Raw genomic sequence first — 54,381 nt, 5'->3', positions numbered from 1 at the left:
CGATGGCCAGTGCGATGTTGGACGGGCCGAAGCCGACGCCGATCAGGTCATGGATTTGCATGGATGTCCTCCAGGGATGGCTCGTGTCGACGAGCCGGGGCCGGCGAAGCGGCGGTGGGGTCGGCGCGCGGAATCCACAGCGCCTCGCCGAAGAAACGCTCGCGCCACAGCACGCCCAGCAGGGCGCGCTTGTGCGGAAAGTCGAACTCCTTCACATGGGCGTAGCCGCAGCGGCCCAGGCTCCGGATCATTTTTTCGTTGTCGGCGCGCGGCTCGATCACCAGGCGCTGCGTGCGCGGGTCGTCCAGGAAGAGGTAGTGCGACACCGACGGCATCCAGGCCGTGAGAAAGGGCTTGCCGCGAAAGCGTGCCTCGCCCACCAGCGCATGCCACCCGCGGTCATGGTCGGTCGCGTCATAGAAGGGCGCGATGCGGTCTTCCTTCGCCCAGTAGGCCTCGAAGTAGCCGAAGGCCTCGCCGTCGAAGCGGCCGACGAGGCCGGTCACGCGCGGGTCGGCCGCGATGCCTTCCAGGTACTGGCGGTGGCGCGCGAGGTCGCCTTCTTCTTCCCAGAAATGCGCGACCACGGGGTCGTTCATCCAGCGGTGGAAGGCGGGCAGGTCGCGTTCGATGTCGACCGTGTCGAGCGTGAGCGTCTGGCCCAGCCACGGGATGTGGCGGCGGTACACGGTGCCTTGCGGCTTGGCGGGGCGCAGCGGATGGCGCTTGCCCTGCGTGACGACGAAGCGCTGGGCGAAGGGCTCGCGCGGCTGCGGCAGCCAGGCGCGCGGCCATTGCCAGAAGGCTTCGCGTGCGACCGTGGGCAGCGCGCCCTCGGCCGGCGTGACGATGCCTGCGTCCACCAGACGCGTGCCGGTCGGCAGCGGCGATTGCAGCGCGAGCTGCCGCGCGGCCGGGTGGCGCTGGAAGGCCGCCTCGATCGCCGCCAGCAGGTGCGCTTCGTCAGGCTCGCCCGCGCAGGCGCCCAGCCATTCGAGGCGCGGCGTGCCGGGCTGCGCGCGCAGGGCCCAGGTGCTGCCGTGGCGGTCGCCGTCGAGCGGCGTGACCTTGAGCGCGGTGCCTTCCAGCCGGACGTCCAGCACCCGGCTTTCGGGATGCGCGTGAAAGCGCCATGCAGTGTCGTGGGCGGTCAAGCAAAAACCTCCGGGGTGTGGTCGATGTGTGGGATGCAGAAGGAAGACGCGGGCTGCGGCCGGATGTTTAGTCGGCGGTGCTTGCACAGCGCTCCCGTTCGAACTCGGGCGAGAGCGGGCACGCGCCGCAGTAGCCCAGCCGCGGCACGAGGTAATAAAGGCAGCACTGGCGGTGCAGCGTGACCGGCGGCGCGCTGCGATCGGCCACGCGCACGCCGCGGCGCGCGGGCATGAACATCGGGTTGTCGCGCAGCGTGCCGCACGGTTGCGGCCAGGTCGGGCGTTGCAGCAGGTGCTCGAGGTCGGCGGCCACGGCGGGCGCCTGGCCACTCATGCGCAGGCCTTCTTCCAGCACCGGCTCGAGGTAGCGCACGGCGTTGCCCCAGAGGATCTTGGGCGCCAGCCGCGTGAGCTGCGTCAGCCGCGCGAACAGGGGCGCGAGGTGCGTCCACAGCAGCACGTCGTAGCGCGCGGCCGTATCGGTGCCGGGGCACGGCGTGCCGAGCTCGACGATGTGGAAGCACTCCGGGTCGCCGTCTGCGTCGTCGAGGCTGACCCAGACCTGTTCGGGCGCGACCGGAAAACCGTGCTGCAGCAGGCTCGCCGCGGCGGCCACGGGCGGCAACAGCGCGTGCAGGTAGTTCATGCTCCAGGCGGACGCGACCGCGCGCAGGTCGCGCTCCGGCATGTTCAGCGTGCGCGCCTTCAGGCGCAGCAGCGCCAGCAGGCGCGGCGGGTCGGCCAGCAGGTCGGCCACGCGCACGGCGTCGGGCGGCGGGTGCGGGGCGCAGGCCAGCGTTTCGCCGTAGGGCGCCCACTCGCCCTGGAAGATCGGCGCGAGCAGCGGGATCACGGGGCGGGGCCGAAGGTGGCGTGAAGAAGAAGGCGCACAGGCATGCAGCAGAAGACGCGCCGGCGGGCCGGAAATTTAGTCTGCGCAGGCCCCGCGCCTAAACAGCGTGCCCCACGGAGCGTCTACTCACTCATCGACAGCAGTGCAGGCGTGCGAATCCCCATGAGCTTCCCGAGACACCGTCCTTCCGATCCGGCCTTCAACATGGCCTGGCGGCTTTTTCGCGAGCTGCACGACGCACCGTCGCCCGAGCGCGCCGAGCAGCTCGTGGTCTGGCTCGGCCAGGACCCGGGCCACGTGCGCGCGCTCGACGAGGCCCTGACGCTGTGGGCGCTGGCCGGCGCCTCGGTGGTGGAGGCCGCGCGCGAGGCGGGGGCGCAGCCGCTGCTGCAATAGGCACCGCGCCTTCCTGCTAAACAAGCAGGCGCGCCGAACGTCATTGCAGGGAGCCCGTCTCCCTTTGCAACGAACCGTCCGCCGCATGAACCTCACACCCGCCAGCGCCCCCGCGTCCGAACTCGTCCGGCTGTTGCGGCCCTACTTCCCGTGGATCGCGCTGTCGACCGTGACCGGCATCGGCGCGGGCATCGCGACCGTGGCGCTGCTGGCGACCATCAACCAGGTGCTGCATCGCCCCGGCGGCCTGGCCGGCGGACTGCTGCTGACCTTCATCGGCCTGTGCGTGGTGGCGCTGGTCGGGCGCGCCACCTCCGACATGTCGAACAACGTGGTCGGCCAGCGGCTCGTGGCGCAAGTGCGCAAGAGTCTGGCGCTGAAGATCCTCGCGGCGCCGATCGATGCGCTCGAGCGTTACCGCATGCACCGCCTGATGCCCGTGCTCACGCAGGACGTCGACATGATCAGCGACGTGGCCTTCATGCTGGCCTCGACCATGATCGCGCTGGCCGTTTCCCTTGGTTGCCTGGGTTACCTGGCGTGGCTTTCGCCGCCGCTGTTCGGCCTGCTGCTGGGGGCGCTGCTCGTGGGCATCACCGTGCAGAGCCTGGCGCATGCGCGCGGCATCTCGGGTTTCTTCAAGGCGCGCGAGCAGGAAGAGGCGCTGCACAAGGCCTACCGCGGTATCAGCGAAGGCGCGAAGGAGCTGCGCATGCACCGCGCGCGCCGCGCCAAGGTGTACGAGCAGCAGGTGGCGCACACGGTCGAGCGCATCCACGACATCAACCGGCGTGCCATCAACATCTTCGTGCTCGCCTCGTCCTTCGGCTCGGCGCTGTTCTTCCTGCTGATTGCACTCATCCTCGGCTGGGCCGCGTTCCGCGACACCGCGCCGGTCGTGCTCAGCGGCTTCGTGCTGGTGCTGCTGTTTTTGAAGGGGCCGCTCGACCAGGTGGTGGCGGCGCTGCCGCACCTGGGGCGCGCGAAGGTGGCCTTCGAGCGCATCGGTGACCTGTCGGCCCGCTTCGCCACGCCCGAACCGCACCTGGACCTGCACGCGCCGCCCGCCACGCCGGTGCTGCACGACGCCATCGAGCTGCGCGGCGCGCGCTATGCGTTCCCGGCGGTGGAGGGCGCGGAGCCCTTCGTGCTCGGCCCGGTGGATTTGCGCATCGGCCGCCGCGAGATCGTCTTCATCGTCGGCGACAACGGCTCGGGCAAGACCACGCTCATCAAGCTGCTGCTGGGCCTGTACGCGCCGGTGGATGGCGAGCTGCTGCTCGACGGCAAGGCCGTGACGCCGCAGACGCGCGACGACTACCGCCAGCTCTTCACCACCGTGTTCTCCGACTTCTACCTGTTCGAAGACCTCGTGGCCGGCGAAGAGGGCGGCCGCCAGGCGCTGCCCGAGACCGCCTTGCCCTACCTGCAACGGCTGGAGATCGCGCACAAGGTGTCGGTGAAGAACGGCGCCTTCAGCACCACCGACCTGTCGACCGGCCAACGCAAGCGGCTGGCGCTGGTGCATGCGTACCTCGAAGGCCGGCCGGTGCTGGTGTTCGACGAATGGGCCGCCGACCAGGACCCGGCCTTTCGCCATCTTTTCTACACCGAGCTGCTGCCCGAGCTGCGCGCCAAGGGGCACTCGCTGGTGGTCATCTCGCACGACGACCGCTACTTTCATGTGGCCGACCGCATCGTCCACATGAAGGCCGGGCGCATCGCGCAGGCCACCGAGGCGCCGGCACCGAGCCTCGCGGCTTGACCCGTTCGCGAAGCGGGTGCTAGTGTGGGGTTCGCTTCGAACGAACCTCCACAACAGAAAGAACAGGCTTCCTCATGCACCTTCGCTCCACCCCGCGTTCATGGACGCGCGCCGCCTGCCAGGGCGCCGTGCTGGCCAGTGCCTTGCTCGCCGTCAACGCCATGGCCCAGAAGCCGCACCAGGGCGTGCTCGACGCCGCCACGCAGCAAAAGGACGAGACGCTGCAGCTGTTGGAGCGCATGGTCAACATCGACTCCGGCTCGACCAACACCGAGGGCCTGGCCAAGGTGCGCGAGATGGTCGCTGACGAACTGCGCAAGCTCGACGCGCGCATCGAGAGCTTTCCTGCCGAGCCGCACCCGGGTACCAACCTGGTCGCGACGCTCACGGGCCAGGGCAAGAAGAAGATCCTCATCCTGGCCCACATCGACACTGTGTTCAAGGACGGCACGGCCGCGGCCAAGCCCTTCTACATCAAGGACGGGCGCGCCTACGGCCCCGGCGTGATGGACAACAAGGGCGGTGTCGTGGCCGGCCTGCAGGCGCTGAAGATCCTGCAGAAGATCGGATTCAAGGACTACGGCCAGATCACCTTCCTGATCGACACCAATGAAGAAACGGGCTCGGTCGGCACCAGCGCGCTCATCGAGCGCGTGGCCAAGCAGCACGACGTGGCGCTGAACCTCGAGCCGGGTCGCCCGGCGGACGGCCTCGTGGTCGAGCGCAAGGGCTCGGCCACGGCGCTCATCGAGGTGAAGGGGCTCGCGTCGCACGCGGGCGTCGCGCCCGAAGCGGGCCGCAACGCCGCGATGGAAGTCGCGCACCAGGTGCTGCAACTGTCGAAGGTGGCCGATGCGGCTAAGAAGACCACGGTCAATTTCACGGTGCTCACGGCCAACGGCCCGACCAACGTGATCCCCGCGTCGGCCAGCGCCAAGGGCGACGTGCGCGCCGCCACGCCCGAGGAGCTCGACCGCGTCGAGAAGGACCTCACGCGCATCGCGCAGAACAAGCTCATCCCCGAGACCGAGGTGCGCGTGCGCCTCGTGCGCGGCCTGCCGCCGATGCCGCGCTCGCCCGCATCGGACAAGCTGGTGCGCATGGCCGAGGGCATCTACGGCGAGATCGGCAAGAAGCTCACCATCGAGAGCAGCGGCGGCGCCGCCGACGCCAGCCTCGTGGCCGGTGTCGGCGTGCCCGTGCTCGACGGCTTCGGCATCGTGGGCGGCGGCATCCACACGCCGGAGGAATACGCGGAGGTCGAGAGCGTGGTGCCGCGGCTTTATCTGCTGTCGCGGATGCTCATGGACTTGAGCGCGAACTAGGGGCTGTTGCCGGGGCCTCAGCCCCGCTTCGGAATGCCCAGGCCCTTCACCACCGCGGGCCGCGCCACGAAGGCCTCGAGCACGCGCGCGACGTTCTTGAACTCGCTGAAGCCCACGAGCTCGCCGGCCTCGTAGAAGCTGATCAGGTTGCGTACCCACGGGAAGGTGGCGATGTCGGCGATGGTGTACGTGTCGCCCATGATCCATGCGTGGTCGGCAAGGTGCTTGTCGAGCACGCCGAGCAGGCGCTTCGATTCGGCCACGTAGCGGTCGCGCGGGCGCTTGTCTTCGTAGTCCTTGCCGGCGAACTTGTTGAAGAAGCCGAGCTGGCCGAACATCGGGCCGATGCCGCCCATCTGGAACATCACCCACTGGATGGTCTCGTAGCGGGCCGCCGCGTCCTTGGGGATGAACTGGCCGGTCTTCTCGGCGAGGTACAGCAGGATGGCACCCGATTCGAACAGCGCCAGCGGCTGGCCGCCCGGGCCGTTCGGGTCGAGGATGGCGGGGATCTTGTTGTTCGGGTTGAGCGACAAAAATTCCGGCGACATCTGGTCCTGGGTCTCGAACCTCACGAGGTGCGGCTCGTAGGGCAGGCCGGTTTCCTCCAGCAGGATCGACACCTTCACGCCGTTGGGCGTGGGCAGCGAATACAGCTGCAGGCGCTCGGGGTGCTGCGCGGGCCATTTCTTCGTGATGGGGAAGTGCGAGAGATCGGTCATGGGGAAAATCCTTGGAATAGGGGCGACAACGGCGAGCGCCGGATTCTGCACGGCTCAGGCTGGCGGTGTGCGCGCATGGCCTTGCAGGCGCGGCAGCACCTCGCGGCCGAGTTCGTCGACCACGTCCTGCGCGGGCCGCTGGCTGCTGCGCGCGAGGTTCAGCAGCACGTGCGCGACGCCGGCGTCTTCCATGCGGTCGAGGTAGTCGACGAGCGCATGGCGTCCGGCGCGCAGGCCGAGCTCGATGGGCTCGGCGGGCGCGTCGGCATCGTCCAGCAGGTCGAGCTGCAACGATTGAATGAAGGGCTTGGCCTCGCCGCCCGCGCGTTCGCGCAGCGCGGTCTGCCACAGGCCGATGCGGCCCTGCTGGCGTGCCTCGTCGCGGTGGTAGGTGGCCCAGCCGTCGGCGTGGGCGGCGGTCCATTGCAGCGACTGGCGCGCCGAGCCCACCACCAGCATGCCGATGCGCGCGGTGGGCGCCGCCATGAGGTCGTGGCCGCCGGTGGCTTCGTGCAGCGCGGCGCGCTCCTGTGCATCGGGCGAGAGCGCCGAGCGCACCAGGTTCCAGCGTTCGCGGAAGACGTCGCCGCGCAGTGCGATGTCCTGCTGGAAGATGGCGAACTCGGCCTCGCGGTCGCCCGAGCCCAGGCCGAGGATGAAACGGTCGTTCGACAGGCGGTTGAGCGAGAGCGCGGCCTTGGCCACGTGCAGCGGATGGCGCAGCGGCAGCACGGCTGCGGCGGTGCCGAGCGCGATGCGCTGCGTGGCGGCGGCCAGCGCGGTGAGCCAGATGAAGGGCTCGTCGAGCACCGCGGTCTCTTCGCCCTGCGGCACCATCACGGGCACGTCGCGCGTCCACAGCGCGGCAAAGCCGAGCGTATCGGCCAGGCGGGCCAGTTGCAGTTCGGACGCGGGGTCGACCATCGCGCCGGGCGGGCGCGCCAGCGGCGTCATCAGGCCCAGGGTGAGGCGCCCGGCGAGCAGCGTCTGCCGGTAGGCGGTGTTGAACGGCGCCATGGCGGCGTCAGGCGCGCCGCTTGCGGGAGGCCGGCGCGGTGGTTGCGGCGGGGGCGGCGAACAGCCGCTCGATCGATTGCCGCACGTCGGCCTGCATGTCGGCGATGGCCTTGGTGTCGCCCGAGAGGTGCTTGAGCAGCGCCTGCAGGAACAGCCCGTCGAAGAGGGCGTAGCAGGCCGAGGGCGGCAGGCCCGGCGCCTGGCCGGAGAGTTCGGCGAAGCGGCTCATAATGCGCCAGATCATGTCTTCGAGGCTCTTGTCGATCTGCACCACGTCGTCGTGGAAGGCCGCTTCGAACAGCGCCTGCGAACGCAGGTCGTACCAGAGCCGGTGCACGTGGCCTTCGCCCAGCAACGTGTCGCCCAGGCTCTGCAGGAAGCCTTCCATGAGCTCGTCGTAGGTGGTGGCGGTGTCGACCGCGTGGTCGTAGCGCGTGACGCAGCGCGCCTTGTACTGCTTGACGCTGCAGACGATGAGGTCGACCTTGTCGCTGAAGTAGTAGTGCAGCACGCCATGCGAGAACTCGGAGTTCTGCGCAATTTCGCGCAGGCTGGTGCGCGCGTAGCCGAGCGTGGCCAGCGTGGTGAGGGCGGCTTCGCCGAGCTCGGCGCGGCGCTGCTCGAACTTGTCGGCCGGTGCCTTCTGCACCCGTCCGGCGTGCTTCTTTACCCGTGAATGAGTGGTCATTTCTAGCCAGGCCGCAGAGTGCCGGCCGCTGTGTTTCCTGGTGATTGCAAACCATAGCACGCGGCGTGGGAAATCCCTCGTACGTGCATTCCAGAGGCATTTTACGAAATTTGGGCAGTCGTCAAAAAAAATCTTGACACTCGTCAAGTCGATTCCTAGCATGACCGCTCCATCTCATACACATATCCACAGGAGACAAGTGATGGCCAAGTTCGACTTGACGGGGCGCAAGGCCCTGGTGACGGGTGGTGCGCGCGGCATTGGCGCGGGCATCGCCCAGGCGTTGGCGCAGGCGGGTGCGTCGGTGATGATCGGCGACGTGCTCGCCGACCTGGGCAAGGAGACCGCGCAGCGGCTCTCCGCCGAAGGGGCGAAGGTGGGCTTCGTCCCGCTCGACGTCACGAAGGACGGCGACTGGGCCTCTGCCACCGAAGCCACGGTGAAGGCGCTCGGCGGCTTCGACATTCTGGTGAACAACGCCGGCATCGAGATCACCTCGCTGGTGGTCGACGTCGACGGCGACGACCTGCGCCGCATGCTCGACGTGAACGTGGCCGGCACGCTGCTGGGCATGAAGCACGCCTTTCGCGCCATGCGCCCCGGCGGCAGCGCGGGCGGCGGCGGGGCGGTGGTCAACATCGCGTCGGTCGCGGCCACCATCGCCTTTCCCGCCATCGCCGGTTATTCGGCCACCAAGTCGGCGGTCGACCGCGCCACGCGCGTGGCGGCCATGGAGTCCGGCAAGCTGGGCTACGGCGTGCGCGTCAACTGCATCTACCCCGGCCTCGTGCCCACCGACATGGGCATGAAGCTCGCCAACGACATCGTGGCCGCGGGGCTCGCGCCCAGCGTCGAGGCCGCCGTGGGCGATGTCATCGGCCAGACGCCGCTGGGCCGCCTCGGCGAGATCGGCGACATGGCCGACGTGGTGGTCTTCCTCTGCTCCGATGCCGCCCGGTTCATCACCGGCGCGGGCCTCGCGGTGGACGGCGGCATGGGCATGTGAGCGATCAACCAGGAGAGAAACAATGAGCAGCAAGAAGAAACCCGTCATCGTCTACGGCGCCTCCGGCTACACCGGGCGCCTGGTCTGCGAGTACCTGCGCGAGTACCACATCCCCTTCATCGCCGCGGGCCGCAGCGCAGAGAAGCTCGAGGCCGCGATGAAGTCGAACGTGCCCGGCATCGAGACCGCGGACTACGAAGTGGTCGAGGTCGCGCACACGGTCGAAGCGCTCACCGAGCTCTTCACCGGCGCCTCGGTGGTGCTCAACACGGTGGGGCCGTTCGCCAAGTTCGGTCCCGAGGTGGTCGATGCCTGCCTGGCCGCCGGCTGCCACTACACCGACACCACCGGCGAGCAGGACTGGCTCATCACGCTCGACCAGAAATACGGCGCCAAGTTCGCGGCGGCCGGCCTGCTGCTGTCGCCCGGCCTGGCGCAGATGTACACCACCGGCGAAATCGCGGCGCAGCTGTGCCTGGAAACGCCCGGCCTGGACACGCTCGACATCGCCGTGTTCTGGGGTGGCAGCCCGACCATCGCGTCGACGCAGACCATCCTGGTGAACGCGGCCACGTCCAAGGCCTTCTACCTGGAGCAGAACCAGTACGTCGAGTGGCAACCCGACGCGGGCCTGTACCACCTGTCGATTCCCGGCCAGCACGAAGCCGCGCTGGCATTGCCCTGGGGCGGCACCTCGCACCCGGTGTGGTTCAAGCGCGATCCGCGCGTGGCCAACGTGAAGGTGCTCGGCGGCGTCTTCAACAAGCCGCTGATGCTGGGCGTGCCGCAGATCGTGGCCGCCGCGCTCAAGGCCACCGAAGGCATGAACGACGAAGACCGCTATGCCGCGCTGGCCCAGACGGCCGCGGGCGTGATGAACACCATGCCGCCGCGCGAGAACCCGCGCATCAACAAGTCCGTCGATTCGGTGCATGCCTCCGGTCCGCTGGGGCGCGCGCATTGCGTGATCTTCGGCAACTGCAACTACAAGCAGACCGGCCTGCTGCAGGCCTATGCCGCGGCCTCGCTGCTGCAGCAGGCGCCGCGCCGCGCGGGCTTTGCCTCGGGCTGCCAGGCCTTCGGGCACCGCGAGCTGCTGGGGGCGCTGCGCAGCTTCGGGCTGGTGCAGGAACCCGTGCTCACGCGGATGGGCTGACGCGCATGCGCCTCGTCGACTACCTCGACAAAGGCGCCCAGCAGGGCGCCGATTCGCCGTGCCTCACCATGGGCGACGCCGACCTGAGCTACGGCCAGGTGCAACGCATCAGCTGGCGCGTGGCACGCGGCCTGCAGCGCGCGGGCATCCAGCCCGGGGACAAGGTGGCGGTGCTCTCGAGCAACGACGCCTTGGCCTTCGCCACGGTGTTCGGCATCTCGCGCGCCGGTGGCGTGTGGTGCCCGATCAACCCGCGCAACGAAGCCAGCGAGAACGCCTTCGTGCTCGATGCCTTCGATTGCGCGTGCCTCGTGTTCCACAGCAACTACGCACCCATGGTCGAGCAGATGCGCGCGCAGCTGCCGAAACTGAAGGCGCTGGTGTGCCTCGACCAGCGGCAGGCCTTCGCGCCTGCCATGGACGAATGGCTCGACGGGCTGGACGATGCGCCGATCGACATCGCACCGCCCGACGACGTGGCCATGATCGCCGGCACCGGCGGCACCACCGGCCAGCCCAAGGGCGTGATGCTCTCGGGCGGCAACCTGGAGGCCATGTCGGCGCTGACCCTCATGGGCTACCCGTTCGAGGGCCGGCCCGTGTACCTGGCGCTCGCGCCGCTCACGCATGCGGCCGGCGTGCTGTGCCTGCCGGTGATGGCGCTGGGCGGGCGCGTGGTCATCATGCCCAAGCCCGACCTGAGCGAGTTCCTTTCGCTCATCGAGCGCCGGCGCGTCACCCACACCTTCCTGCCGCCGACGCTGATCTACATGCTGCTGCAGCACCCGGACCTGGCGCAGACGAAGCGCGATTCGCTGCAGTGCTTCTGGTACGGCGCCGCGCCCATGTCGGCCGCGCGGCTCGAAGAGGCGCTCGACAAGATCGGCCCCGTCATGGCCCAGCTCTTCGGCCAGACCGAGGCGCCGATGATGGTCTCGATGATGCCGCCGCGCGATCACTTCAATGCCGACGGCTCCGTGGCGCGCCAGCGCCTGGCCTCGGCGGGACGGCCCGGGCCGCTGGTGCAGGTCGGCATCATGAACGGCGAGGGCGCTTTGCTGCCCACGGGCGAGAGCGGCGAGATCGTGGTGCGCGGCTCGCTCGTGATGCGCGGCTATTACAAGGACCCGAAGGCCACGCAGGAGGCCTCGCGCCACGGCTGGCACCACACGGGCGACATCGGCTACCTCGACGGCGACGGCTTCCTGTTCATCGTCGATCGCGCCAAGGACATGATCATTTCGGGCGGCTTCAACGTCTACTCCGCCGAGGTGGAGCAGGTGCTGATGCAGCACCCCGACGTGCAGGACAGCGCCGTCGTCGGCCTGCCCGACGAGAAGTGGGGCGAGCGCGTGGTGGCCGTGCTGCAGCTGCATGCGGGCCGCAGCGTCGATGCCGAGGCGATCAAGACTTTCGTCAAGTCGCGCATCGGCAGCGTGAAGGCGCCCAAGCAGGTCGAGGTGTGGGCCGACCTGCCGCGCTCCAAGGTCGGCAAGGTGCTCAAGAAGGAAGTGCGGGCGTCGCTGCTGCAGAAACTGCAGTCGCCCTGATGCGGGTTCAGTCGCGCTGGTAGTGCCCCTGGTGCGCCTGGCGCAGCTCGAACTTCTGGATCTTGCCCGTCGAGGTCATCGGCAGCGCGGGCACGAAGACGATGTCCTTGGGCACCTCGAAGCCGCCGAGGTGCTCCTTGCAGTGCGCCGTGAGCGTGGCTTCCGAGAACTCGGCCGGCGCATCGGGCCGGCGCGTGACGAAGGCCGTGATGGCCTCGCCCCAGCGCTCGTGCGGCAGGCCGACCACCGCCGCGTTGAGCACGCCCGGGTGGCGCAGCAGCACTTCCTCGACCTTGAGCGAGGGCACGTTCTCGCCGCCCGACTTGACCATGTCCTTGAGCCGGTCGAGAAAGATCAGCTGCCCGTCGTCGTCCAGCTTGCCCAGGTCGCCCGAGTGGTGCCAGCCGAAGCGCTGCGCATGCGCCGTGGCCTGCGGGTCCTTGTAGTAGCCGAGCATCACGTTCGGTCCGCGAAAGACGATCTCGCCGACCTGGTTCGGCGCGAGCAGCTCGCCCTCGTCGCCCATCACGGCGACCTCGTTCACCAGCGTGCCGACGCCCCAGTACGAGCCGAAGCGCTCGCGCTGCTGGTGCGTCTCGAAGATGGTGGCGCCGGGGTACATCTCGGTCTGCCCCGAGGCCAGCGCGAAGTTCGGGCACAGCGCATCGAGCAGGCGCAGCAGCAGCGTGCGCGACATCGGCGCCATCGCATACACGCACAGCCGCAGGCTCGACAGGTCGCGCGATTCGCGCTGCGGGTGGGCCAGCAGCGCGCCGTACATCATGGGCAGCCCGACCGTCACGGTGATCCTGTGGCGCTCGATGGCGGCGAGCATCGCGCCGGGGTCGAAGCCGCGCAGGATGACGTTCGTGCCGCCCACCGCGAGCGCCGACATCAGCACCGTGTGCTGCCCGCAGTGAAAGAGCGGCAGCACGTTGCTCCACACGTCGTGGTGCGCCGGGCCGCCGCCCCATTCGAGCATGTTGCTCTGGAGCACCGAGTGCACCGAGGCGTGCGAATGCATCACGCCCTTCTGCCGGCCGGTGGTGCCGCTGGTGTACATGATGAGCGCGAGCTGGTTGGTGTCGATGGCCACGTCGGGCAGCGTGGCGGGGCCCTGCGCGATGGCCTGCGCCACGGTGGGCACGCCGGGCGGCGGCGTGTCGCCGTCGAGCACGCACAGCAGCGGCGAGACACCGGCCGTGTCCAGCAGCTGGCGCAGTTCGGGGCGCGCGTGCAGCGCGGTGTCGATCACCAGGTGCCGCGTTTCGGCGTGTTCGAGGATGTAGCCGATGGCATCGACCGCCAGCGCCGTGTTGATCGGCACCCACACGAGACCGGCCTTCTGGATGCCCAGCAGCGCGACCACCATCTCGATCGAGTTGTTGCACAGCATGGCCACGCGCTCGCCGCTGGCGAGGCCCAGGCCCAGCAGGTGGTGCGCGAAACGGTTCGATGCGGCGTCGAGCTCGCTGTAGCTCATGCGGTGCTCGCCTTCGATGAGCGCGGTGCGCGCACCGAAGCGCCGCGCGCTGCGGTGGATCACGTCGCCCAGCGCGATGCGGGCGATGCGTTGGAAGGAGGAGGGCGTGGGCTCGGTGCGGGCGGCGGGCATGGGGGCGTGTCTCCGGTCGTTGGGGGTGTTCGATCGGAGCGCAGACTAAGACCGGCACCGCCTGCCGGTCTTGCGAAGAGTGGCTATGCGGCGCCGGCCGCCCGCCGGGGCCGCGTCAGAAGCGGGCCTTGAGGAAGGCCGAAGGCCCCTGCAGCCGCACCTTGAGGCGCGAATCGGCGAAGCCGCCCTCGCGCGTGAGGTCGATGTTGGTCACGCCATACGACAGCACCAGGCCCACGTTCTTCACCGGAAACCACTCCACGCCGGCTGCGGCGTTGTAGATGTTGCCGTGGAAGCGGCCGCTGCTCTTCCACACGCCGGAGGCGTCGGCGAACAACCGAAGGTCGGGCGTGATCGCGTGGCGCACGCCGACCTCGAGCAGGGGTGCGATGGCGTTGTCGCTCGAGCGCTCGCTGACCGAGCGCACCTGTCCGTTCACGCCGACCAGCGCGCTGGCACCGAGCGTCGCGCGGTAGTAGGCCGCGCCGGCGCCCAGCCCGAAGACGGTGTTGCCCGAGCCGAGCCACCACTTGTAGGCCAGCTTGGCGAAGTCGAGCTGGGCCGAGAGGTTCGCGTTGCCGATGGCGCTCAGCGAGCCGAAGCTGCCGAACGAGGTGTTGCCCGCCACCTGCCCTTCGTAGTCGCGCTTGTAGCGGTAGTAGTCGAAAGACAGGCCCTGGCTGTCGCCGATCAGCACGTCGGCCGAGATGCGCGGCATGGTCACGCGGCCAGGCTTGAGCTCGTTCGAGCGCAGCACGCCGTAGGGGGTTTCGACCGAGGCACTGAACTTGGGGTCGGCACTGAAGGCCCCCACCGAGAAGCTGAAACGGTCCAGCGCCGGCGAGGGCTCGGCCGCAGCAAAGGGCGCGAAGCACAGAAGGCAGAGGGCGCCGGTTCCGGCCAGGGCGCCGAATCTCGCAGTCCGGTCGAACGGACGCGAACGAAGCAACAGCATGAAAGAAATCCTTCGGGTGAAAGATGCCTCGGGCATGTGCATGGCGCGATGCCTCCGGGCTGAGGCTCCCTGAAACCGCATCACCTTAGTGACGCGGCACCGCGCCGCGCATGCGCCGTTGGCCGATGTGCCTGTAGGAAATTGCCGATCGCGCGCCGATGCATGCCGCGGCGCTACAGTCCGCCCATGCGTGAACACCTTTCCACCACCACCGGTCCCCAACGTCTTCTCTACGGGGCCGCGGCGGCCGTCGCTGTGGCGCTCGTGCCCTGGCCGATGGGCCTCACGGCGCGCGCGCTGGCCGGCTGGTGCGCGGGCGTGGCCGTGTACCAGGTGCTCAGCTGGTGGCTGGCCGAGACCTTCGACGCCCAGCGCACGCGCGAGCGCGCGCAGCAGCTGGACCAGCCCAACGTCGTGATCCTGGTGTCGATGCTGGTGGCGGTGGGCGTGAGCGTGGTCGCCATCGCGATGCTGCTGCAGCAGGTGCGCCAGCTCAGCGGCTGGGCGCGCGGCGCCCATGTGGCGCTCGGGCTGGTGGCGCTGGCGGGCTCGTGGCTGATGATGCACACGATCTACGCCTTCCACTACGCGCACCGCTACTACATCGACCGCAAGGACAGCGCCTCCGACGGCGGGCTCGACTTTCCGGGCAAGGAAGCGCCCGACTACTTCGACTTCATGTACTACGCCTACGTGATCGGCATGACCTCGCAGGTGTCGGACGTGCAGGCCACCTCGCACGAGATGCGGCGCATCACGCTGGTCCACAGCGTGCTCGCCTTCGCCTTCAACATGCTCGTGCTGGCCCTGTCGGTGAACGTGGTGGCTGGCGTGGTCTGAAGAAAACTCAGCCCGCAGCCTTGCGCAGCGACGGCAGCTTGACGATGCCGGTCGACAGCGCCACGCCGCACACGATCACGAAGGCGCAGATCAGCATCCACTGCGTGATCTGCTCGCCCAGGAACACGGCGCCGTAGAACAGCGCGAACACCGGCACGAGGAAGGTCACGGTGAGCGCACGGGCCGGGCCGGCGCGCTCGATGAGCCGGAAGAACAGGATGTAGGCCACGCCCGTGCAGGCGATGCCCAGGGCCAGCAGCGCCAGCCATGCGCGCAGGCTGGGCATCTGCGCGGGCCAGAGCCAGATCGCGGGCAGCGCGAGGAACAGGCTGGCGCCGATCTGGCTGCCGGTGGCCGTGGTCAGCGCGGGCACGCCCGACAGGTGGCGCCGCGTGGCGCTGGCCGAGATGCCGTAGCAGAGGCACGCCGCCAGGCAGGCCAGCACGGCCCACAGCGCGGCGTGGTTGCTGGCGCCGGCATGCAGGCCGGCGCTGCGGCTGGCGAGCATCGCGACGCCCGCGAAGCCGATCACCAGGCCGACGAGGCGCGAGCCGTTCGGCCGCTCGCGGAACCAGGCCCAGGCCACCAGCGCGCCGAACATCGGCGTGGTGGCGTTGAGCACCGCCGCCAGGCCGGTGTTGATGGTCAGCAGCGCAAAGCAGAACAGCGCGAAGGGCATGCCCGAGTTGAAGATGCCGACCGTGAGGCTGGCCTTCCAGTGCTTGGCGATCGACGGCCCCTGGCCGCGCAGCAGCGCGATCGGCAGCAGGAACAGCGCCGCGATGACGACGCGCACGGCGGCCGTGGGCAGCGCGCCGAACTCCGCCGCGCCGATGCGCATGAACAGAAAAGAGGCGCCCCACAGCGCGCCCAGCAGCACGAGATCGATGAGCCACGCCTTGGGCGCGAGCGCGGTGGGGGCGGGCGAAGGCGAGGGGGCGACGGTGCTGTTGTTGTTCGTTGTGGTCATGCGTCTCTTTGGGAAATGGCGCGTGGCGCCATCCAGAGGATGTCGCCACGCGCCATGGGCGGTGTTTTCTTCTGTCTTACTTGCCGGTCTCGAGTTCGAGCAAGGCCGTCTTGCGCTCGAGCCCGCCAGCGTAACCGGTCAGCGAGCCGTCTGCACCCAGCACGCGGTGGCAGGGCACGATCACGCTGATCGGGTTGCGCCCGACCGCCGCGCCCACCGCGCGCACCGCGGCCGGGTTGCCCACGCGCTGGCTCAGCGCGCCGTAGGTCGTGGTCTCGCCGGCCGGGATGGCGAGCAGCGCCTGCCACACGCCCTGCTGGAAGGCGGTGCCGTGCGACAGGTCGAGCTGCATGTCGAAATGGCTGCGGCGGCCCGCGAAGTAGTCGCGCAGCTGCGCGGTGGCCTCGACCAGCGCGGGGTGGTCGTCCTTGGTCTGCCAGCCCGTGGTGTCGGGCCAGTGGCGCTGGTGGTCGAACCAGACGCCGGCCAGGCCCTGGTCGGTGGCGGCCATCGTGACGCCGCCCAGCGGCGTGTCGGTGTGCGAGGTGTAGATGACGGTGCGCTTGAATTTCATGGTCTTTCAGGCACGGGGCCTGCCGTTGCGAGGTCGGAAGAAGTGGCGGTCGGCGCTACGGCCGATGCCGGTTCGGAGGGCGCGGGCGGCGTGTGCCAGGCCCGCAGCACCGCGTAGCTGCGCCAGGGGCGCCAGGCCTGCGAGGCCTCGCCCGCGGCACGCGCGGTGGTCACGCCCAGCGCCTTCTGCAGGGCCACGTCGCCGGCGGGAAAGGCGTCGGGCCAGCGCAGCGCGCGCATCGCGATGTACTGCGCGGTCCAGGCGCCGATGCCGGGCAGTTCCTGCAGCGCCGCCAGGGTGGAGGGCACGTCGGCGCCCGCATGCAGCGCCAGCCGGCCCGAAGCCACTTCGCGCGCGATGGCCTGCAGCGCGGCCTGCCGCTGGCGCACGATGCCCAGCTGCCCGAGCGCGTCGCCGCTGGCCGCTGCCAGCGCGGTGGGCGTGGGGAAGAGGCGGCTCAGGCCGTCGATGGGCGTGTCGATCGCGTCGCCGAAGGCCTCGACCAGCCGCGAGCCCAGCGTGCGCGCCGCGGCCACGGTGATCTGCTGGCCCAGCACCGCGCGCACCGCGAGCTCGAAGCCGTCGACCGTGCCCGGCACGCGCAGCCCGTCGCCGTGCGGGAAGGCGGCGTGCAGGGCTGCGTTGATGGCCATCGGCTCCGCGTCGAGGTCGAACAAGGCGCGTGCACGGCTGATGACGATCGGCAGCACCGCGGCCAGCGAATCGCTCACGGCCAGCAGCACCTGCTCGCGTTCGAGGTCGAAGCGCAGCTGCAGCCAGCCGGCATGTGCCTGCCCACCGTGCTGCACGCGCAGGGTGCGCGCCAGCCGCACGTAGGTGGGCGTGCTGCCCTTGGCGGGCTCCTTGCCGTCGGCGGTGTGCACGGTCTCCACGCCGCGCAGCGCGCGCCGCGCGAAGAAGCCGAGCATGGCGTTCGCGTCGTAGGGCGGGCGAAAGCCCAGCCGCACCTCGATGGCCTTGCCTTCACCGCCTTCGGCGCCGCCCGCGCGGCGCAGTGCGCTCGGGTTGAGCCCGTAGTGCTCCACGAAGGCCGCATTGAAGCGCCGCACGCTCGCGAAGCCACTGGCCAGCGCCACCTGCGTCATCGGCAGGCGCGTGTCGGCGATGAGCTGCTTGGCCGCCAGCAGGCGGCGCGTCTGCAGGTACTGCAGCGGCGACACGCCGAACTGCGCCTCGAAGATGCGCCGCAGGTGGCGGTCGCTCACGCCCAGGCGGGCCGCGATCTGCGCCGCGCCGGGGCCTTCTTCCGACCAGGCATCGGGCTCGTCGATCAAGCGCGCCGCCTGCAGCGCGAGGATGCGCGAGGCATCTTCGGTCGACCAGCTGGCTGCGCGCGGCGCCAGTTCGGGCCGGCAGCGCAGGCAGGGTCGAAAGCCTGCGGCCTCGGCCTGGGCCGCGTGGCGGAAGAAGCGGCAGTTCTCGCGCCGCGGCAGCTTCACGCGGCACACCGGCCGGCAGTAGATGCCGGTGGAGGTCACGGCCGTGAAGAACGAGCCGTCGAAGCGCGCGTCGTGCGTCTTCATCGCCAGGTAGCAGGCGTCGCTCTCGAGCACTTCGGAGGGGGCGTGGGCGGTAGACATGGGGAAATGATACGGTTTCGACTCGTTTCAACTGGCCGTTTTCGGACATCGATGTCTACAACGCGTTGCCTACAATGCCCGACTCCGAACCAACAGTGACCCCGCCCTTCATGCAGCTCAGCGCATCGATCTTCAAGGCCTATGACATCCGTGGCGTCGTGCCCCTCAGTCTCGATGTCGAAGTGGCCGAGGCGCTGGGCCGTGCCTTCGGCAGCGCGGCCCGCGCAGCCGGCGAGACCGCGGTGGCCGTGGGCCGCGACGGCCGCCTGTCGGGCCCGGCGCTGGTGGACGCGCTGATCGACGGCCTGGTCGCCACCGGCGTCGAGGTGATCGACATCGGCGCGGTCACGACCCCGATGCTGTACTTCGCGGCCCACACGCTGTGCACGAGCGGCATCCAGGTCACGGGCAGCCACAACCCGAAGGACTACAACGGCTTCAAGATGGTGCTGGCCGGCCGCGCGATCTACGGCGACGAGATCCAGGGCCTGCGCAAGACCATGGAAGACGGCAGCGCCACGCTGGCGCCCGGCGGCAGCGTGCGCAAGGTCGACGTGACCGACGCCTACGTGCAGCGCATCGTGGGCGACATCAAGCTCGCACGCCCCATGAAGATCGTGGTCGATTCGGGCAACGGCATCGCGGGCGCAACCGCGCCGGCCATCTTCCGCGCCATCGGCTGCGACGTGGTCGAGCTGTTCAGCGAGGTCGACGGCAACTTCCCCAACCACCACCCCGATCCGAGCAAGCCCGACAACCTCCGGGACCTGATGGCCGAACTGGCCAAAGGCCAGGCCGAGCTGGGCCTGGCTTTCGACGGCGACGGCGACCGCCTGGGCATCGTCACGAAGGACGGCCAGAACATCTTCCCCGACCGCCAGATGCAGCTCTTTGCGCAGGACGTGCTCTCGCGCGTGCCCGGCGGCACCATCGTCTACGACGTGAAGTGCTCGCAGCGCCTGGCGCCGGCCATCGAGGCCGCGGGCGGCACGCCGATGATCTACAAGACCGGCCACTCGCTCATCAAGGCGAAGATGAAGGAAATCGATTCGCCGCTGGGCGGCGAGATGAGCGGCCACATCTTCTTCAAGGAGCGCTGGTACGGCTTCGACGACGGCACGTACGCCGGCTGCCGCCTGCTCGAGATCCTGAGCAAGCACCCGGACGCGAACGCCGTGCTGAATGCGCTGCCCACCAGCTTCTCGACCCCCGAACTGAACGTCGCCTGCGCCGAAGGCGAGCCGCACGCACTGGTCGCCCGGCTCGTGCAGAACGCGCGCTTCGACGCGCCCGCCCAGGTCTCGACCATCGACGGCCTGCGCGTGGACTGGCCCGATGGATTCGGGCTGATCCGCGCTTCCAATACCACCCCCGTGCTGGTGCTGCGCTTCGAAGGCCAGACCGAGGCGGCGCTCCAACGCATCGAGACCGAGATGCTTGCGGTGCTGCGAACGGTCAAGCCCGACGCCACGCTGGCCGCTGCTGCCCACTGAAGAACCTGTGCGTTCCCTGCTGCTTCGCCTTTACGGCGTCTTCACCACCGCCGTCCAACCGCTGGTCCGCCGCAAGCTGCGGCGCCGCGCGATCGCAGAGCCCGGCTATGCCGTGGCTGTCGAAGAGCGCTTCGGCCACTACGACGACGCCACCACCGGCTTTGCCCAGTGCTGGGTGCATGCCGTCTCGCTGGGCGAGACGCGCGCCGCCGCCATCCTGATCGTCGAGCTGCGGCGCCAGTACCCGGGCATTCCGATCCTGCTCACGCACGGCACCGCCACGGGCCGCGAAGAGGGCGCCAAGCTGCTCGAGCCCGGCGACACGCAGGTCTGGCAGCCGTGGGACACGCCGGGCGCCGTCGCCCGCTTTCTCGACCGCTTCCAGCCGCGCATCGGCGTGCTGATGGAAACCGAGGTCTGGCCCGAGATGGCCGCCGCCTGCGCCGAGCGCCGCATTCCGCTGGTGCTGGCCAATGCGCGGCTCAACGAGAAATCGCGCGCCGCGGCCGAACGGCTCAGCGGGCTGGCGCGGCCGGCGTACTCGGCGCTCGCCGCCGTCTGGGCGCAGACCGAGGCCGACGCGCACCGGCTGGTGTCGCTGGGCGCCAAGGTGGCCGGGATCTACGGCAACCTCAAGTTCGACGCCACGCCCGACGCGCGGCAACTGGCCACGGCCGTGTCGCTGCGCGAGCACCTGCCGCGGCCGATGGTCGTGCTGGCCAGCTCGCGCGACGGCGAGGAACGGCTGCTGCTGGAGGTGCTCAAGCGCTTCGGCGCCACCTCGCCGGTGCCGCCCGAGCAGGGCGCGATCCGATCGATCGCCAAGCGCGTGCACGACGTGCAATGGATGATCGTGCCGCGCCATCCGCAGCGTTTCGACGAAGTGGCGGCGCTCATCGAGGCCGAAGGCTTCGCGGTGGCACGCCGCAGCGCGGCCGGCCAGCCGGCCGAGGCCGAGATCTGGCTCGGCGATTCGCTGGGCGAGATGGCGCTGTACTACGGCTTGGCCGACGTGGCTTTGCTCGGTGGCAGCTTCGAGCCGCTGGGCGGGCAGAACCTCATCGAACCGGCGGCCTGCGGCTGCCCGGTGGTCATGGGCCCCTCGACCTTCAACTTTGCCGAGGCGGCGCAGCTGTCGCTCGCGGCGGGCGCGTCGCTGCGCGTTGAGGGCATGGAGCAGGCCGTGACGGCCGCGCTCAAGCTGGTCGAGAACCCGGAGCGCCGCGCTGCGATGGCGCAGGCTGCGCTGGCGTTTTCGTCGTCGAACCGTGGCGCGGCCGAGCGCACGGCGGCGGCGGTGCTGGCGATTGCGCAGGCGGCGGAGCCGGTGACGACACCGGTGGCCGGCGACGACAGCGCGCCGCCCGAAGCGGCGCGGGCCGAACCCACGCTGGATTGAGATTGGTTGGGTGACCCGTTGCCGGGTCAGCGCACCGGCGGGTTCAGGATCACCGGCGGCGGCGGTGCCGATGGCATCGTCGGCGCGGGCGGGTTGAACGGCTGCACCGGCACCGGCGGCACCACCGGAATGGCCGGCGGCGTCACGGGCACCACGGGTGCGCCCGTCGTCGCGGCAGGCACTGCAGGCGTGCTGCCATTGCGTGCCAGCGTCGCGTTGATCGCGTTCATGTCGTCGGTGGTCAGCGTGCCGTTGGCCTGGCGCAGCTTCAGGTTGCCCAGCAGCACGTTGTAGCGCGCCTGCGCGAGGTCGCGCTTGGTTTGGAACAGCTGGCTCTGCGAGTTGAGCACGTCGATGTTGATGCGCACGCCCACCTGGTAACCCAGCTTGTTGGCGTCGAGTGCGCTCTGGCTGGAGGATTCGGCCGCTTCGAGCGCCTTCACCTGGCCGGCGCCCGACACCAGCCCGAGGTAGGCCGCGCGCGTGGCCTGCGCCACGCTGCGGCGCGTGCCCTCGAGCACGCTGCGCGACTGGTCTTCGAGGGCCAGCGTTTCCTTGATGCGGTTCTCGGTGGCAAAGCCTGCGAACAGCGGCAGGTTGAACGTGACGCCGACCGTGGCGGCGTTGACGCGCGTGCCCACGGTGCTGGTGCTGGTGCCGGTCGGGTTGCGCGTGACGTTGTAGCCCAGGTTGGCGTCCAGCGTGGGCTTGTGGCCGGCCTGCGCCTTCTGCACCTCGAGCCCGGCCACGTCCAGGCCCAGGCGAGCCTGGCGGATCGCCGGATGCACCTCGTCGGCCTGCGCCACCCAGGCGTTGATGTCGGCGGGCTGCGCGGTCGGCAGCACGACCGGCGCGGCGAGCGGCACGGGCACGCTGCCCGGGCGGCCGACCAGCTGGTCGAGCACCACCTTCTTGACCTGCAGGTCGTTCTCGGCGGCGATCTCCTGCGCAATCACGAGGTCGTAGCGGGCCTGGGCCTCGCGCGAGTCGGTGATGGTGGAGGTGCCGACCTCGAAGTTGCGCTTGGCCGAGGCCAGCTGCTCGGCCACGGCCACCTTCTGCGCGCGCACCAGGGCCAGGCTGTCCTGGCTGGCGAGCACGTCGAAGTAGGCCTGGCTCACGCGCACGATCAGGTCCTGCTCGGCGATGGTGAGCACCGCCTGCGCCACCTCGGCCTGGCGCTTGCCCTGCTCGTAGGTGGCCCAGTTGGCGGGGCGGTACAGCGGCTGCGTGGCGTTGATGCCGACGTTCTGCGTGGTGAAGTCGCGCGAGGCGCTGCTGCCGCGGCCGGTGCCGGTCAGGGTGTCGATGTCCAGGTTGCTGCGGTTCACGCCCGCGGTGAGCCCGACGGCCGGCAGGATGCCGGCCTTGGCCTGCGCGGCGCGCGCCAGGTTGGCCTCGTACTGGGCCCGCGCGCCCTGGTAGGTGGCGTCGAAGCCGCGCGCGGAATCGTAGAGTTCGTTCAGTGTCTGGCCCTGGGCCGGCAGTGCGAGCAGGCTCGCAATGGCGCTTGCGAGGGCTGCGGAAAGTGGCAGAAGCCGGGGCCTGGGAGGCATTGAACGTCCTTGGGAGGGAAAGAATCAGTAGCGCGGCACGTTCGGGTCGTGCTGCGCGGACCAGGCGTCGATGCCCCCCGCCACGTTGGCGAGCGAGTCAAAGCCGTTCTGGTGCAGAAAAGCGGCCACGCGCTGGCTGCGGGCGCCGTGGTGGCACAGGCAGGCGATGCGCAGCGCGGGCTGTCCGTCGCCGGCGGCGAGTTCGGCCAGCCGGCCGGGGATCTCGTTCATCGGGATCGCGACCAGCGTGAAGCCCTGCGGCGCGACGCTCGCCGTCTGCAGCTCCCAGGGCTCGCGCACGTCGAGCAGCACGGGGGCGGCGTCGGCGTCCTGTGCGAACCAGGCGGCCAGGTCGGCGGGGCGGACTTGATCGATCATTCGGTGGGCCGCTCGATCAGAACGCGAAGCGCGAGGGCTCGGGGAAGTTCAGCAGGCGCGGCGCCACGGTGTCCCAGGGCTGGATCGTCTCCCACTTGCTTTCGCTGGTGCGGGTCACGAAATGGGCGCGCATCATGGGCTCGTCGCCGACGATGGCCGACAGGCGGCCGCCGACCTTGAGCGAACCGAGCAGGTTCTGCGGAATGCGTGCGACCGAGCCGCTGAGCACGATCACGTCGAAGCTCGGGCCGCTGGCCAGGGGCACGGCGCCGTCGGCGTGGCGCACTTCGACGTTCGTCACGCCGTTGCTGCGCAGCGTCTCGGCGGCGCGGGCGGCCAGCACGGGGTTGATCTCGAGCGACAGCACCTGGGCGGCGCGGGCGCCGAGCAGGGCGGCCATGAAGCCGGAGCCGGTGCCGATCTCGAGCACCGATTCGTGCTTCTGGATGTGCAGGTCCTGCAGGGTGCGGGCCTCGACCTTGGGCGACAGCATGAATTCGCCGGGCACTGAGCCGTCGAGCAGCGGCAGTTCCATGTCGAAGAAGGACAGCGTGCGGTGCGCGTCGGGCACGTAGTCTTCACGGTGAATCTCGGCCAGCAGCTCGAGGATGTCCGACTCCAGCACGTCCCAGGGACGGATCTGCTGTTCGATCATGTTGAAGCGCAAGCGCTCGAGGGTGGGCGTGGGGTTCATGGCGTGGCTTTCCTTGAAGGCTCTGGACGGGACAAACCTTCAATTTTAGGTCGCGTCGATGACGCCACCGCGCCAGTCGGCCATCCGATGGCCGTCATGCGGGGCTCCCGGGGCGCACGCACAGGCCGTGAAGCACGGTTTCGCACTGGGTGGCGATGAATTTTTCGGGGTCGAGCGTGCTCACGCCGTCGACGCAGACCATGGCCGAATGCTTCCAGAGCATGAGGAACACCATGGGGGCGACCACCGAATAGATGGCGTGGTCGATGTCCATTTGCACGAACTCGCCGCGGTCGATGCCCCGCTGCAGGATGCGGCGCAGCAGTTCGTGGCCCGGGCGCACCACCTGCTCGCGGTAGAACTCCGCCAACTCGGGAAAATTGCCGCCTTCGCTCATCATCAGCTTGGTCAGGCCCGAGGCCTTGGTCAGGCCGACGCGCTCCCACCAGACGTTCATGCAGTAGCGCAGCATCTCGGCCGTCGTGCCCTCGAAAGCCTCGAATTCGGCGTTCCACTCTGTGAAACGGCCGCCGAGGTTTTCGATCACCACGGCCTTGAACAGCTCTTCCTTGCTCGGAAAGTAAAGAAAGAGGGTGCCCTTGGACACGCCGGCGCGGGCCGCCACTTCTTCCGAGCGGGTGGCGGCAAAGCCCTTTTCGACGAACAGGTCGAGCGCCGCCGCCAGCAGTTCGCCCGGACGCGCCTCCTTGCGCCGCTCGCGCTTGGAAGGCAGCGGGCAGAACTTGTCGACGAGGGAGCGGGGGGAGGCCATGGTGTTAATGACTGACGGGTTAGTAATGTAGTGACCGGCATCCGGCCCGTCAAGCCGCGACAATACCGGTCCCCGCTTTTTCCAACCCACCCGGAGCCGCGCCATGTCTTCCTCACCGTCGCCCACCGAAACCATCGTGCTCGGCGGAGGCTGCTTCTGGTGCACCGAGGCGGTGTTCGACCGGGTGCAGGGCGTGCTGGACGTCGAATCGGGCTACAGCAACGGCCAGACCCTGAATCCGAGCTACGAGCAGATCTGCACCGGCCGCACCGGCCATGCCGAGGTCGTGAAGCTCGAATTCGACCCGGCGCAGATCAGCCTGCGCGAACTGCTCGAGATCTTCTTCGTGGTGCACGACCCCACCACCCTCAACCGCCAGGGCAACGACGTCGGCACGCAGTACCGCAGCGGCATCTACACCACGAGCGACGCCCAGAAAGAAGTGGCCGAGTCCGTCATCCGCGAGATCGAGGCCAGCAAGACCTACAGCTCGCCCGTGGTGACCGAAGTGGCACCGCTGGCCAACTACTCGACGGCCGAGGCCTACCACCAGGACTACTTCCTGAACCACCCGAACCAGGGCTACTGCGCGTTCGTGGTCGGCCCGAAGGTCGAGAAGTTCCAGAAGACCTTCGCCTCGCGCGTCAAGGCCTGAGCCTCTTTTTTTCACGCCCCGTGTCCGCCACCCTGCGCCAGACCCCGAACCGCACGACGCGCGCCACCCGCGCGCTCGTCGTCGCGCTGGCGTTCGCGCTCTGGTTCGCCGGCACGATGGGGCTCATGCACCGTTCGTTGCACGTGCCGGGCCTGCCCGCCGCTGCGGCGGCGAAGGTGCAGGCACAGGCCGCGCACCGGCACGACACCGGCCACACGCTGGCCAGCCTCTTCGGCGTGCACGACGACGCCGACTGCCGCCTGTACGACCAGTTGGCGCACGGCACGGGCGTGCCCGGCGTGCCGCTGGTGGTGCTGCCGATGCTGCTGCCGGCGGCCACGTTTGCTTATCTGCAGGGCGAAGCCATCGCCCGCTGGGTCGCGCTCTTCGACGCGCGCGGCCCGCCGTCCACTCGCTGAATCCCCCGTGTTCCGGTTGCCGCACCCCTTCGGGCGGGTGAGGGCGGCCGGTCGTTCCCCGATTCAACGAGTGTTCTTTCTTCATGACCCCCCAATTCCGTCGCAACGCCATCGGCGCTGCCGTTCTTTCGCTCGCCTCGGTGGCGAGCCTGGCCCAGACCGCCGACACCGCCGCCGCCCCAGCCGCTGACCCCTCCAGCCTGCGCGAGGTCACCGTCACCGGCAACCCGCTGGGCGCGAGCGACCTGATCGCGCCGACCACCTCGCTGTCGGGCGATCAGCTGCTGCTGCGCTCCGAATCGACGCTGGGCGAAACGCTGAACAACCTGCCCGGCGTGAGCAGCAGCTACTTCGGCCCCAACGCCAGCCGCCCCAGCATCCGCGGGCAGGACGGCGACCGCATCCGCATCCTGCAGAACGGCGGCGGCGCGCCCGACGCCTCGGCGCTGAGCTACGACCACGCGGTGCCCGTCGATGCGCTGGTGACCGAGCGCATCGAGGTGCTGCGCGGCCCCTCGGCGCTGCAGTACGGCGGCAGCGCCGTGGGCGGCGTGGTCAACGTGATCGACAACCGCATCCCGACCGAGCCCATCAACGGCTTCGGCGGCCGTGCCGAGCTGGGCTACGCCAGCGGCAACAAGGAAAAGAGCGGCGGCGTGCTGCTCGAAGGCGGCAACGACCGCTTCGCCCTGCACGTCGACGCCTTCAACCGCGATTCGAAGGACGTGGCGGTGCCGGTCGACCTCGAATGCAGCAAGCCCGGGCGCCTGTCGCTCGCGCGCCGCATCTGCAACTCGCAGAACGAGGCGCACGGCGGCGCGGTCGGCGGCACGCTGTTCTTCAGCCAGGGCTGGATCGGCGCCTCGGCCAGCACGTACCGCAGCAACTACGGCACCGTGGCCGAGGACGACGTGACCATCGGCATGAAGTCCGACCGCTACGCGCTGGAAGGCGAATGGCGCCCGGGCGGCTTCATCCGCAGCATCCACGCGAAGGTGAGCCGCACCGACTACCGCCACACCGAGTTCGAGGGCCGCGAGGCCGGCACCACTTTCTCGAACCTGAGCAACGACCTGCGCATCGAGGCGCGGCACGAGAAGATCGGCAACCTCGAAGGCCTGGTCGGTTTCAGCCGCGAGACCAACCGCTTCGCCGCCGACGGCTCGGAGGCCTTCGCGCCGCACAGCCGCACGCGCTCCAACGCGCTGTTCCTGCACGAAGAGCTCGGCACCTCGTGGGGCCGCCTGAGCTTCGGCGCGCGCACCGAGAAGGTCACGGTGCGCTCGCTGGGCTACCCCGACGACCTGTCGGTGACGCGCTTCGCCATCGGCGAGCGCACCTTCAACCCGCACAGCGCGGCGTTCGGCGCGCTGGTCAACCTCACGCCCCAGTGGCAGCTGACCTCGAACCTGGCCTACACCGAGCGCGCACCGAAGGACTACGAACTGCTCGCCAACGGCCCGCACGTGGCCACGGCGGCCTGGGAAGTGGGCGACCCGAACCTGGGCAAGGAAAAGTCCACCGGCTTCGACCTGGGCGCGCAGTGGAAGTCGGGCCCGAACACGGCCCGCGTGAACGCGTACGTCACGCGCTTTCGCAACTACATCGGGCTGACCGCGTCGGGCCGCACGCTCGACGAGGAAGGGCAGGTCGTCACCGACCCCGAAGCGACCGACACGCTGGCCGAGTACCGCTACGGCGGCATGCGCGCGCGCTTCACCGGCATCGAGGCCAACGGCAACCTGCGGCTGCTGGGCGCCGACGGCTTCGCGCGCATGGCCGACGCGGGCACGCTCGACCTCGAGTGGCGCGGCGATATCGTGCGCGCCAAGAACCTCGACACCGGCGAGCCGCTGCCGCGCATCGCACCGCTGCGCCTGGGCGCCACGCTGGCCTACGGCAACGGGCCGTGGACCGCGCGCGTCGGCTTCGACTACAACGCGGCGCAGCGCCGAGTGCCGAGCGTGGGCGCGCGCGAGACGGACGCGTACACGCTGTGGAACGCGTCCATCAGCTACCGCATGAAGGTACAGCGCGCCAACCTCACCTGGTATGCGCGCATGGACAACATCGGGAACACGCTGGCCTACACGCCGACCTCGATCCTGACGACCACGGTGTTCCCGAAGGCGCCGCTGCCGGGGCGTTCGCTGAAGGTGGGTTTGCGCGTCACGTTCTGAGGCTGCGGCCTTGCGCGCGACGGGCGCGCGCTATCCTCGCCGGGTGAATTCGTTCGTCATTTCTTCCCTGCTGCCCGTCGTTCTCCTCATTGCCGCCGGCTACCTCGCCGGACGGCGCCGGTGGATCGGCGGCAATGCGGTGAAAGACCTGTCGAACCTCATCTTCCTGCTGCTCGCGCCCGCGCTGCTGTTCCGCGCCATGAGCACGGTGCATGTGCAGCAGCTGAGCCTGAAGCCCGTGGCGGCGTACTTCATCGCCTCGGGCCTGCTGTTCGCGGCCACGCTCGCGTGGCGCGGCTTCAACCGCACGGGCGCGGTGCTCGCGCTGGCCAACACCTACAGCAACACCGTGATGATCGGCATCGCGCTGATCGGCCTGGCCTACGGCGAGCCCGGCATGGTGGTGCTGCTCACGCTGATCTCGCTGCATTCGCTCGTGCTCATGACCAGCGCCACCGTCGTGCTCGAACTGGCCGTGGCGCGCGAGCACGCGGCGGTGAGCGGCGCCGACCGGCGCTCCATGGTGCGCACCGTGGGGCGCGCGCTGCGCAACGCCATCATCCATCCGGTGCCGCTGCCCATCATCGCGGGCCTGCTGTTCGCGCAGACGGGCCTCGTGATGCCCGAGGTGATCGACAAGCCGATCCAGCTGCTGGGCCAGGCCTTCGGGCCGGTCGCGCTGGTGATGGTGGGCATCACGCTCGCGCTCACGCCCATCGGGCGCCACTGGCGCGGCGCGCTGGCGCAGGCGCTGGTGAAGAACCTCGTGCACCCGCTGCTGGTGGCGCTCATCGGCTGGCTGCTGGGCGTGCGCGGCATTCCGCTCACCGTGATGGTGGTGGCGGCGGCGCTGCCCATCGGCGCCAACGTGTTCCTGTTCTCGCAGCGCTACCGCAGCGCCGAAGACCTGGTCACGGCCAGCGTCGCCGTGTCGACCGTGCTGGCGCTGGGCACGCTCACCCTGGTGATGACCTGGGTGCAGTGGTTGCCCTGACGGCCCCCATTTCTTCCGCGCCTTTCGCGAACTTTTGCCCGACTGAACGACAGCGGTAGCCCTATGCCGTTTGGCAGGGGTGGCCGTTTGGTGGGCTGGCGAGCGGCGTTCGCGCCCCTACATTTGCCGGCTGATGACGATCTACCCGGCGCGTGTTTCGCCCCTTGCCCTTGCAGTGACGGCGGTGGTCGCGACGGTGATCGCGCTGCACGGCGCACGCGCGCATGCGGCAGGTGAGGCCAAGCCGTGCCGCACGCCCTGCCTGGCCGTTCCCGTGCCGGCCGAGGCACCGCCGGCCAGGGACGCGGAGCCCAAGCCCGCCGTCGTGCGGCCGGCGCCGAAGCCGCGCCCGCAGATCACCGCCACCGCAGCGCCGGCCCCGGCGCCCGAGGTGCATCGCGAACCCGCCGAGCGGCGCCCCGCGCCTTCGAAACGCTGCAGCGAGATCAACATGCGCGCCGCCGTGGGCGAGCCGCTGTCGGACCAGGACATGACCATTTTGAGGAGCCAGTGCTGATGACCACGACCACCACGAACACCGCCGTCCCCCGAGCCTTGTGGCGCGTGCTGGCGCTGTGCACTGCCGCGCTGCTGGCCACCGCCTGCGCGCACCGCCCCGCGCCCAGCAGCGCCATGCCCTTCGACCAGGCCGTCACCCAGGCGGTCGACGACCTCATGGTGCAGACCCAGAAGCTGCCGGCCTTCCTGGCCAAGGTGGAGTCGACGCTGACGCAGCGGCGCATCGTGATCGACCCGTTGCTCGAAGGCGCCAGCGGCCAGCAGACCGAGGTGACGCGCGTGGCCGAGCAGCGCATCGTGCAGCGCATGCAGGCGCAGTTCAAGCAGTTCACCGTGACGCCGTTCAACGCCAACGAGATCGGCAACGCGCAGTACGTGCTCAACGGCACGCTGGTGCGCGACAAGGACGCCTCGGGCGCGCCGTACCGGCTGAACCTCGCCATGACCGAGATCAAGAGCGGCATGGTGATCGCGCAGTCGGTGGCGCGCATCAGCGATGCCTCGCTCGACACGCGGCCCACCGCCTTCTTCCGCGACAGCCCCGTGAACGGCAAGGACCGCGGCGTGGAGGGCTACATCCGCACCGCCGAGACGCCGGCCGGGCAGGCCGCCGACGCGCTGTACCTGGAGCGCCTGCCGACCGCCACGGTGCTGCAGGAGGCCACCGCCGCCTACGAGGCCGGCCGCATGAGCGAGGCCCTGAGCCGCTACGAGGCCGCGTCGAAGCGCGCCGACGGCCAGCAGCTGCGCATCTACAGCGGGCTGTACCTCACGCAGTCGCAGCTGGGCCGCACGGCCGACGCCGAGCGCACCTTCGGCACGCTGGCGCGGCTGGGGCTCGAGAGCAACAACCTGAGCGTCAAGTTCCTGTTCAAGCCGGGCTCGACCGACTTCCTGGCCGACCCGAAGATCAGCGCGGCCTACCCGATGTGGCTGCGCCAGATCGCGCGGCAGGCGGCGCAGATCGAGTCGTGCGTGGTGGTCACGGGCCACACGAGCCGCACGGGCTCGGAGGCGGTCAACGAGCGGCTGTCGCTGCAGCGCGCGACCAGCGTCAAGGCGCGGCTGGTGGGCGAGGCGCCGCCGCTGTCGAAGAAGCTGCGCGAAGCCGGCATGGGCTTTCGCGAGAACATCGTCGGCACGGGCGCCGACGATGCGAGCGACGCGCTGGACCGGCGCGTCGAATTCAAGGTGGCCGGTTGCGAGGCCTGAGCCAGGCTCAGGGCGCGAGGCGTTCGCGCACCCAGTCGGCGCCTTCGAGCCGGTAGCGCAGCCGGTCGTGCAGCCGGCTCTTGCGGCCCTGCCAGAACTCCCAGCGGTCGGGCACGAGACGGAAGCCGCCCCAGTGCGGCGGACGCGGCGGCGAGAGCAGGTGCTTGGCGGCGTACACGGCGGCGTTCTTCACCAGCACGTCGCGCCCGCTGATCACTTCGCTCTGCGGACTGGCCCAGGCGCCGATGCGTGAATCGAGCGGGCGGCTGGCGTAGTAGGCGTCGCTCTCCTCGGCACTGACGCGTTCCACGCGGCCTTCGATGCGCACCACGCGCTCCAGTTCGACCCAGTGGAACTGCAGCGAGGCATACGGGTTGCCCGACAGCTCGCGGCCCTTGCGGCTGTCGTAGTTGGTGTACCAGACGATGCCGCGCGCGTCGTAGCCCTTGATGAGCACGATGCGGCTGGACGGCCGCAGGTCGCTGCCCACGGTGCACAGCGTCATCGCATTGGGCTCGGGGATGTGCGCGTCGACAGCCTCGGTGAGCCAGCGCTCGAACTGCTGGAGCGGGTCGGGGGCGCTGCGGGTCTCGTCGAGCTCGGCGCGCTCGTAGCTCTTGCGCAGCGCGGCCAGCGCGTCCTTGGAAAGAGGAGAAGAAGTCATGCCGGGATTGTTGCGCACATACTCGGCCCATGACGACGACAGAGGCGAACTCCCCGACCGTGATCGTGCTGGCCTCGGGCCGTGGCGAGCGTTTCATCGCGGCCGGCGGCACGGGTTCCAAGCTGAAGGCGCTGCTCGCAGGCCGGCCGGTGCTCGAGCGCACGCTCGACGCGGTGCGCGCGAGCGGCCTGCCGTGGCACCTGGAAGACGCGGGGCACCCCGGCATGGGCGATTCGATTGCCGCCGCGGTGCGCGCCACGCCCCACGCGGCGGGCTGGCTGATCCTGCCGGGCGACCTGCCGCTGGTGCAGGCCGCGACGCTGCGGGCGGTGGCCGCCGCGCTCGGCGGGCGGGTGAATGCCGTGCAGCCGGAGTACCGGGGCGAGCGCGGGCATCCGGTGGGCTTTGCGGCGGGCTGCGGGGCGCAGCTGGCGGCGCTGGAGGGGAACCTGGGCGCATCGTCCGTCCTGCGGGCGATGCGTGCGATCGATGCGGTCATCGATCTGGCCGTGGACGATGCCGGCGTCGTGACCGACATCGATACGCCCGAGGCCCTGGCGCGGGCCGAGGCGCTCTGGCAGGCGCGCGCGGGCGCCTGACCACTCACACTTTTTGCTTAGTTCGTGGCAACGACCGCGCAGAGCACGCGCGGGCCGGAGTTGCCGGCGGGCTGCGTCGTGAAGTCGTCGCGGTCGCGGTGCACCACGAGCGCGCGGCCGCGCACGTTGTTGGCGGCGCCGTCGGTCAGCGAGATCGCGTGGTTCTCGACGCTGAAGCGCGCCACGCCGCTGGCATCGGCCACGAGGCTGGGCAGCTCGCCGGCATGGCTGCCGGGCGCGGAGAACTTGCCGTGCGTGCCGCCGGCCGGGTTGAAGTGGCCGCCCGAGGCGTTGCCGTTGTTGCCGCAGTCGCCCTTTTCATGGATGTGGAAACCGTGCTCGCTGCCCGGCGCCAGGCCGCGCACCTCGCCGGACACGCGCACGCCGTGGTCGAGTGCGGTGAGCGTCACCGAGCCGCGCGCGGGGTTGGGCGTGACGGCGGCGGTCGGCGTCAGCTCGACCGTGGTGCTCGGCTTGCCGCCCATGCTGCCGCAGGCGGCGAGCACGGCAGTGGCGAGGAGGGCGGTGCCAGTGGCGAGGAGACGGCGATGGATCATTGGTTTTCCTTATTGATGAACGGGGTGGAGGGTTGAGAGGACGCGGTGTCCGAAGACCCCGCAACGTATACCGGAGCCGGGGCTGTCCCGCAATCGGCGGGTGTCTGAAATGGCGGCTCGGCGGCCAGCGCCACCAGCCGGGCCAGCGCCGCGTCGTGGATCGCATGGCGCTGCAGCTCGAGCAGGGTCTGGCGCGCGTAGTCGAGCGAGCTGCCGTAGCGGCCCACGGCATTCGCGAAGATGTGGCGGTAGCGCTCGTCGCTGAGCTCGCCCGTGAAGTTCGGGCTGCGCCGCGACAGCGTGAAGGCCAGCGCGCGCACCGACCCTTCGGCGGTGCCGCATTGCAGCCACTTGGGGTCGTACACGCCGGTCGGCATCTCGCGCAGCCAGAGGCGCTTGAGCGTCTCCAGGCCCTCGGCCTTCGGCACGCGGAACACCACGCCCCGGCAGCTGCCGCCCGAGAGCAGCCCGAACACCAGGCCCGGCGTCTGCACGCTGCCGCGGTTGACGCGGCTCCACATCTTGAGCGCGCGGTGCCAGCCGTGCACCGAGGCCGCGCGCCGTTCCGCAAAGCCGAACTCGGGCCGCCAGATCAGCGAGCCGTAGCCGAACAGCCAGAGATCGTCGCGTCCGCCCCAGTCGGCGATCGCGCGTTCCAGCATCGGCTGCGGGTCGCGCAACGGACGGGGCATGGGGTCGAGCCCCGGCGGACCGGGGTCCGGCGCGACGGCTGACACGGGGGTGTCGGGGGTGGCGCCTACAATTTCGTGATCATGGTTCACCGCACCATTATTTACCGACCCCTTTCCTACGGAGACCGCGCTTCCATGAACAACGACGACAGCCAGCAGAATTTCGCCCTCGGCTTCCTGGTGGCATTGATCGCGCTCGTGATCATGTTCGTGATCGGCGTCGCCTTCTGGCACAAGGGCCTGGGCGCGACGGCCGCGCAGGCCAAGCCCGCTGTCGCGGCTTCGGCGGCAGCGGCGCCGGGCGGCGCGGTGCAGGTGACCGAAGTCACCGAGACCGTCACCGTGGTGATCCCCGACGGCGCCAGCATCCGCGTGGTCGGCGGCGTGGTGAACTTTTACTTCGCGACCGGCAGCGCCGACCTCGCACCGGGCGCCGCCGAGGCGCTGGCCTTGGTCATCAAGGGCGTCGAGGGTGGCCGCAAGGCGGTGGTCTCGGGCTTCCACGACGCCACCGGCGATGCCGCCGTGAACGAGGAACTGGCCAAGAAGCGCGCCCAGATGGTGCGCGAGGTGCTGGCAGGCCTGGGCGTGCCGGCCGAGAAGATCGACCTGCAAAAGCCCGCCGTCACCGCCGGATCGGGCAACAACGCCGAGGCGCGCCGCGTCGAGGTCCGGCTGGTCGACTGAGCGATCCGGCCTTTTGCATCCCCCAAGGAAAAACCCGGCATGGCCGGGTTTTTTTGTGCCTGCACGCGACCGGGTGCATGCCTGAGTAATTTCGTATCGTTCTGCGGCCGGATTTCATCGGGGCGTCGCGCTCGAATTGGTACGATGGGCCTCCAGGCCCACAGTCGCGCCGGCGACACGCAGCAAGAGCCAACTTCCCCATGAGCAGCACACACCCCACCGTCCGCGACGTCACCGATCGCATCCGCGCGCGCAGCCGCGACACGCGCAGCACCTACCTCACGCGCCTGGCCGAGATCCGCGCCCGCGACCGCGGCTCCGACCGCATGGGCTGCGCCAACGTGGCGCACGCCGTGGCCGGCATCCCGGCCAACGACAAGTTCAAGGTGGTGGCCGAGCGCGCGCCCAACCTGGGCATCGTCACCGCCTACAACGACATGCTCTCGGCCCACGCGCCGTACCAGGGCTACCCGGACATCATCAAGCACGAGGCCCGCCGCCACGGCGCCACCGCGCAGGTCGCCGGCGGCGTGCCTGCCATGTGCGACGGCGTCACGCAGGGCACGCCCGGCATGGAGCTGAGCCTGTTCAGCCGCGACCTGATCGCCATGAGCACCGCTGTCGCGCTCACGCACGACATGTTCGACGGTGCGCTGATGCTCGGCGTGTGCGACAAGATCGTGCCGGGCCTGCTTATCGGCGCGCTGCACTTCGGCCACCTGCCCACCGTGTTCGTGCCCGCCGGGCCGATGCCCTCGGGCCTGTCGAACACCGCCAAGTCGAAGGTGCGCGAGCAGGCGGCGCAGGGCCTCGTGGGCCGCCAGGGCCTGCTGGAGGCCGAGATGGCCGCCTATCACACGGTCGGCACCTGCACCTTCTACGGCACCGCCAACAGCAACCAGATGCTGCTGGAGGCCATGGGCCTGCACGTGCCCGGCACGGCTTTCATCCAGCCCGGCGACGCCATGCGCGAGACGCTCACGCGCGAGGCGGTGCGCTCGGTGCTCGGCAAGGCCAGCGACACGGCCTTCAACTGCCCGCCCATCGGCGAGATGGTCGACGAGCGCTGCATCGTCAACGCCATGGTCGCGCTGCTGGCCACGGGCGGCTCCACCAACCACCTGATCCACTGGGTGGCCGTGGCGCGCGCCGCGGGCATCCTCATCGACTGGGACGACTTCTCCCAGCTGTCCGACGTGGTGCCGCTGCTCACGCGCGTGTACCCCAACGGCAGCGCCGACGTGAACGAGTTCCAGGCCTGCGGCGGCCCGGGCTTCGTGATCGGCGAGCTGGTCGAAGCCGGCCTGATGCACGCCGACGTGCTCACGGTGCGCGCCGGCGGCATCCGCGAATTCGCCAACATCCCGTCGCTGGCCGGCGAGAACACGCTGCAATGGACGCCCGCTGCGCCGCTGCAGAAAGAAGCCGTCACGCGCCCGGTGGCCAGCCCCTTCAGCGCCACCGGCGGCCTCAAGCTGCTCAGCGGCAACCTGGGGCGCAGCGTGATCAAGGTGTCGTCGGTGCCCGACGACCGCCACGTCATCGAAGCGCCTGCGCGTGTGTTCGACTCGCAGGCCGCGCTGCAAAAAGCGTTCACGGCCGGCGAGCTGGAGCGCGACGTGGTCTGCGTGGTGCGCTGGCAGGGCCCGCAGGCCAACGGCATGCCCGAGCTGCACAAGCTCACGCCGCCGCTGTCGGTGCTGCAGGGCAAGGGCTTCCGCGTGGCGCTGGTCACCGACGGCCGCATGAGCGGCGCCTCGGGCAAGATTCCCGCGGCCATCCACGTGTCGCCCGAAGCCGCTGCCGGCGGCCCGCTGGCCAAGGTGCGCGACGGCGACCTGATCCGCCTCGACGCCGTAGCGGGTACGCTCGCCGTGTTGCTGCCCGAAGACGAATGGGCCGCGCGCGAGACCGCGACGCTGTCCGACGCGCAACGCATCGCGGACGGGCACGGCCTGGGCCGCGAACTGTTCGCCGGCATGCGCCGCAACGCCCTGACCGCCGAAGAGGGCGCCTGCACCTGGATGTGACGGGGCCCACGCGGGCCGCAAGAAATTTTTGGAGCCATGAGATGACAGACAGACTCACCCCCCTCGATGTGATGCGCGACGCACCCGTCATTCCGGTCATCGTGCTGAACGACGTGAAGCACGCCGTGCCCCTGGCGCGCGCGCTGGTCGCTGGCGGCATCCGCATGCTCGAAGTCACGTTGCGCACGCCGCAGGCGTTGCAGTGCATCGAGGCCATCGCCAAGGAAGTGCCTGAAGCCGTCGCCGGCGCCGGCACCATCCGCAGCGCGGCCGACGCACAGGCCTCGGCGCTGGCCGGCGCGAAGTTCGGCGTGAGCCCGGGCTACACGCGCGCGGTCGGCAAGGCCTGCCACGACCTCGGCCTGCCGCTGCTGCCCGGCGTGGCCACCGGCAGCGAGATCATGACGGCGCAGGAAGACGGCTACACCCAGCTGAAGTTCTTCCCCGCGCTGCAGGCCGGCGGCCTGCCGATGCTCAAGGCCTGGCAGGGCCCGTTCGGCGACGTCACCTTCTGCCCCACGGGCGGCATCCATGCGGGCAACGCGGCCGAGTTCCTCGCGCTGTCGAACGTGGCCTGCGTGGGCGGTTCGTGGATCGTGCCGACCGACGCCATCCGCGACGGCGACTGGACCCGCATCGAGCAGCTGGCGCGCGCCGCGAGCCAGCTGCCCCGCTGAGCATGTCGGCCGATTTCGACGCGGGCGACCTCAAGGTCATCGCGTTCGACGTCTTCGGCACTGTGGTCGACTGGCACAGCGGCATCGCGGCCGAGGTCGAGCGCGTGCTGCCCGGCGTGGACGGCGCGGCCTTTGCGCTGGCCTGGCGCGCCGGCTACCAGCCCGCCATGAAGGCCGTGATGGAACGCATCGCGGCGGGCGAGGGCGGCTTCACGCTGCTCGATGAGCTGCACATGAGCATGCTCGAGCAGGTGCTGCACGACTTCAGCCTGGCCGACCACCTCGACAGCGCCGCCAAGCGCGACCTGAGCCGCGCCTGGCACCGCCTGCCGGCCTGGCCCGATGCGGTCGAGGGGCTCACGCGGCTGAAGAAGAGGTTCACCATCTGCACGCTCTCCAACGGCAACATCGGCCTGCTCACCGAGATGGCCAAGCGCGCCGGCCTGCCCTGGGACTGCGTGCTGTCGGCCGAAGTGTTCAAGGCCTACAAGCCCGACCCGCGCACCTACCTCGGCGTGGCGGGCGTGTTCGATGCGACGCCCGGGCAGGTCATGCTCGCCGCGGCGCACCACGACGACCTGGCGGCCGCGCGCGTGTGCGGCCTGAAGACGGCGTACATCGAGCGGCCCCACGAGTTCGGCCGCAAGCAGCCGAAGGACGTGTCGCCGCAGCCGGACAACAACCTGCATGTGCGCGACATCGTCGCGCTGGCCGACCGGCTGGGCTGCTGACCGCGCTGTTGGTCAGTCGGTGATGAGCTTTTCCACCGTGCGCAGGTTGCGCGTGGTGGTGCTCGACTTGTAGCGGGTCTTCGCGAGCAGCTTGGCCGCCGGCGTCTCCAGGCTTTCGCCGCGCGGGCACTGCCAGTACAGCACGCCATCGCCGCGCACCAGCCGCTCGACCTTTGGGTCGACCGCACCGGCTTTTTCCATGATCTCGTCGAGCATCGCGGCGTCGGAGCCGAACACGAGGTAGGGATGGTGCGTGTCGTCGATGCGTTCGAAAGGGTAGCTCGCGGCCATGTCGGCCACGCGCTGCTGCGTGCGCAACACGATCCACGCCTCATAGCCGAAGCACTGGCGCAGCGCCTGCTCGATGCGCGTGCGCAGCGCGGCGGCATCGGACGCGTCGGTGTCGAACAGCACGTTGCCGCTGGCAAGCACCGTGCGCACCGCGCCGAAGCCGAGTTCGTCGACGAACAACGCCTTCAGGTCGGCGCTCTTGATCGTGATGCCGTTGACGTTCACGCCGCGCAGCAGGGCGACGTAGCGCGTCAGCGGCGCGTCTTTCTTCTGTTTCTTCGGGCTTGCCATGGTGTTGCGTGCGGCCCGAAAAGACTCAGCGAAGGCCGCCGCCCGACGCGTTCTCGTTGCGCTGGATGAGCTCGATCTTGTAACCGTCGGGGTCCGTCACGAAGGCGATCACCGTCGTGCCGCCCTTGACCGGACCGGCCTCGCGCGTCACGTTGCCGCCGGCGGCCTTGATCTTGTCGCAGGCCGCGTAGGCGTCGGGCACGCCGAGCGCGATGTGGCCGTAGGCGGTGCCGAGCTCGTAGTTCTCGGTGCCCCAGTTGTAGGTGAGCTCGATCTCGGCCTGGTCGGGGTTGCCGTTGCCGTAGCCGACGAACGCGAGGCTGTACTTGTATTCGGGGTTTTCCGACGTGCGCAGCAGCGTCATGCCGAGCACCTGCGTGTAGAAGTCGATGGAGCGCTGGAGATTGCCAACGCGCAGCATGGTGTGGAGAAGTCGCATCTCGTGGGTCGTGTCGTTATGGGGGGAAGGGGGCTATTGTCGCCCTCTGCTTCTTGCGATCAAGCCGCCAGCGTCAGCAGGTGCGCCTGGTACTTCTTCAGGAAATCCATCAGGTGCCGTGGGTACTCGGGCACCACCGCCGCGCGCACGCTGGGGCGCGCCGCCAGCGCATGGCGCCAGGCATTCACCTTGGGCAGCGCATCGAACAGGTGCGAATCGCTGATCGCGTCGAACACCTCGAAGTAGCGGAACACCGGTGCGAACACCGCATCGACGAGGCTGAAGGCTTCGCCCGCGAAGTAGGGGCCTTGCCCGAGCGCGGCCTCGACGCGTTCGAACTTGGCGGCCAGCGCCTCGCGCTTCTGCGCGAACACGGCGGCGTCCTGTGTGGTCTCGTAGCCCCACAGGTCGGCGAGGATGACCGAGCCGAATTCCATCCATGCGCGATGCTGCGCACGTGCGAGCGGGTCTTCGGGGTGCAGGCGGGCGCCGGGTTGCGTCTCCTCGAGGTATTCGCAGATCACGTTGCTCTCGAACAGCACGGCTTCCGTGCCATCGGGGCGCTGCACCTTCAGCAGCGGCACCTTGCCCAGCGGCGAGATGTCGAGAAACCATTGGGGCTTGTTCGCGAGATCGATCACGACGCGCTCGAAGGGCACGTTCTTCTCGTGCAGCGCGATCGCGGCGCGTTGCACGTAGGGGCACAGCAGGTGGCTGACGAGGGTGAGGGCCTGGGTCATGGGGCGTTCCGCTTTCGAAGGGTTTGGGTCGGGATCGCCGCGATTCTTGCGGGCCTGAACAACCTTTTCTGGAAAAGCCCATTCGGGCGCCGCCCGGTAGCTACGGCTTGGGAAAGAGGTACGCGTCGGCCGCAGGCTTGAGAAGGGGCTTGAGTTCGGTGAACGGCAGCGCCACCGTGGTGCCGAGGCAGGCGCCGAGCGCATGCGGCACGCCGCTGACCGCGACGGCCAGCGCATCGCGCCCGCGGGTGCGCTCGAAATGCAACGCCAGGTACTCGGGCCACACCTCGTCGCAACCCGTGTAGTGCTGCGGGTCTGCGGCGGCTGCGGATTCGGGCCCGCGTCCCTGTGCTTTCAGCTTCTTCCCGATCAGCGCCATGAGCGTCTTGCTCGGCGCGAACCCGTCCGGTGTCTGGGTGAACGCGCGGAACAGGCGATCGAAGTCGAGGTACTCGCCACGGACCAGGTCGAGCGTGTAGGGCGCGTAGTGGTTGTGGGGATGGGGGCCGCCGCAGTCAGTGCTCCCCGATTCGACGACGCTCATTAGCGTCGGGCTGAGAAAGGTGACGCGCACCGATTCCGCGTCGTAGTCCCCCAGCGAGCCGGCCGCCGGGTGCGTCGCGGTGTAAAGGGTGGCCTTGCATTCGAGCGCGGCGAGGCTGAGCTGTCCGTGCCTGCGCGCGAGGATGGCGTTGACCTTCTCGACCACGCGCACATTCGGGTGTCGCGTGAGCCGCGGATAGGAAAAGCGCGTGCGCGGATCGATGACCATGCGCCATGCCACCGCTCCGCTGACGTGCTCCACGCCTTGCTTGAGCGATGTCTGCAGCTTCTGGTGGTCGTAGGGTGCCGTCTCGATGGAAACCGGTGCGTCCGAAGCCGCGCCGGTGGTGTTGCCTGGCGGGATGGCGCGCGTCACCGGCGCAGTGGCGCCGGGACTCCGGTCTGGGTCGTACTGGCGAACCTGTCGAAGCTCGAACGCGACGTTCTGCTTGCCGGGGCCATCGCTCCAGCTCCCGGCAAAAGTGCCGTCGATCGCCTGGCCACGCCATGTCGGACCCGGCTGTCGGGTCTGCGCGTCTTCGAACAGCGGCGCGTTGCCGCCTTGTGCCGCCCGGTACATCGCCTCGCCCTGGATCGGGAGGGCTTCCACGAGCTTCGTCACCGGCCCGGAGAGTGGAATGTCGACACCGTGGCGGCGATAGAAATACCGCCCGCCGCCGGAGGCATTCACTTCGAGCACGACCTCGCTGGTGCCGAGGGTGCCTTGGTAGACCGTGCGGACTTCAGCCATGGCCGGCATCACCGACCCGAGCAATGTCGCCCACGCGAGGAAGAGTCGGGTCGCCTTGTGCATCGGAGCGCCTCCCTCTACGAGGCCGTCTCCAGCCAGTGCGTGATCCGTCCGTTGTGCATCACGCCGATGCGGTCGGCCATCGCATGCGCCTCGGCCTCGTTGTGGGTGACGAGGATCGCGGTCTGCCCGGCCTTCTTCAGGATGCCGCGCACTTCGGCGGTCAGGCGCTCGCGCGTGCCACCGTCGAGGTTGGAGAACGGCTCGTCCAGCAGCAGCAAGGCCGGCGAGGGTGCCAGCGCGCGGGCCAGTGCGATGCGCTGCTGCTGGCCGCCCGACAGCTCGTGCGGGTAGCGCTCGCCGGCCTCGGCCAGGCCGACCAGCGCGAGCATCTCGGCCACGCGCGCCTGCTGCGCTGCGCGGCCCAGGCGGCGCAGGCCGAAGGCGACGTTCCTGGCGGCCGACAGGTGCGGGAACAGCGCGTACTCCTGGAACATCATGCCCACGCGCCGCTGCTCGGGCGGCAGGTGCTTCTGCGGCGACGACAGCAGCGTGTCGCCGAGGCGGATGGTGCCGTCGCGCACGGGCTCGAAGCCGGCGATGGCGCGCAGCACCGTGGTCTTGCCGCAGCCCGAGGGACCGAACAGGCAGGCGATCTCGCCCGCGGGCAGGTCCAGCGAGAAGCCGTCGACCACCGTGTGCGGGCCGCGTGGCGTGTCGTACGCGAGCTGGAGCGAGTCGAGATGAAGCGGGGAACTCATGCGGGGTCCGTGTCGGGAGGCGTCACCGCCGGCGTCGTGCCGAGCTGGTTGCGCGCCAGCAGCACCACCGGCAGCAGGCCGGCGACCACGATGGCCAGCGCGGCGATCGCGCCTTCCTCGTAGGTGCCGCGCGCGGCCTCGGCATAGAGCCAGGTGGCGAGGGTGTCGAAGTTGGCCGGGCGCAGCAGCAGCGTGGCCGGCAGCTCTTTCATGGCGTCGACGAAGACCAGCAGTGCGCCCGCCGCGATGGCGGGCTGCAGCAGCGGAAGGTGCACGCGGCGCAGCGTGCCGCCGGTGGTTTCGCCGAGCAGGCGCGAGGCCTGCTCGATGGCCGGCGGAATGCGTGCCAGCCCGGCTTCGATGCCACCCACGGGCATCGCAAGGAAACGGATGGCGCAGGCCATGACCAGCACGATGCCCGCGCCCATCAGCGGCAGACCTTGCCAGCCCATCGCGCCGGCCAGCGCCGCGTCGAAGGCCAGCGCCGGCGTCAGCAGGCCGATGGCGAGCACCGTGCCCGGCACTGCGTAGCCCAGCGTGGCCACGCGCGCCTGCCAGCGGTCGCGGTTGAGGCTCGTGCCCTGGCTGCGCGAGGCCCAGGCCACGACCAGCCCCGCCGCCACGGCCACCACCGTCACGCCGGCCGCCAGTGCCAGCGTGTTGCCCAGGCTGGCCACGAGGCCCTGCGAAATGCCGCCGCCCTGGTGCAGCCGCTTGCCGCTTTCCCAGACCAGGTACAGCGCGGGCGCGACAAAGCCGATCAGCACCGGCAGCGCCGCCGTCGCGGTCGCCGCCCAGGCCGCGCCGCCGTGCAGGCGCCGGGGCTGCACCGCGCGCATGCGCTGCGCGGAGCCGAAGCGCTGGTGCTGGCGGCCGTTGCGTTCGAGCCAGACCAGCGCCACCACCACGAACAGCATCGCGCAGGCGATCTGCGCGGCGCCGGCCAGGTCGGAGCGCGTGATCCAGGTGGTGTAGACCGCCACCGTGAGCGTGTTCACGCCGAGGAATTCGGAGGCGCCGATGTCGTTGAGCGTCTCGAGCAGTGCCAGGCTCAGGCCCACGGCCAGCGCCGGCCGCGCCAGCGGCAAGGCCACGCGAAAGAACGCGCCGCGGCGGCTCTCGCCCAGCGTGCGCGCCGCTTCCAGCAGGTGCGCGGGCTGGGTCATGAACATCGCGCGCGCCGTCATGTAGACATACGGATAGAGCACGAAGCCCAGCACGAAGATCGCACCCGGCATCGAGCGCAGGTCGGGCAGGCGGAACTGGCGCGGGCTGTCGAAGCCCAGCATCCAGCGGATCGCGCCCTGCACGGGGCCGATGGGGTGCAACAGGTCGAGGTAGGCGAAGGCGACGATGTAGGTCGGCATCGCCAGCGGCAGCAGCAGCGCCCAGTTGAGCACGCCGCGGCCGGGGAAGTCATGCGCCGTGACCAGCCAGGCGCAGCCGGTGCCGATCACGAGGACGAGGGTGCCGACGCCCGCGAGCAGCAGCGCCGTGTTGAGCGCCGCCTGCGGCAGCACGTGCGCGAACAGCGGCCCCCAGTGGCCGACGCCCGAGCCGAATGCGAGCCATGCCAGCGTGAGCACCGGCGCGAGCACGCCGAGCGCGATCAGGAACGACGCGCAGCGCCATGCCGGGCCCGCGGCGCGCAGGCCCGGCGGCTGGCGCCGCGAAATCAGCATTCAGTTGCCGGCAAGGTGTGCCCGGCTATGCAAGGTCACTGGTCGAAGCCGACCTTGTCGACGAGGGCGCTGGCCTGCTTGCGGTATTTGGCAATCTCGGTCAGCGGCAGCGGGTCGACCTTCAGTTCGCCGATGGACTGGCCGATGATCGGGTCGAGGGCCACGCCCTTGCGCACCGGGTATTCGTAGTTGGCGTCGGCGTACAGTGCCTGGGCCGGCTCCGACACCAGGAACTCGAGCAGCTTGACCGCGTTGGCGCGCTGCGGCGCGTTCTTGGCCACGGCCGCGCCGCTGATGTTCACGTGCGTGCCACCACTCTTGGCGCTGGCGAAGGTCGGGCGGATCACCTTGATCGCGTCGCCCCACTTGCGCGCGTCGGTGCCTTCCTTGGCGCTCTTCATCTGGCCGACGTAGTACGAGTTGGCCACGCCGATGTCGCAGATGCCGCCGAGGATGTCGCGCGCCACGTCGCGGTCGCCGCCGGTGGCCTTGCGCGCCAGGTTGCCCTTGACGCCGCGCAGCCACTGCTCGGTCTTGGCTTCGCCGTCGTGCGCGATCATCGCGGCCACCAGGGCCGTGTTGTAGGGGTGCTGGCCGGCGCGGATGCAGACCTTGCCCTTGTACTTCGGGTTGGCGAGGTCTTCGTAGCGGAAGCTGGTCAGCGGCTGGTTCTTGTCGGCGTACAACACGCGCGCGCGCAGCGAGAGCGCGAACCATTGGCCGTCGGCGCCGCGCAGGTTGGCCGGAATGGCCGACTCGAGCGCGGCCGACTTCACCGGCTGCGTCACGCCGCCTTCGACGAGGTCGACGAGGTTGCCGATGTCCACCGTCATCAGCACGTCGGCCGGCGAGCGTGCGCCTTCGGCCTTGACGCGCTCCAGCAGACCGTCCTTCACGAACACCGTGTTGACCTTGATCTTGCTCTGCGCGCTGAACGCCGAGATCAGCGGCTGGATCAGCGCCGGCTCGCGCGTCGTGTAGAGCGTGAGCTCGTCATTGGCGGAGTGCGCGGGCAGGGCGGAGAGGGCGAGCCAGGCGGCGGAAACGCCGAGGAGGGCGTGCGCCACGCGGCCCTGGGGGCCGGAACGGTCGGTCATGAAGGATCCTCCAGGTGCGGTGAGGTGTTCTAGGAAAGGCATCGGCGACGACGGGTGCGTGTCGCTGATGCGAACAATTATCACTGACAGGGAGGGGCAGGTTTTCCTTTGGCTTACAGCTTGAGGGCTTACTGCGGCGTACCCGCCCTGCTTCCTGCAGGGATATCTTGAAGCGCGCCGCGAGAACCGGGCACCCGGCAGTGCGATAACCCGACTGCCAGTCCGCTACGCCTGCTGAAACGGAATCTTGCCCCCGTAAACAGGGGCTGGCGCGGGGCTTTTTCCTACGTCGTCAGTGCCACCACCTCGGCATCGGTCAGCTTTTGCGGCCGGTAGCGCACAGCGCGCACGTGGAAGAAGGGCTGGTTGCCCCCATAGCAGAGATTTCCGATCCCGAGGAAGGCAAAGGGCGGAACCGTCGCCAAGGAGGCTTTCCTCAACGCTTGACCGTTACACCCGAACCGAACCCCGTCGACACCGTAGCTGATCGACGCTTTCACTACGCCACCCGCTGGCGTGCCGGTAAGGTTGACAGACGCGGTGCTGGCCCCGACGACACCGTTGGTCACCGAAACGGCGTACGCGGTGCCGGTAGGGTTGAACCCTATGCCAAGACGGTTCGAGGATGCGGTGCCGATCTCCAGCAGTGTCCGAGATTCGGTGTCACCAGTCAGCGGGCGCCCGAACTCCATGAAGAGGGTGCCTTCGGCCGTATTGCACCAGCCTTTGGTCGTGTCGACGCGAACGAGGTCGCCGGCGCGTGTGGTGGCGGCGGAGGTCGCAGTGTCTGCTTGGCGGGCGGTCGCTGTCGAGGTGGCAGCGTCCGCAGCTCGGGTGACCGTTGCTGTCGTTGTGGGGATGTAGCTGGTTGCCACAGGCCCCGCCTCGACCTGGCCTTTGCATATCCAGACGGTCAGAGTGCTTGTGACAACCGTGTTTGCGTTGACGACCGGGTAGACCCCTCCGCTGGTGCTGCCCGCAGCCGTCACATTTTGAACAACCGCCCGCGTGAATCTGTCCACAAACTGGGCCGAATTGGCCGCTGTGATGATGAATGAGCCAAGCGCGGAGATGCCCGTGTAGTACATCGTGATCGACTCGCTTCCGGTCAGCGGTCGACTGAGTTTCACGTAGCTGCTCGAGCTGTAGGCGGTGCCTCCCATGACCGTTGCGCCAATTCCGGAGCCGCCCTGCATGCGACAACCCGCGTAGCCCGTGGAGGTCATGGCCGGCGTGAAGGTCGTTGCAACGCAGGCTTCTCCGTCCACCGTTTCGCTGGAAACCAGTGGCGGCGTGGTCCCGCCGGCGACCCCAGCGGCGATCTGGCTGTTGAGCAGCAGGTTCGTGCTTTGCCCCTCCTGCATCAGCCACGGCGCGATGCTCAGATCGGTCGGGTTGTAGGTCATCCGCGCCGCGCCAGCCGCAGCAGTCTTCATCACACCCGTCGAGTCGAAATAAGTCCCGATGGACGCGCGACTGATGAAGGTCTCGGCGCTCGGAACGTAGCTTGTAGCAAAGGCACCCGTTTCGAGCTGGGCGCCCCAGATCTGAAATGCACCGTGGTCGGTGCCGTCGCCGACATGAAATGGGTAGATGGCAAGCGTATCGCCGACGGTGATCCCCGTAGACTGGGTGAATGCGCAGCGGAACCATCCGCCGCCCACCGACCGCATTTCCCACCCATTGCCCGAGATAGAAGGACTGCCACCATGAAGCGTGGCATAGCCGAAAGTGAACTGCGCCGCTGTGGTCGTATTGCGCAGCTGTAGCGACACTGGAGCGTTCCTCGATACGTTCTTCAGATAGACGGAGAACGTCATCACCGTCGATGTAGCAGCCGCCGACTGGCCCAATGATCCGGTAGGTGTTCCGGAGACCTCGACGGCTCGCAATGTCCCGTCGGGGGCCAACTTGCCGGTCGCACGTGAGACTGCGCCGGCAAAGAACCATGGAACCAAATGCATGTCGCTGCTCTTGAGCAGGATGTTGGTGCGCTGCTCTTCCACCATCAGCACAGGCGGCAACGCCAGATTCGATGGCTCGTAGCTGTTGCGCGCAACGCCTGCCGCCGCATAGCGCAGGATGCCTTCGGCGTCGTAGTAGCTGCCGATCGAGGCCCGTGCCGTGACCCCATCCCAACTGGGGATGTAGGAGCTGGCAAACGCACCCACTTCGAGCTGCGCACCCCAGATGTAGAGGCCGGCGACGCCGTCGCCGGGGCCGGTGCCGGCAGCCGCTGCGCCGGGGTAGACGGCCGCGGTCAGCGCCGCGGATGCGTCTGTCGTGAAGACGATCTCGACCCTGCGCCACCCACCGCCGACATCAACGATCCGTTTCGACACCTCCGTAAAGACAGAGATGGTGAAGAGAGAGATGGTCAAGGCCGACAGGTCGAAGGCGAAGCTGATTCTTTCGCCTGTTGTCGCGCCGGAAGCAAAGGCCCATCCATTCGAAGAGCCTGCGGCCCTCGCATAGAAAGAAAAGGCGTAGGTGATTGCGGCCGCCGCTTTGGCCGTCGTCTGCGATGCGCGGCCCACGGACGCGATCCCGCCGTTGAGCAAGGTCAGCTTGCAGGCATCCCAACGTCCGTTCGGCGCCTGGGCTGCGCCAGGCACGGCGGTGACGCTCGTCTTCGCCCAGACCGCGTTTTCAAATCGCGACGAAAACGCCAATTGGTTGATTCGCGCGTTTTCAATGAGCAGCCCCTTCGCCACCTTCGTGATCGGATCGAAGTCGAAGCGCGGCGTGGCGCAGGGCTCGATGAAGCCTTGGGCGTTGACGCGAGAGCCGTTCGTGCCGCCCGCATAGGTGAACAGCTCGGCAAAAGTCTTTTCGGTAAGTGTCGTTGTCATCTGGTTGGGTCCTCTGCGGGCTGCCTCGCGCGAACGCAGGCGGTGCCTTCGGGTTCGGCGGCGGAGGGTTCCGCCGCCGGCCAGCCCATGGCGGCCATGGCAGTCTTTTCCTTGGTTGGCGATGACGACTTTCTCGCCGAACGCCCCAACGAAAAAGGCCGACATATGTCGGCCTTCAGAGGAGGGCGGGGCGCCCTGCAGATCAGCGAAGACGGGGGCTTCGCCTCACCGCCCCGCCGGCACCTCGAACACCAGGCACGTCGTCGTCGCATGCGCATACAGCTTGCCGTCGGCCCCGACCAGCCGCGCCTCGGCGGTGGCGAGCTGCTTGCCGCAGTGGATCACCTTGCCCTCGGCGCGCACGCGCTGCACCTTCGGCGTGAGGCCCTTGACGTAGTTCACGCTGAGCTCGGCCGTCGTGTACGCGCGACCGGGCGGCATCATGGTGTGGACCGAGCAGCCCAGGGCGGAGTCGAGCATCGTGGCGACCCAGCCACCATGGATGGTGCCCAGCGGGTTCAGGTGCTGCGGCAGCGGCGTGCCCTGGAAGATGGCGATGCCCTTGCTGACCGAGACGATGGTGAAGTCCAGCGTCTTGGCGATGGCGGCGTAGGGAATCTCGCCGTTGAGCATGGCCTGCATGACCTCCAGGCCGGTCTTGCCGGCGACCTGCTCGGGGCGCGCGAGCCCGGGGCCGGGGCCGTTCTCGAGGCGCTCGGCGATCTGCCGTTCTTCGGCGATCCATGCGTCGAGCAGATGGGAAGGGGTGTCGGTGAAAGCTTGCTGCGTCATGCCTGTGTTCCTGCTGGGGGCTTTGCGGGGTGGGGTTGATTGCATATGCAATAGTTGCACATACAATAATACCCCATGGACACACCCACCCAACCCCGCGGCTGCACCAGCTTCAAGACGCGCCAGCTGATGCGCCGCCTGACGCAGCACTACGACGCCGAGGTGTCGCGCAGCGGCCTCAAGACCACGCAGTACTCGCTGCTGTCGCACCTCAAGCGCCTGGGCCCGATGCGCCCGGTCGACCTGGCGGGCGAACTGAAGATGACCGCCTCTACGCTGAGCCGCAACCTGCAGCCGCTGATCACCGCGGGCTGGGTGGCGCAAGTGGCGGGCGCGGATGCGCGCAGCCGGCTGGTGTCGCTCACGGACGCCGGCGACGCCAAGTGGCGCGAGGCGCAACAGCACTGGAAGACGGCACAGCAGAAGCTGAATGCGCTGCTCGGCGTGGAGCGCGTGCTCGCGCTGCACACGCTCATCGACGAATCGCTCGCGCTGCTGGGCACGGGCGAGCCGGTCGACGTGCAGGACTGACGCTCCCACCCCCTTTCAACGAACACGTTCCGCGCCCCTGAAGCCGCGCGGCCGGATTTCCTGTCTCTTCGTTTCTCCCCCGACCCATTCCAACAGTTCCAGAGGCCCCATGTTCGCCACCCACGTCTCCGCATGGCTGCAGCGCCGCGGCATCCACTACGGCTGGATCGTCGCCGCCGTCACCTTCCTGACCATGCTCACCATGTCGGCCGCGCTCGGCCTGCCGGGCGCGATGATGAAGCCGCTCGGCGAGGAGTTCGGCTGGAGCACCGAGCAGATCTCGTCCGCGCTCGCGCTGCGCTTTGCGCTGTTCGGCCTCATGGGCCCGTTCGCCGCGGTGCTGATGGAGCGCTACGGCCTGCGCGCAGTGATGTGCGCCGGCCTCACGCTGGTCGGCCTGGGCATGGCGCTGGTCACCACGGCCTCGCAGCTGTGGCAGCTGTTCGTGCTGTGGAGCCTGATGCTCGGCCTGGGCACCGGCATGACGGCGCTGGTGCTGGGCGCCGTGGTGGCCAACCGCTGGTTCGTCGCGCGGCGCGGCCTGGTCGTGGGCATGCTCACGGCCAGCGCGGCCACCGGCCAGCTGGCCTTCCTGCCGCTGGCGGCCTGGATGATCGAGCACTGGGGCTGGCGCTCGGCCATCGTGCCGATCGTGATCGGCAGCGTGGTGATCGCGCTGCTTGCGCTGTGCCTGGTGCGCAACCGGCCGTCGGACATCGGCCTGCAGCCCTACGGTGAAGCGCCCGGTACGCAGCCGGCGCCGGCGCCCGCCTTCACGATGAACTTCGCCACGCCGTTTCGCGTGCTGCGCGAGGTGGCGACCAACCGCACCTTCCTGATCCTGGCCGGCACCTTCTTCATCTGCGGCCTGAGCACCAACGGCCTGGTGCAGACGCACTTCATCTCGCTGTGCGGCGACTACGGCATGAGCGCCGTGCCGGCCGCCTCGGTGCTCGCGATGATGGGCGCCTTCGACTTCGTCGGCACCATCCTGTCGGGCTGGCTCTCCGACCGTTATGACAACCGCAAGCTGCTCTTCTGGTACTACGGCCTGCGCGGGCTGTCGCTGTTCTGGCTGCCGCATTCGGAGTTCACGATCTACGGCCTGGGCCTGTTCGCGATGTTCTACGGCCTGGACTGGATCGCCACCGTGCCGCCGACCGTCAAGCTCGCGGGCGCCGCCTTCGGCCCCGCGAAGGTCGGGCTGGTGTTCGGCTGGATCTTCGCGGCCCACCAGCTGGGCGCGGCCACCGCGGCCTACGGCGCGGGCTTTGCGCGCACGCTGCTGCTGACCTACACGCCCGCGCTGTACACGGCTGGCGCGGCCTGTCTGCTCGCGGCGGTGATCGTGATGGCGATCCGCCGTCCCGCCAAGACCGCCGCCGCACCGGCCGCGGCCACCACCAACGCCGCCGCGCGCGCCTGACCGCCGGAGATCCGCATGACCACCCCCCAACAAGCGAACGGCGACCTCGACCCGCGCACGCGCCGCCTGCTCGAGGCGCCCATCATCCCCACGCTGCTGCGGCTGGCCGCGCCCAATGTGCTCGTGATGCTGGCGCAGGCCTCCGTCGGGCTCATCGAGACCTACTTCGTCGGCAAGCTCGGCACCGACGCGCTGGCCGGCATGGCGCTGGTGTTCCCCATCGTCATGCTGATGCAGATGACCTCCAGCGGCGCGATGGGCGGCGGCATCGCCTCGTCGATCGCGCGTGCGCTGGGCGCGCGCCGCCGCGGCGACGCCGATGCGCTGGTGTGGCACGCGGTGGTCATCGCGATCGGCTTCGGCCTGTGCTTCACGCTCGCGCTGCTGCTGGGCGGGCGCTGGCTCTACGGCGTGATGGGCGGCACCGGCGCGGCGCTGGAAGCTGCGCTCACGTACTCGAACTGGGTGTTCGCGGGCGCGGTGCTGGTGTGGCTCTTCAACTCGCTGTCCGCCATCATCCGCGGCACCGGCAACATGGCGGTGCCGGCCAACGTGACGGTGGTGGGCGTGGTGTTCCTCATTCCGGCGTCGCCGCTCCTGATCTTCGGCATCGGGCCGTGGGGCGGCATGGGCATCGCGGGCGGGGCGCTGGCGCTCCTGCTGTACTACCTGCTGGGCTCGATCGCGCTCATCGCCTACCTGCGCTCGCCGCGCAGCCTGCTGCGCCCCACGCTGGCGGCGTTCCAGATGCGCTGGCCGCTGTTCCGCGACATCCTGCGCATCGGGCTGGTGGGCACGGTGTCGACGGTGGCGACCAACCTGTCGATCGGCATCGCCACCGCACTCACCGGCCATTTCGGCGCGGGCGCGCTGGCCGGCTACGGCACCGCGTCGCGGCTGGAGTACCTGCTGGTGCCGCTGGTGTTCGGCCTCGGTGCGCCGCTGGTCGCGATGGTCGGCACCTGCATGGGCGCGGGGCTGCGCGAGCGTGCGCTGCGCGCCACCTGGGCCGGCGCGGCGCTGGCCTTCGGCATGGCCGAGGTCATCGGGCTGGCCGCCGCGCTGTTCCCGCGTCCGTGGCTGATGCTGTTCGGCCACGACCCCGTGATGCTCGAGACCGGCGCACACTACCTGCGCGTGGTGGGGCCGCTGTACGGTTTCTTCGGCGTCGGGCTGGTGCTGTACTTCGCCTCGCAGGGCGCGGGCCGGCTGCTGTGGCCGGTGCTCGGCAACATCGCGCGGCTCGCCGTGGCGGGCACGGGCGGCTGGCTGGCGCTGCGCTGGGGCGGCGGGCTCACCGGCGTGTTCGCGGCGCAGGGCGTGGCGCTGGTGGTGTACGGCATCGTCATCGCCTCGGCCATCGCGGGCGGTGCGTGGTTCGGCCGCGTGGGCTGGCCGCGCACGACCCAGGGGCTGCTGCGCCGCGTGGCGCAGGCCTGAAGCGCTCTCGCTATCTCTTCATTAACGAAAGGCTCGTCATGCAGATCAAGGATTCCGTCGTCTTCATCACCGGTGCCAACCGGGGGCTCGGCCTGGCGTTCGCCAAGGCGGCGCTCGCGGCCGGTGCGCGCAAGGTCTACGGGGCCGCGCGCGACCCGAAGAGCATCACGCTCGCGGGCGTCGTGCCTGTGGCGCTCGACGTCACGCAGCCCGCGCAGATCGAAGCAGCCGTTCGCGCCTGTGGCGACGTGACGCTGCTGGTCAACAACGCGGGCATCTCGCGCGGATCGAGCTTCCTGGGATCGGCCGATGCGGTGGCCGCGGCGCGTGCCGAGTTCGAGACCAACTTCTTCGGCCCCTGGGCGCTCACGCAGGCCTTTGCGCCGGTGCTCGCGTCGAATGGCGGCGGTGCGGTCCTCAACGTGCTGTCGGCCCTGGCCTGGACGACGTTCCCCGGCGTGGCGACCTACAGCGCCACCAAGTCGGCGGCCTGGTCGCTGAGCAACGGCTTGCGCAACGAACTGGCGGGGCAGGGCACGCAGGTCACGAGCCTGCACGTGGCGCTCATGGACACCGACATGGCGGCGCACATGCCCGGCCCCAAGACCTCGCCCGACGACGCGGCGCGACAGGCACTGGCGGGCGTGGAAGCGGGGCTGCCCGAGGTGCTGGCCGACGAGGTCACGCGCCAGCTCAAGCAGAGCCTTTCGACCGAGCGGCCCGCTTATGCGAGTCCGCCGGTCTGAAGTGCGTCAATAGCGGTAGGGGTTGTTCGGGCGACGGTCGTAACGGTTGGGCACACCGTCGCCGTCGTTGTCCCGGCGGCCGTAGCGACGGCCTTCCCAGTCGCGGCGGCCGTGGTCGTAATAGCCGTGGCGACGCGGGCCGTCGTAGTAGCCCGGGTGGTAGTGGCGCGGGGGCGGCGGCGGGGCGTAGTAGTGATGGCGCGGCGGCGGCGCGGGCGTCACGTACACCTGGGCCTGGATGAACGGGCCGCCGGCCTGGGCATGGGCCGGCGCGGTGAGGGCGGCCAGCGACAGCAGGGCGGCGGCACCGAAGGCGAATGTCAGCTTTTTCATGGCGACTCCTGGGGAGTGATTGCGATGCCTCATCGTCGCGCCATTATGTGAAGTTCTTGTAAGCCGGAAGCGAAATCGCATGAAGAGCTGTAAGCCGCTGCGCTCGCGCTTTTTCAGCGTGGCGGGGCCGGCAGCATGCGCCGCAAGGCTTCGAAGAACAGGTCGGACTGTTCCCGCTCGCCCTGGATCTGCGCCGCCACGTGCGCGGCCAGCTTGGCGTTGACGGGCACCAGCGGGCGCCCGGTCGATTGCGCGATCACCTGGTGCAGGCAGGCGCGCTCCAGGTAGTACAGGTCGTCGTAGGCGTGGGCGATGGTGCCGCCCGCCACGATCACACCGTGGTTCGCGAGAAAAGCCACGTCCTTGCCGGCCATGGCGCGCGCGATGCGCTCGCCCTCGGCGTCGTCCAGTGCCAGGCCGTTGTACTCGGCGTCGATGGCGATGCGGTTCATGTAGCGCATGGCGTTCTGGCTGGCGGTCGGGTCGAGCGCGCGGTCGACCGTGAGCGTCAGCGCCGTCGCGTAGGGCATGTGGCAATGCAGCACCACGGCGTGGCCCGTGAGGCGGTGCACCGCGCCGTGGATGAAGAGGGCGGTGGGCTCCACGCGGTGGCGGCCCGCGAGCACTTCGCCGTGCACGTCGATCAGCACGATGTCGTCGGGACCGATCTCGCTCCAGTGCAACCCGCGCGGGTTGATGAGGTAGCGGTCCTGCGCGCCCGGCAGCAACACGCTGAAATGGTTGCACACACCTTCGGACAGCCCGTGGTGGGCCGCGGCGCGCAGCGCGAGCGCGAGGTCTTCGCGCAACTGGCGCACGGCGGGGCTGGCGTATTCGGAATCGGCGGACATCGCGGGGGTCTCCTTCTTTCTTGTGGTGGGTGAATCGTTCGTGCCGGATCAGGCGCGGACCAGCCCGGCCCAGGCCGCCACGAAGCGCTGCGCGTCCTCGCGCACGGCGGGGGCGGTCTTCCCGGGTTTGTAGAGCGACGAGCCGATGCCGAAGCCGGCCGCGCCAGCCGCGCGCCATGCGCCCATGTTGTCGGGCGCGATGCCGCCCACGGGCATCACGGGCGTGCCGGTCGGCAGCACCGCGAGCAGGGCCTTGACCACGGCGGGCGAGGCCAGTTCGGCCGGGAACAGCTTGAGGCCCGTGGCACCGGCCGCGAGCGCGCCGAAGGCCTCGGTGGGCGTCATCACGCCGGGCAGGCAGGCCATGCCCAGGCGCGCGGCCTCGGCGATGACGTCGGCATTGAAGTTGGGCGACACGATCAGCTCGCCGCCGGCCGCATGCACTTCGCGCACCTGCTTCGCGTCGAGCACGGTGCCCGCGCCGACCAGTGCGGTGGGGAAGCGCTGGCGCATCAGCGCGATGCTCTCCAGCGGCTGCGGCGAATTGAGCGGCACTTCGAGCAGCCGGAAGCCGGGCTCGACGATGGCGTCGCCCACGTCGGCGGCTTCGGCGGGCGAGAGGCCGCGCAGGATGGCCACGAGCGGCAGGGCCTGCATCGCGGCGTTGAATTTATCGAGGGGCGTGGTCATGGGGCGGGTGTCCTGTCGGTGTCGAGAAAGCCGGACAGCGTGTGCAGTCCGGCCCAGGTGGCTTCGGCGCCGAGCGTGCGCGTGGCGACGCCGGTGGCGCGCAGGGCCAGGGTGTAGCGTTGGGTGAGGGTGGAAGAGCCGATCAGCACGACCTCGCCGACGGCCTGTACCGATTGCGTGCGCAGCTCCTCGCCGATGAGCAGGCCCGACAGGTAGCTCGACAACTCTTCCTTGGGCATGCGTTCGAACAGCGCGAGCGTGCGCGTGCCGAAGGCGTTGTGCAGCAGGCCGTGGCCGTTCTCGGAGCGCGTCACGCCTTCGAGGAACGCGGCTTCGTCGAGCGGCGCGGTCGCGTCGAGCGTGCGCCCCAGGATCGAGTGCTGGCTCAGCAGCGCGTAGAACTCGCCCGTCATGTAGGTGCGAAAGCCCGCGACGCGGCCTTTCTTGACCGTGGCCCATTTGTTGTGGGTGCCGGGCAGCACGAAGACGCCGTCGTCCAGGCCGGTGATCGTCATGGCGCCGAGGATCTGCACCTCTTCGCCGCGCATCACGTCGGGCACGCCGGCGTGCTCGTCGCTGAGGCCGGGCACGATGGCGATGCGCGCGCCGGGGATGGCGTCTGTGGCGATGATGCTGCGGCCTACTTCGACGCGGCCTGCGGGGCAGGGGCAGTAGGGCGCTTCGACCCAGCCCTGCTTGCTGCCGGCCATGCCGGAGATCAGGCAGCGCGTGTCTTTCAGGCGCATCCAGTCGCCGAACAGCGACTCGAACACGGCGGGAAAGCCGCCCTCGGGCACGGTGAGGATGCCGCGGGCGTCGCTGCGTTCTTCGATGACCTGTCCGCTCGGGTCGAGCAATGCACCGCGTAGCGAGCTTGTGCCCCAGTCGATGGCGATGAGTCTTGTCATTTCTGTCGTCTGTTGCGTTTCGAGAGTCGGTTCGGGGCGCGTGCCCAGGCCACCGGGTACTTCCCTCCGCGAATGTCCCCCGGGCTTCGCCCTCCTCCTTGATTTCGCTGCGGGAAGCACCC

55 protein-coding genes (1 of these 55 only partly in view) are annotated in these 54,381 nt (G+C 69.5%); 24 read left to right on the top strand and 31 right to left on the bottom strand.

All coding sequences use genetic code 11. The features are described from left to right. The 3 genes from AC07YS_RS21855 to fhuF all read right to left on the bottom strand — a co-directional run. Window positions 1–61, bottom strand: the start of a protein-coding gene (locus AC07YS_RS21855) for a lysine N(6)-hydroxylase/L-ornithine N(5)-oxygenase family protein (protein ID WP_495269075.1). Its footprint begins 1,259 nt before the window's first position; the window shows 61 of its 1,320 coding nt (coding positions 1–61); its start codon is at window positions 59–61; its stop codon lies off the left edge, out of view. Further along, entirely contained in the window at window positions 48–1,154 is a 1,107-nt protein-coding gene (locus AC07YS_RS21850) for a GNAT family N-acetyltransferase (protein WP_495269074.1), read from the bottom strand. The genes AC07YS_RS21855 and AC07YS_RS21850 overlap by 14 nt, the downstream gene beginning before the upstream one ends. A gap of 67 nt (window positions 1,155–1,221) precedes the next feature. Then, window positions 1,222–2,007 carry a siderophore-iron reductase FhuF gene (gene fhuF / locus AC07YS_RS21845; protein ID WP_495269073.1) on the bottom strand — a complete coding sequence of 262 codons (786 nt, stop codon included), beginning with the start codon at window positions 2,005–2,007 and terminating at the stop codon, window positions 1,222–1,224. A 162-nt stretch (window positions 2,008–2,169) separates the two neighbouring features. Here fhuF and AC07YS_RS21840 point away from each other — a divergent pair, with 162 nt between their 5' ends. From AC07YS_RS21840 to AC07YS_RS21830, 3 genes are all read left to right on the top strand, one after another. Next, entirely contained in the window at window positions 2,170–2,403 is a 234-nt protein-coding gene (locus tag AC07YS_RS21840; protein WP_495269072.1) for a hypothetical protein, read from the top strand. An 85-nt stretch (window positions 2,404–2,488) separates the two neighbouring features. Next, the gene (locus tag AC07YS_RS21835) at window positions 2,489–4,168 is read left to right on the top strand and encodes a cyclic peptide export ABC transporter (protein WP_495269071.1); all 1,680 of its coding nucleotides are present in this window, start codon (window positions 2,489–2,491) and stop codon (window positions 4,166–4,168) included. Window positions 4,169–4,242: 74 nt separating this feature from the next. Next, a complete protein-coding gene (locus AC07YS_RS21830; protein ID WP_062469846.1) occupies window positions 4,243–5,493 on the top strand; it encodes a glutamate carboxypeptidase in 1,251 nt (416 codons plus the stop codon). A gap of 17 nt (window positions 5,494–5,510) precedes the next feature. Here the strand turns inward: AC07YS_RS21830 and AC07YS_RS21825 are convergent, their stop codons facing one another. From AC07YS_RS21825 to AC07YS_RS21815, 3 genes are read right to left on the bottom strand one after another with little or no spacing between them, the layout of a single operon-like run. Beyond that, window positions 5,511–6,215 (bottom strand): glutathione S-transferase N-terminal domain-containing protein, encoded by a 705-nt coding sequence (locus AC07YS_RS21825; protein ID WP_495269070.1) that lies wholly within the window; start codon window positions 6,213–6,215, stop codon window positions 5,511–5,513. Window positions 6,216–6,269: 54 nt separating this feature from the next. Beyond that, window positions 6,270–7,232 carry a TIGR03571 family LLM class oxidoreductase gene (locus AC07YS_RS21820; protein ID WP_495269069.1) on the bottom strand — a complete coding sequence of 321 codons (963 nt, stop codon included), beginning with the start codon at window positions 7,230–7,232 and terminating at the stop codon, window positions 6,270–6,272. Between the two features lie 7 nt (window positions 7,233–7,239). Further along, window positions 7,240–7,920 (bottom strand): TetR/AcrR family transcriptional regulator, encoded by a 681-nt coding sequence (locus AC07YS_RS21815; protein WP_307587337.1) that lies wholly within the window; start codon window positions 7,918–7,920, stop codon window positions 7,240–7,242. 202 nt (window positions 7,921–8,122) lie between these two features. Here AC07YS_RS21815 and AC07YS_RS21810 point away from each other — a divergent pair, with 202 nt between their 5' ends. The 3 genes from AC07YS_RS21810 to AC07YS_RS21800 are packed head-to-tail and all read left to right on the top strand — an operon-like array spanning window position 8,123 to window position 11,632. Continuing rightward, window positions 8,123–8,926: an SDR family NAD(P)-dependent oxidoreductase gene (locus tag AC07YS_RS21810; RefSeq protein ID WP_369629680.1), complete on the top strand. Its 804-nt coding sequence runs from the start codon at window positions 8,123–8,125 to the stop codon at window positions 8,924–8,926. Window positions 8,927–8,948: 22 nt separating this feature from the next. Next, window positions 8,949–10,082, top strand: a complete 1,134-nt coding sequence (locus AC07YS_RS21805) for a DUF5938 domain-containing protein (RefSeq protein ID WP_062469831.1) — start codon at window positions 8,949–8,951, stop codon at window positions 10,080–10,082. Window positions 10,083–10,087: 5 nt separating this feature from the next. Beyond that, on the top strand, window positions 10,088–11,632 hold the full coding sequence (locus tag AC07YS_RS21800; RefSeq protein WP_495269068.1) for an acyl-CoA synthetase: 1,545 nt from the start codon (window positions 10,088–10,090) through the stop codon (window positions 11,630–11,632). A gap of 7 nt (window positions 11,633–11,639) precedes the next feature. Here the strand turns inward: AC07YS_RS21800 and AC07YS_RS21795 are convergent, their stop codons facing one another. After that, window positions 11,640–13,247 (bottom strand): class I adenylate-forming enzyme family protein, encoded by a 1,608-nt coding sequence (locus AC07YS_RS21795; protein WP_495269067.1) that lies wholly within the window; start codon window positions 13,245–13,247, stop codon window positions 11,640–11,642. 115 nt (window positions 13,248–13,362) lie between these two features. Next, a complete protein-coding gene (locus tag AC07YS_RS21790) occupies window positions 13,363–14,202 on the bottom strand; it encodes a hypothetical protein (RefSeq protein WP_492741700.1) in 840 nt (279 codons plus the stop codon). 186 nt (window positions 14,203–14,388) lie between these two features. Between AC07YS_RS21790 and AC07YS_RS21785 the strand changes: the two genes are divergently transcribed. Continuing rightward, window positions 14,389–15,042 (top strand): DUF1345 domain-containing protein, encoded by a 654-nt coding sequence (locus tag AC07YS_RS21785; RefSeq protein WP_070062606.1) that lies wholly within the window; start codon window positions 14,389–14,391, stop codon window positions 15,040–15,042. A gap of 7 nt (window positions 15,043–15,049) precedes the next feature. On the opposite strand, the gene AC07YS_RS21780 is transcribed toward AC07YS_RS21785, so the two are convergent. From AC07YS_RS21780 to AC07YS_RS21770, 3 genes are all read right to left on the bottom strand, one after another. Next, entirely contained in the window at window positions 15,050–16,012 is a 963-nt protein-coding gene (locus tag AC07YS_RS21780; RefSeq protein WP_495269066.1) for a DMT family transporter, read from the bottom strand. Window positions 16,013–16,088: 76 nt separating this feature from the next. Then, on the bottom strand, window positions 16,089–16,586 hold the full coding sequence (locus AC07YS_RS21775) for a methylated-DNA--[protein]-cysteine S-methyltransferase (RefSeq protein ID WP_495269065.1): 498 nt from the start codon (window positions 16,584–16,586) through the stop codon (window positions 16,089–16,091). Then, window positions 16,583–18,187: a DNA-3-methyladenine glycosylase 2 family protein gene (locus AC07YS_RS21770; RefSeq protein WP_495269064.1), complete on the bottom strand. Its 1,605-nt coding sequence runs from the start codon at window positions 18,185–18,187 to the stop codon at window positions 16,583–16,585. Before AC07YS_RS21770 ends, AC07YS_RS21775 begins: the two co-directional genes overlap by 4 nt. Before the next feature lie 110 nt (window positions 18,188–18,297). On the opposite strand from AC07YS_RS21770, the gene AC07YS_RS21765 reads away from it, so the two are divergent. Beyond that, a complete protein-coding gene (locus AC07YS_RS21765) occupies window positions 18,298–19,680 on the top strand; it encodes a phosphomannomutase/phosphoglucomutase (protein WP_095746279.1) in 1,383 nt (460 codons plus the stop codon). A gap of 7 nt (window positions 19,681–19,687) precedes the next feature. Further along, window positions 19,688–21,079, top strand: coding sequence for a 3-deoxy-D-manno-octulosonic acid transferase (locus AC07YS_RS21760; protein ID WP_495269063.1), 1,392 nt, complete (start codon window positions 19,688–19,690; stop codon window positions 21,077–21,079). Window positions 21,080–21,105: 26 nt separating this feature from the next. Here the strand turns inward: AC07YS_RS21760 and AC07YS_RS21755 are convergent, their stop codons facing one another. The 4 genes from AC07YS_RS21755 to AC07YS_RS21740 all read right to left on the bottom strand — a co-directional run bounded on the left by AC07YS_RS21755 (window position 21,106) and on the right by AC07YS_RS21740 (window position 24,479). After that, window positions 21,106–22,635, bottom strand: a complete 1,530-nt coding sequence (locus AC07YS_RS21755; protein ID WP_062469804.1) for a TolC family outer membrane protein — start codon at window positions 22,633–22,635, stop codon at window positions 21,106–21,108. A gap of 24 nt (window positions 22,636–22,659) precedes the next feature. Continuing rightward, window positions 22,660–23,013, bottom strand: coding sequence for a rhodanese-like domain-containing protein (locus AC07YS_RS21750; RefSeq protein ID WP_495269062.1), 354 nt, complete (start codon window positions 23,011–23,013; stop codon window positions 22,660–22,662). Between the two features lie 16 nt (window positions 23,014–23,029). Further along, entirely contained in the window at window positions 23,030–23,707 is a 678-nt protein-coding gene (locus AC07YS_RS21745) for a protein-L-isoaspartate O-methyltransferase family protein (protein ID WP_062469799.1), read from the bottom strand. 94 nt (window positions 23,708–23,801) lie between these two features. After that, window positions 23,802–24,479, bottom strand: a complete 678-nt coding sequence (locus AC07YS_RS21740) for a TetR/AcrR family transcriptional regulator (protein ID WP_487848212.1) — start codon at window positions 24,477–24,479, stop codon at window positions 23,802–23,804. Between the two features lie 103 nt (window positions 24,480–24,582). On the opposite strand from AC07YS_RS21740, the gene msrA reads away from it, so the two are divergent. From msrA to AC07YS_RS21710, 6 genes are all read left to right on the top strand, one after another. Continuing rightward, entirely contained in the window at window positions 24,583–25,134 is a 552-nt protein-coding gene (gene msrA / locus AC07YS_RS21735) for a peptide-methionine (S)-S-oxide reductase MsrA (RefSeq protein WP_492699282.1), read from the top strand. Between the two features lie 20 nt (window positions 25,135–25,154). Next, window positions 25,155–25,553 carry a hypothetical protein gene (locus AC07YS_RS21730; RefSeq protein ID WP_493193605.1) on the top strand — a complete coding sequence of 133 codons (399 nt, stop codon included), beginning with the start codon at window positions 25,155–25,157 and terminating at the stop codon, window positions 25,551–25,553. Window positions 25,554–25,636: 83 nt separating this feature from the next. Continuing rightward, the gene (locus tag AC07YS_RS21725; RefSeq protein WP_495269061.1) at window positions 25,637–27,733 is read left to right on the top strand and encodes a TonB-dependent receptor; all 2,097 of its coding nucleotides are present in this window, start codon (window positions 25,637–25,639) and stop codon (window positions 27,731–27,733) included. Between the two features lie 43 nt (window positions 27,734–27,776). Further along, window positions 27,777–28,727 carry an AEC family transporter gene (locus tag AC07YS_RS21720; protein WP_495269060.1) on the top strand — a complete coding sequence of 317 codons (951 nt, stop codon included), beginning with the start codon at window positions 27,777–27,779 and terminating at the stop codon, window positions 28,725–28,727. A 133-nt stretch (window positions 28,728–28,860) separates the two neighbouring features. Further along, entirely contained in the window at window positions 28,861–29,244 is a 384-nt protein-coding gene (locus tag AC07YS_RS21715) for a hypothetical protein (protein ID WP_369646245.1), read from the top strand. Next, entirely contained in the window at window positions 29,244–30,458 is a 1,215-nt protein-coding gene (locus tag AC07YS_RS21710) for an OmpA family protein (protein WP_495269059.1), read from the top strand. The genes AC07YS_RS21715 and AC07YS_RS21710 overlap by 1 nt, the downstream gene beginning before the upstream one ends. Window positions 30,459–30,465: 7 nt before the next feature. On the opposite strand, the gene pdxH is transcribed toward AC07YS_RS21710, so the two are convergent. Then, a complete protein-coding gene (gene pdxH, locus AC07YS_RS21705) occupies window positions 30,466–31,122 on the bottom strand; it encodes a pyridoxamine 5'-phosphate oxidase (RefSeq protein WP_369629666.1) in 657 nt (218 codons plus the stop codon). Window positions 31,123–31,151: 29 nt separating this feature from the next. On the opposite strand from pdxH, the gene AC07YS_RS21700 reads away from it, so the two are divergent. After that, window positions 31,152–31,721, top strand: a complete 570-nt coding sequence (locus AC07YS_RS21700; RefSeq protein WP_495269058.1) for a nucleotidyltransferase family protein — start codon at window positions 31,152–31,154, stop codon at window positions 31,719–31,721. Between the two features lie 17 nt (window positions 31,722–31,738). Here the strand turns inward: AC07YS_RS21700 and AC07YS_RS21695 are convergent, their stop codons facing one another. Beyond that, a complete protein-coding gene (locus AC07YS_RS21695; RefSeq protein ID WP_070062467.1) occupies window positions 31,739–32,278 on the bottom strand; it encodes a superoxide dismutase family protein in 540 nt (179 codons plus the stop codon). Beyond that, window positions 32,275–32,970: a gamma-glutamylcyclotransferase gene (locus AC07YS_RS21690; protein WP_447746317.1), complete on the bottom strand. Its 696-nt coding sequence runs from the start codon at window positions 32,968–32,970 to the stop codon at window positions 32,275–32,277. Before AC07YS_RS21690 ends, AC07YS_RS21695 begins: the two co-directional genes overlap by 4 nt. A 135-nt stretch (window positions 32,971–33,105) precedes the next feature. Here AC07YS_RS21690 and AC07YS_RS21685 point away from each other — a divergent pair, with 135 nt between their 5' ends. The 4 genes from AC07YS_RS21685 (at window position 33,106) to AC07YS_RS21670 (ending at window position 37,095) form a co-directional block, all read left to right on the top strand. After that, window positions 33,106–33,657, top strand: a complete 552-nt coding sequence (locus AC07YS_RS21685) for an OmpA family protein (RefSeq protein ID WP_495269057.1) — start codon at window positions 33,106–33,108, stop codon at window positions 33,655–33,657. A gap of 200 nt (window positions 33,658–33,857) precedes the next feature. Beyond that, the gene (gene edd, locus AC07YS_RS21680) at window positions 33,858–35,687 is read left to right on the top strand and encodes a phosphogluconate dehydratase (RefSeq protein ID WP_139702881.1); all 1,830 of its coding nucleotides are present in this window, start codon (window positions 33,858–33,860) and stop codon (window positions 35,685–35,687) included. A 41-nt stretch (window positions 35,688–35,728) separates the two neighbouring features. Then, window positions 35,729–36,364 (top strand): bifunctional 4-hydroxy-2-oxoglutarate aldolase/2-dehydro-3-deoxy-phosphogluconate aldolase, encoded by a 636-nt coding sequence (gene eda / locus AC07YS_RS21675; protein ID WP_095949017.1) that lies wholly within the window; start codon window positions 35,729–35,731, stop codon window positions 36,362–36,364. 2 nt (window positions 36,365–36,366) lie between these two features. Next, window positions 36,367–37,095, top strand: a complete 729-nt coding sequence (locus AC07YS_RS21670) for a haloacid dehalogenase type II (protein WP_495269056.1) — start codon at window positions 36,367–36,369, stop codon at window positions 37,093–37,095. A gap of 12 nt (window positions 37,096–37,107) precedes the next feature. Here the strand turns inward: AC07YS_RS21670 and AC07YS_RS21665 are convergent, their stop codons facing one another. The 9 genes from AC07YS_RS21665 to AC07YS_RS21625 all read right to left on the bottom strand — a co-directional run bounded on the left by AC07YS_RS21665 (window position 37,108) and on the right by AC07YS_RS21625 (window position 47,334). Beyond that, window positions 37,108–37,677 carry a DUF1697 domain-containing protein gene (locus tag AC07YS_RS21665; RefSeq protein WP_495269055.1) on the bottom strand — a complete coding sequence of 190 codons (570 nt, stop codon included), beginning with the start codon at window positions 37,675–37,677 and terminating at the stop codon, window positions 37,108–37,110. A gap of 25 nt (window positions 37,678–37,702) precedes the next feature. After that, complete coding sequence (gloA, locus tag AC07YS_RS21660; protein ID WP_495269054.1) at window positions 37,703–38,116, bottom strand: lactoylglutathione lyase; 414 nt, start codon at window positions 38,114–38,116, stop codon at window positions 37,703–37,705. Window positions 38,117–38,175: 59 nt separating this feature from the next. Beyond that, entirely contained in the window at window positions 38,176–38,856 is a 681-nt protein-coding gene (locus AC07YS_RS21655; RefSeq protein WP_495269053.1) for a glutathione S-transferase family protein, read from the bottom strand. Window positions 38,857–38,956: 100 nt separating this feature from the next. Further along, the gene (locus tag AC07YS_RS21650; protein ID WP_495269052.1) at window positions 38,957–40,213 is read right to left on the bottom strand and encodes a hypothetical protein; all 1,257 of its coding nucleotides are present in this window, start codon (window positions 40,211–40,213) and stop codon (window positions 38,957–38,959) included. Between the two features lie 14 nt (window positions 40,214–40,227). Then, window positions 40,228–40,911: an ABC transporter ATP-binding protein gene (locus AC07YS_RS21645; RefSeq protein WP_307587392.1), complete on the bottom strand. Its 684-nt coding sequence runs from the start codon at window positions 40,909–40,911 to the stop codon at window positions 40,228–40,230. Further along, entirely contained in the window at window positions 40,908–42,593 is a 1,686-nt protein-coding gene (locus tag AC07YS_RS21640; protein ID WP_492699309.1) for an ABC transporter permease, read from the bottom strand. The genes AC07YS_RS21645 and AC07YS_RS21640 overlap by 4 nt, the downstream gene beginning before the upstream one ends. Before the next feature lie 35 nt (window positions 42,594–42,628). Continuing rightward, window positions 42,629–43,690 carry a Fe(3+) ABC transporter substrate-binding protein gene (locus tag AC07YS_RS21635; RefSeq protein ID WP_495269051.1) on the bottom strand — a complete coding sequence of 354 codons (1,062 nt, stop codon included), beginning with the start codon at window positions 43,688–43,690 and terminating at the stop codon, window positions 42,629–42,631. Between the two features lie 284 nt (window positions 43,691–43,974). Further along, window positions 43,975–46,707 (bottom strand): phage head spike fiber domain-containing protein, encoded by a 2,733-nt coding sequence (locus tag AC07YS_RS21630; protein ID WP_495269050.1) that lies wholly within the window; start codon window positions 46,705–46,707, stop codon window positions 43,975–43,977. Between the two features lie 60 nt (window positions 46,708–46,767). Then, complete coding sequence (locus tag AC07YS_RS21625) at window positions 46,768–47,334, bottom strand: PaaI family thioesterase (protein ID WP_495269049.1); 567 nt, start codon at window positions 47,332–47,334, stop codon at window positions 46,768–46,770. Window positions 47,335–47,409: 75 nt separating this feature from the next. Here AC07YS_RS21625 and AC07YS_RS21620 point away from each other — a divergent pair, with 75 nt between their 5' ends. The 4 genes from AC07YS_RS21620 (at window position 47,410) to AC07YS_RS21605 (ending at window position 51,477) form a co-directional block, all read left to right on the top strand. Beyond that, window positions 47,410–47,865, top strand: a complete 456-nt coding sequence (locus AC07YS_RS21620; RefSeq protein WP_489058186.1) for a MarR family winged helix-turn-helix transcriptional regulator — start codon at window positions 47,410–47,412, stop codon at window positions 47,863–47,865. A 109-nt stretch (window positions 47,866–47,974) separates the two neighbouring features. Then, entirely contained in the window at window positions 47,975–49,291 is a 1,317-nt protein-coding gene (locus AC07YS_RS21615) for an MFS transporter (protein ID WP_495269048.1), read from the top strand. A gap of 15 nt (window positions 49,292–49,306) precedes the next feature. Beyond that, window positions 49,307–50,731 carry an MATE family efflux transporter gene (locus tag AC07YS_RS21610; RefSeq protein WP_495269047.1) on the top strand — a complete coding sequence of 475 codons (1,425 nt, stop codon included), beginning with the start codon at window positions 49,307–49,309 and terminating at the stop codon, window positions 50,729–50,731. Window positions 50,732–50,769: 38 nt separating this feature from the next. After that, window positions 50,770–51,477: an SDR family oxidoreductase gene (locus AC07YS_RS21605; RefSeq protein ID WP_495269046.1), complete on the top strand. Its 708-nt coding sequence runs from the start codon at window positions 50,770–50,772 to the stop codon at window positions 51,475–51,477. Window positions 51,478–51,483: 6 nt separating this feature from the next. On the opposite strand, the gene AC07YS_RS21600 is transcribed toward AC07YS_RS21605, so the two are convergent. The 4 genes from AC07YS_RS21600 to AC07YS_RS21585 all read right to left on the bottom strand — a co-directional run bounded on the left by AC07YS_RS21600 (window position 51,484) and on the right by AC07YS_RS21585 (window position 54,259). Continuing rightward, window positions 51,484–51,810: a hypothetical protein gene (locus AC07YS_RS21600; protein ID WP_495269045.1), complete on the bottom strand. Its 327-nt coding sequence runs from the start codon at window positions 51,808–51,810 to the stop codon at window positions 51,484–51,486. 113 nt (window positions 51,811–51,923) lie between these two features. Beyond that, on the bottom strand, window positions 51,924–52,661 hold the full coding sequence (locus AC07YS_RS21595) for an aldolase (RefSeq protein ID WP_056579193.1): 738 nt from the start codon (window positions 52,659–52,661) through the stop codon (window positions 51,924–51,926). 48 nt (window positions 52,662–52,709) lie between these two features. After that, a complete protein-coding gene (locus tag AC07YS_RS21590) occupies window positions 52,710–53,351 on the bottom strand; it encodes a 2-dehydro-3-deoxy-6-phosphogalactonate aldolase (protein WP_495269044.1) in 642 nt (213 codons plus the stop codon). Beyond that, on the bottom strand, window positions 53,348–54,259 hold the full coding sequence (locus AC07YS_RS21585) for a 2-dehydro-3-deoxygalactonokinase (RefSeq protein ID WP_495269043.1): 912 nt from the start codon (window positions 54,257–54,259) through the stop codon (window positions 53,348–53,350). The genes AC07YS_RS21590 and AC07YS_RS21585 overlap by 4 nt, the downstream gene beginning before the upstream one ends. Window positions 54,260–54,381 lie beyond the last annotated feature (122 nt).

Source organism: Variovorax sp. GW458-11-26-14-LB1 (assembly GCF_059423965.1).
The sequence above is the reverse complement of the archived record's forward strand: the minus strand, read 5'-3'. Positions and strand labels throughout refer to the sequence as shown.

Bases quoted from the DNA above. Each gene is read 5' to 3' on its own strand.
- AC07YS_RS21645 (WP_307587392.1), bottom strand. From the start codon at position 40,911: ATGAGTTCCCCGCTTCATCTCGACTCGCTCCAGCTCGCGTACGACACG.
- AC07YS_RS21710 (WP_495269059.1), top strand. From the start codon at position 29,244: ATGACCACGACCACCACGAACACCGCCGTCCCCCGAGCCTTGTGGCGC.
- AC07YS_RS21815 (WP_307587337.1), bottom strand. From the start codon at position 7,920: ATGACCACTCATTCACGGGTAAAGAAGCACGCCGGACGGGTGCAGAAG.
- AC07YS_RS21640 (WP_492699309.1), bottom strand. From the start codon at position 42,593: ATGCTGATTTCGCGGCGCCAGCCGCCGGGCCTGCGCGCCGCGGGCCCG.
- AC07YS_RS21665 (WP_495269055.1), bottom strand. From the start codon at position 37,677: ATGGCAAGCCCGAAGAAACAGAAGAAAGACGCGCCGCTGACGCGCTAC.
- AC07YS_RS21780 (WP_495269066.1), bottom strand. From the start codon at position 16,012: ATGACCACAACGAACAACAACAGCACCGTCGCCCCCTCGCCTTCGCCC.
- AC07YS_RS21635 (WP_495269051.1), bottom strand. From the start codon at position 43,690: ATGACCGACCGTTCCGGCCCCCAGGGCCGCGTGGCGCACGCCCTCCTC.
- AC07YS_RS21625 (WP_495269049.1), bottom strand. From the start codon at position 47,334: ATGACGCAGCAAGCTTTCACCGACACCCCTTCCCATCTGCTCGACGCA.
- AC07YS_RS21765 (WP_095746279.1), top strand. From the start codon at position 18,298: ATGCAGCTCAGCGCATCGATCTTCAAGGCCTATGACATCCGTGGCGTC.
- AC07YS_RS21650 (WP_495269052.1), bottom strand. From the start codon at position 40,213: ATGCACAAGGCGACCCGACTCTTCCTCGCGTGGGCGACATTGCTCGGG.
- AC07YS_RS21795 (WP_495269067.1), bottom strand. From the start codon at position 13,247: ATGCCCGCCGCCCGCACCGAGCCCACGCCCTCCTCCTTCCAACGCATC.
- eda (WP_095949017.1), top strand. From the start codon at position 35,729: ATGACAGACAGACTCACCCCCCTCGATGTGATGCGCGACGCACCCGTC.
- msrA (WP_492699282.1), top strand. From the start codon at position 24,583: ATGTCTTCCTCACCGTCGCCCACCGAAACCATCGTGCTCGGCGGAGGC.
- AC07YS_RS21830 (WP_062469846.1), top strand. From the start codon at position 4,243: ATGCACCTTCGCTCCACCCCGCGTTCATGGACGCGCGCCGCCTGCCAG.
- AC07YS_RS21600 (WP_495269045.1), bottom strand. From the start codon at position 51,810: ATGAAAAAGCTGACATTCGCCTTCGGTGCCGCCGCCCTGCTGTCGCTG.
- AC07YS_RS21790 (WP_492741700.1), bottom strand. From the start codon at position 14,202: ATGCTGTTGCTTCGTTCGCGTCCGTTCGACCGGACTGCGAGATTCGGC.
- AC07YS_RS21690 (WP_447746317.1), bottom strand. From the start codon at position 32,970: ATGCCCCGTCCGTTGCGCGACCCGCAGCCGATGCTGGAACGCGCGATC.
- AC07YS_RS21805 (WP_062469831.1), top strand. From the start codon at position 8,949: ATGAGCAGCAAGAAGAAACCCGTCATCGTCTACGGCGCCTCCGGCTAC.
- AC07YS_RS21745 (WP_062469799.1), bottom strand. From the start codon at position 23,707: ATGAACCCCACGCCCACCCTCGAGCGCTTGCGCTTCAACATGATCGAA.
- AC07YS_RS21700 (WP_495269058.1), top strand. From the start codon at position 31,152: ATGACGACGACAGAGGCGAACTCCCCGACCGTGATCGTGCTGGCCTCG.
- pdxH (WP_369629666.1), bottom strand. From the start codon at position 31,122: ATGACTTCTTCTCCTCTTTCCAAGGACGCGCTGGCCGCGCTGCGCAAG.
- AC07YS_RS21775 (WP_495269065.1), bottom strand. From the start codon at position 16,586: ATGAAATTCAAGCGCACCGTCATCTACACCTCGCACACCGACACGCCG.
- AC07YS_RS21670 (WP_495269056.1), top strand. From the start codon at position 36,367: ATGTCGGCCGATTTCGACGCGGGCGACCTCAAGGTCATCGCGTTCGAC.
- AC07YS_RS21630 (WP_495269050.1), bottom strand. From the start codon at position 46,707: ATGTCGGCCTTTTTCGTTGGGGCGTTCGGCGAGAAAGTCGTCATCGCC.
- AC07YS_RS21715 (WP_369646245.1), top strand. From the start codon at position 28,861: ATGACGATCTACCCGGCGCGTGTTTCGCCCCTTGCCCTTGCAGTGACG.
- AC07YS_RS21685 (WP_495269057.1), top strand. From the start codon at position 33,106: ATGAACAACGACGACAGCCAGCAGAATTTCGCCCTCGGCTTCCTGGTG.
- AC07YS_RS21695 (WP_070062467.1), bottom strand. From the start codon at position 32,278: ATGATCCATCGCCGTCTCCTCGCCACTGGCACCGCCCTCCTCGCCACT.
- AC07YS_RS21725 (WP_495269061.1), top strand. From the start codon at position 25,637: ATGACCCCCCAATTCCGTCGCAACGCCATCGGCGCTGCCGTTCTTTCG.
- AC07YS_RS21755 (WP_062469804.1), bottom strand. From the start codon at position 22,635: ATGCCTCCCAGGCCCCGGCTTCTGCCACTTTCCGCAGCCCTCGCAAGC.
- AC07YS_RS21590 (WP_495269044.1), bottom strand. From the start codon at position 53,351: ATGACCACGCCCCTCGATAAATTCAACGCCGCGATGCAGGCCCTGCCG.
- AC07YS_RS21840 (WP_495269072.1), top strand. From the start codon at position 2,170: ATGAGCTTCCCGAGACACCGTCCTTCCGATCCGGCCTTCAACATGGCC.
- AC07YS_RS21750 (WP_495269062.1), bottom strand. From the start codon at position 23,013: ATGATCGATCAAGTCCGCCCCGCCGACCTGGCCGCCTGGTTCGCACAG.
- AC07YS_RS21610 (WP_495269047.1), top strand. From the start codon at position 49,307: ATGACCACCCCCCAACAAGCGAACGGCGACCTCGACCCGCGCACGCGC.
- AC07YS_RS21810 (WP_369629680.1), top strand. From the start codon at position 8,123: ATGGCCAAGTTCGACTTGACGGGGCGCAAGGCCCTGGTGACGGGTGGT.
- edd (WP_139702881.1), top strand. From the start codon at position 33,858: ATGAGCAGCACACACCCCACCGTCCGCGACGTCACCGATCGCATCCGC.
- AC07YS_RS21835 (WP_495269071.1), top strand. From the start codon at position 2,489: ATGAACCTCACACCCGCCAGCGCCCCCGCGTCCGAACTCGTCCGGCTG.
- AC07YS_RS21740 (WP_487848212.1), bottom strand. From the start codon at position 24,479: ATGGCCTCCCCCCGCTCCCTCGTCGACAAGTTCTGCCCGCTGCCTTCC.
- gloA (WP_495269054.1), bottom strand. From the start codon at position 38,116: ATGCGACTTCTCCACACCATGCTGCGCGTTGGCAATCTCCAGCGCTCC.
- AC07YS_RS21620 (WP_489058186.1), top strand. From the start codon at position 47,410: ATGGACACACCCACCCAACCCCGCGGCTGCACCAGCTTCAAGACGCGC.
- AC07YS_RS21785 (WP_070062606.1), top strand. From the start codon at position 14,389: ATGCGTGAACACCTTTCCACCACCACCGGTCCCCAACGTCTTCTCTAC.
- AC07YS_RS21585 (WP_495269043.1), bottom strand. From the start codon at position 54,259: ATGACAAGACTCATCGCCATCGACTGGGGCACAAGCTCGCTACGCGGT.
- AC07YS_RS21825 (WP_495269070.1), bottom strand. From the start codon at position 6,215: ATGACCGATCTCTCGCACTTCCCCATCACGAAGAAATGGCCCGCGCAG.
- AC07YS_RS21595 (WP_056579193.1), bottom strand. From the start codon at position 52,661: ATGTCCGCCGATTCCGAATACGCCAGCCCCGCCGTGCGCCAGTTGCGC.
- AC07YS_RS21770 (WP_495269064.1), bottom strand. From the start codon at position 18,187: ATGTCTACCGCCCACGCCCCCTCCGAAGTGCTCGAGAGCGACGCCTGC.
- AC07YS_RS21655 (WP_495269053.1), bottom strand. From the start codon at position 38,856: ATGACCCAGGCCCTCACCCTCGTCAGCCACCTGCTGTGCCCCTACGTG.
- AC07YS_RS21800 (WP_495269068.1), top strand. From the start codon at position 10,088: ATGCGCCTCGTCGACTACCTCGACAAAGGCGCCCAGCAGGGCGCCGAT.
- AC07YS_RS21615 (WP_495269048.1), top strand. From the start codon at position 47,975: ATGTTCGCCACCCACGTCTCCGCATGGCTGCAGCGCCGCGGCATCCAC.
- AC07YS_RS21605 (WP_495269046.1), top strand. From the start codon at position 50,770: ATGCAGATCAAGGATTCCGTCGTCTTCATCACCGGTGCCAACCGGGGG.
- AC07YS_RS21820 (WP_495269069.1), bottom strand. From the start codon at position 7,232: ATGGCGCCGTTCAACACCGCCTACCGGCAGACGCTGCTCGCCGGGCGC.